Below are 56,979 nucleotides of genomic sequence, written 5' to 3' on the forward strand. Positions count from 1 at the left end.
CGTATATCGCGTTCTTGGGAATGGATTTGAGGGTGTCTGAATCAGGGCAAATGAGCGGACGCCGCTCACTGAGTAAGCAAGGAGACTCTGAGATACGACGGTTGCTGCATAACGCGGCGTCAGCAGGTATCAAATCAAAAGCCTGGAAATACCTGTATGAAGGCTACTTGGCCAGAGGCCTGAAAACGACTCAGGCCCTGGTTATCATCGCCCGCAAGCTGGCTCGCATCGCGTTTTCTCTTATGAAAAACTTGAGTGAATACCAGTCAAAAGCGGTTTTGGAGGCTTCCCCAAAACCATAGAATCTCCCACACGCCTTTTCAGCCTGGACTTTACGGCGCCTCGTCTTTGATTTCCTGGTAGCGCTTCTCCAACTCTTGGCGAATCTGCCGACGCTGCTGGGCTTGCACGAACCGGCGCTTGTCTTCGCTGTTGTGGGGCTGCAGCGGCGGTACGGCGGCGGGTTTGCGCTGATCGTCTACGGCCACCATGGTGAAAAAGCAGCTGTTGGTGTGGCGAACCGAGCGCTCGCGGATGTTTTCGGTCACCACCTTGATGCCCACTTCCATCGAGGTGTTGCCGGTGTAGTTGACCGAGGCGAGGAAGGTCACCAACTCACCGACATGGATCGGCTCGCGAAAAATCACCTGGTCTACCGACAATGTGACTACATAACGACCGGCATAACGGCTTGCGCAGGCGTAGGCGACTTCGTCGAGGTATTTGAGCAAGGTGCCGCCGTGAACATTGCCTGAGAAGTTGGCCATGTCAGGGGTCATCAATACCGTCATCGACAGCTGGGCGTTTCCGGGTTCCATAGCACACTCACGGGTTGTAGGCATCGTTTGGGGAGGGCACCTCTGCGGGTGCTGGAATCTTTACAGCGCTATCCCTAACGGGACGCCGGTGGGCGGCTTGCCGTCACGCGTGCACCGATCTGTTTCCATATATTGCACCGGCTTTCTGCCGGAAGTCGCGGTGTTAACCTTCAAAAGCCCAACTCAGGGCGTTTCTTACGATCAAGGCAGACTTTTCCTTCCGCTTCTTGCGCCCTTTCGGCGCTGCGGCGGAAGTGGGAAAAGCGCCGGTACCCTCAAGGAGTCTGTCGCCATGCACGCCATCAGCTTTATCCAGGACTTGGCCGTGATCATGCTGGTGGCAGGGGTTGTCACCATCCTGTTTCACCGCCTCAAACAGCCGGTGGTGCTGGGGTATATCGTCGCCGGGTTCATCATCGGCCCTCACACGCCGCCGTTTGGCCTGATTCACGACGAAGACACGATCAAGACCCTCGCCGAGCTGGGGGTGATCTTCCTGATGTTCTGCCTCGGCCTGGAGTTCAGCCTGCGCAAGCTGTTCAAGGTTGGTGCCACCGCGTTCATCGCGGCGTTCCTGGAAATTATCCTGATGATCTGGATCGGCTACGAAATCGGCCGCTGGTTCGACTGGAACACCATGGACTCGCTGTTCCTCGGCGCGATTTTGGCGATCTCCTCGACCACCATCATCGTAAAAGCGCTGAACGACCTGAAGATGAAAAACCAGCGTTTCGCCCAGTTGATTTTCGGCGTGCTGATTGTTGAAGACATCCTCGGTATCGGCATCATCGCCTTGTTGTCGAGCATTGCGGTCAGCGGTACGGTCAGCTCCGGCGAGGTGTTCTCCACCGTCGGCAAACTTTCACTGTTCATGATCGTCGCGCTGGTCATCGGTATTTTGCTGGTGCCGCGCCTGCTGGCGTACGTGGCCAAGTTCGAAAGCAACGAGATGCTGCTGATCACCGTATTGGGCCTGTGTTTCGGCTTTTGCCTGTTGGTGGTGAAGCTGGAATACAGCATGGTGCTGGGGGCGTTCCTGATCGGCGCGATCATGGCCGAATCTCGCCAGCTGGTGAAGATCGAGCGTCTGATCGAGCCCGTTCGCGACATGTTCAGTGCGATATTTTTTGTCGCTATCGGCCTGATGATAGACCCGCAAATCCTGCTGCAATACGCCTGGCCGATCGCGGTGATCACCGTCGCCGTGGTGCTGGGCAAGATGCTGTCCTGCGGCCTTGGCGCGTTTATCGCCGGCAATGATGGCCGTACCTCGCTGCGTGTGGGCATGGGGCTGTCACAGATTGGCGAGTTTTCCTTCATCATCGCCGCGTTGGGCGTGACCCTGCAGGTGACCAGCGACTTCTTGTACCCGGTGGCAGTGGCGGTCTCGGTGATCACCACATTGCTCACGCCCTACCTGATCCGCGCGGCTGACCCGCTGTCGTTAAAGATTGCGGCAGTGATGCCCAAGCGCATGAGTCGCGTGTTTGGCATGTACGGCGAATGGCTACGCAACATTCAGCCGCAAGGCGAGGGCGTGATGCTGGCGTCGCTGATTCGCAAGATCATCCTGCAAGTCGGGGTAAATCTGGCGTTGGTGGTGGCGATTTTCTTCACCGGCAGCTTTTTCGCGGCGCGCATCGGCGGGTATTTGCAGGGTTGGATCAGTGATCCAAGCTGGCAAAAAGCGTTGATCTGGGGCGCGGCGTTGCTGTTGTCGTTGCCGTTTCTGATTGCGGCGTACCGCAAGCTCAAGGCGCTGTCGATGTTGCTGGCGGAGATGAGCGTGAAGCCGGAGATGGCCGGGCGGCATACCCAGCGGGTGCGACGGGTCATCGCGGAACTGATCCCCATCCTTTCGCTGTTGGTGATTTTCCTGCTATTGGCAGCCTTGTCCGCGAGTATTTTGCCGACCAACAAGTTGCTGGTGCTGATCGCGGTGGTCACGGCGGCGGTGGCGGCTGTGCTCTGGCGGTGGTTCATCCGCGTGCACACGCGGATGCAGGTCGCCTTGCTGGAGACGCTGGATAACCACAAAGACACGCCGGAGCATTAAGGCCGCTGGGCTTGTTGTCAGCACAAGCCCAGTCACCCAAACAGATGTGCCTGGGCTATCAGCTTTCCAGCCAGACGTCCCGCGCCCAGTGCCATACCGATTCCCAGGTTTCTTCGGTGACAAGTTCTTCTTCGCCGGACCACAACACCACAGTGCCGTCCTCCTCGACGCAGTAGTAGTCATCGCCGTCTTGGCAGATCGGGATCATGCTGCGGTCAACACCGGCATCCCAGGCGTTGGCGGCAACGTCCGGCAGGTAGGTGTGGGACTGCGGGTCGGTGACGGTCACCGGCTCCAGGCTGCCGTACACCACGTCGCTGACGGTGAGCAGGAATTCGCGGAAGACAAAGGGGATGTCGATGAACAGTTGTTCTTCGATTTCCACCAGTTGGTCTTCGTCAGGCAGTTCCAGAGGAACCGGGACCGGTTCGTTGGCTTCACGCAATTGTTCGATAATTTCTTCCACGGCCGGGATCCTCTTGCTAAATGGCGCGGTGATAGGGGCGCTTTATACAGTAGCTTGCTATAAGTGCAACCGTGAAATAGAAAACCCCGGGCTATGCCCAGGGTTTTATTAGCAGGTGCTCAAACGCGCAGCTATCAGCCGTTTTGGCGGATACCGGCAACCAGCCACGGCTGGTTGTCGCCTTGGGCGCGTTCCATGTTCCAGCTTTCGCTGAACACTTCGCCCTGGTCGAAGCGCGAAGTCTTCGACACACCGCTGAACGTCAGGGTGGCGATGGTCTTGTCGGCGCGATCGTCCACACCTTCCAACTGCACGCGCAGGTCGTCGATGTAGGTCGACTGGAAACCGTCGCCCAGGTCGGCACGTTCGCGTTTGAGGAACTCCAGCAGTTGTGGGGTCACGAACTCGGAGATCTTGTCCATCTCGTTGGCGTCCCAGTGTTGCTGCAGGGCCTGGAAGTGGCTGCGGGCCGCTTCAATGAAACGCTCTTCGTTGAACCAGGCCGGTGCGTTGATGACCGGGCGCGCGGCAGGTGCTGCCGAACCACCGAAGATCGAACCTGTGGCTGGCTTTTGCTCGAACACTTCACGCTGCATCGGCGCGCCGGCTGGAGCCATGTGCTCCTGCTGCTTGCGTCGACGGGCGGCGATAAAGCGGAAGATCACAAAGCCGATGACGGCCAGAATCAGGATGTCGAAGATCTGCATGCCTTGGAAGCCGCCGCCCATAAACATGGAAGCGAGCAGGCCACCGGCGGCGATACCGGCCAACGGGCCTAACCAGCGTGAAGCACCGCCAGCCTTGGCTGCGGCGCCAGCAGCACCGGCTGCGCCTGCAGTCGCCGCTGCACCGCCCGCGCCACCGGCGGATGGCGCCATTTGGCTGGTCTGATGGGTCGGTGCCGAGCCCATGCTTTTACCGCCGCCGAAGCGTTTGGCGTTGGCGTCGATGCTCATCGTCAGGCCGATGCACAACGCCATGGCGATGCTAAGAAAACGTTTCATAAAGGGAATTCCCATTTGTGGATTGCACGCGCGCCATGTTGCACAGGTGCAGAGACACTGGCTAGCGGCAGAGTGTTTCGGATTTTTGCGTAGGACCTATTCCGAATGATCCGTAGGACTAATTACAGATATTGGCCCGTACTGCTGAAATACAAGGCCGCGGCCGCGGATCATTCCCACGCGCCGCGCAGGAACGATCCGTTGGAAGGGGTCAGACTGCTTCGAGTTTCGCGTAGCCCATCATCAGCCACTTGCTGCCTTCGGCGAAATTCACCTGCACCCGCGCTTGGGCACCGGCGCCTTCGAAGTTGAGGATCACGCCCTCGCCGAAGATCGAATGTTTGACCAGTTGGCCAAGGCTGAACGGTGTTTCCGGAATTTCGGAACCGGCAAACATGCTGCTGGAGTTTTGCTGCTGGCCGCCGCCGAACGGGCGGCTCACGCTATTCGACAGGCGCACTTCCTGAATCAGCCCCTTCGGCACTTCACGTACGAAGCGCGACACCTTGTTGTAGGTCTCAGTGCCGTACAGGCGTCGGGTTTCGGCGTAGGTCATCACCAGGTTCTGCATGGCCCGGGTGATGCCCACGTAGGCCAGGCGACGTTCTTCTTCAAGGCGGCCGGGTTCTTCCAGGCTCATCTTGTGCGGGAACAGGCCTTCTTCCATGCCCACCAGGAACACGTACGGAAACTCCAGGCCCTTGGCACTGTGCAAGGTCATCAGCTGGATGCTGTCTTCATGCTCATCGGCTTGCGTATCACCGGCTTCCAGCGATGCATGGCCAAGGAAGGCGGCGAGCGGGGTCAGCTCTTCATCGTCCTCGGTGTTTTCGAACGCGCGGGCGGCGCTGACCAGTTCCTCAAGGTTTTCTACCCGTGCCTGGCCTTTCTCGCCCTTTTCCGCTTCGTGATAGGCAATCAGCCCCGACTGCTCGATCACGGTTTGGGTCATCAGGTGCAGGGGCATTTCCATGCACTTGGCCGCCAAATTCTCGATCAGCTCGACAAACACACCCAGCGCACCGGCGGCGCGACCGGTCAGGCCTTTATTGGCGATCAGCAAGCGCATCGCTTCCCACATCGACACATCGGCGTGGCGGGCGTGGTCGCGAATAGCCTCAACGGTTTTTTCGCCGATGCCACGCGTCGGTATATTGATCACCCGTTCCAGCGCCGCATCGTTGCCACGGCCTTCCAGCAAGCGCAGGTAAGCCATGGCGTTTTTGATTTCGGCACGCTCGAAGAAGCGCTGGCCGCCATAGATGCGGTACGGGATGCGTTCACGCAGCAAGGCTTCTTCCAGCACCCGCGATTGGGCGTTGGAACGGTACAAAATCGCGATATCGCTACGCGCGAGGCCGGTTTTCAGCGCGCTCTCGATGGTTTCCACCACGTAGCGCGCTTCATCGTGTTCGTTGAAAGCGGCGTACAGGTTGATCGCTTCGCCTTCGCCGCCGTCGGTCCACAGCTCTTTGCCGAGGCGCCCGGTGTTGTTGGCGATCAAGGCGTTGGCGGCCTTGAGGATACCGGCGGTGGAGCGATAGTTTTGCTCCAGGCGGATGGTCACCGCGTCCGGGAAGTCTTCGGAATACTGGTAGATGTTCTCGATTTTTGCGCCACGCCAGCCGTAGATCGACTGGTCGTCATCGCCCACCACCATCAGGCTGTCGCCACCTTTGGCGAGCAAGCGCAGCCATGCGTACTGCACGGCGTTGGTGTCCTGGAACTCGTCCACCAGCACATGCCGGAAGCGCTTTTGGTAATGGGCCAACAAGCCAGGGTTGTCGCGCCACAGGTCGAGGGCGCGCAGCAGCAGCTCGGAGAAGTCGATAACGCCAGCGCGCGCGCAGGCAGCTTCGTACGCTTCATAAATACTGCGCATGGTGGCCAGGAACAAATCGCCGCTGGCCTGAATATGCTGCGGGCGCAGGCCTTCGTCTTTCTGACCGTTGATAAACCACTGCGCCTGGCGGACGGGCCAGCGCTGTTCGTCGAGGCCCAGTTCGCGCATCACGCGCTTGACCAAACGTTGCTGGTCGTCGCTGTCGAGAATCTGGAAGGTCTGGCTCAAGCCCGCTTCCTGCCAATGTGCCCGCAACAGGCGGTGCGCCAGGCCGTGGAAAGTGCCGACCCACATGCCGGCCGGGCTGATGCCCATCAACTGCTCGATGCGGTGGCGCATCTCGGCAGCAGCCTTGTTGGTGAAGGTCACCGACAGGATGGAATGTGGGGACGCGTTTTCGACCTGGATCAACCAGGCGATACGGTGCACCAACACTCGGGTTTTACCGGAGCCAGCACCGGCCAGGACCAACTGACGGCCAACGGGGGCCGCGACGGCCTGGCGTTGGGCATCGTTGAGAGAGTTCAGCAAAAGGGAGAGGTCATCGCGCATCAGCGCATTCTATGGCCCTCGGCGGAGTGGGGCAAATCCCAATGCTGGGTGGTCGATGCAAAACAGCAGCAGCGCACCGGGCCGGTGAAACATTATAGTGCGGGTGATGACCGGTCGGTCATGCCCCGCAGGCCGCGCAGGGGCTTGCTCAAGGCCTCTGGCCCGGAGGTTTGCGGTGGTTTGTCAGGCAGTTTTTATGACGTGGAGCAGTTTGGCCCAAGCGCTTGCTTGTGTATGCTCCGTCGACGTTTCGGGCTCACCATTATAAGAACACTGCCTATGACCCTCAGTCCTGACCTGTTCGGCCCCACGCTGGCACCGGCGCAGGTTATCCGTAAACACTTCGCAACCGAAATGGCGGTCGAACGCACGCGCCTGCTGTATCAGGGTTCATTGCTGCCGACCTTACTAATGTTGGTGAACGGCCTGGTATGCGCCTGGATGCTCTGGAGCCCCCGACAGATCCTGTTGGACAGCATCTGGTTGGTCTGGCTGCTCGCTTTGGTCGCCATGCGCGTGATTCAGGTGGCGGCGTTTGATTCGGCGATGCCCAGCCGACAAGCTCAACCTATCTGGCGGCGGATGTTCATGCTCGGCTCGGCGGTCAGCGGCTTGACCCTGGCCACGGCGGCCATTGCGCTTGTACCGGTGGACAGTTTTACACAACAGGCTTGGGTGTTCGGGCTGATCGGCGCGGCAACGCTCTCGGCCAGCGTGGCCTACGCCGTGAGCCTGCCCGCATTCCTGTCATTTGCCCTGCCGTGCCTGGTGCCGGCCATCGTTTACCTGTTTTGGAATGGCGCCCCGCAGCAGCAAGGCTGGGGCGTGCTCGGCTTGATTTTGCTGGGGTCCCTGAGCTTGGTGGCGTGGCAGGTCAACCGGCTGATCCAGCGCGGCTTGTTGCGACGTTTTCAGAACCAGGCATTGATCGAGCATTTACAGCAGGCGCACCAGCGCAGCGAGCAGTTGAATCAGGAGCTGGTGCGTGAGGTCGAGCAGCGTCGCCAAGTCGAACAGGAACTGCGCGAGGCGCAAATCGGCCTGCAAGACCGCGTGGCGCAACGCAGCCAAGAGCTGAACGCCGCCAGCCTCGCCTTGAGCGAAAGCGAGGCGCGCCTGGCCATGGCCTTGCAGGCCAGCGAGTTGGGGCTGTGGGACTGGAACCTGCAAACCGACGCGGTGCACCACACCCAAATTAAAGAACTGTTCGGCCTGGAACCCGAATACGTCACGGGGATGCTCAGCGACCTTAAGCCGCGCTTGCACCCCGACGACGTGCCGCTGCTCAAGCGCGCGCTGGTGGCGCATTTAAAAGGCCACAGCGAGGACTATCTGGTGGAGTACCGCGTGCGCCACGGCGACGGCCATTGGGTATGGGTCGAAGACCGTGGCCGCGCTGTGGAACGTGAACCCGGCGGCCGCGTGACGCGCATGCTCGGTACGCGCCGTGACATCAGCGCCGGCAAGGCCCTGGAGGAACAGCAGCGCCTGGCCTCGACGGTGTTCGAGGCCGCCAGCGAAGGCATCGTGATTCTCGACCCGAACTACGCGCTGATCGCCGTCAACCAAGCCTTCAGCCGCGTTACCGGTTTTAACATCGACGACATGCTTGGGCGCAATGTCGTGGAATTGCCCAGCAGCCGTGATGCTCGCCGCCATTTCCCGGTGATTCGCCAAGCGTTGCTTAGCCATGGCACCTGGCAGGGCGAGCTGGTAGAAACGCGCAAAAACGGCGAGTTGTACCCGCAATGGCTGCAGCTGAATGTAGTGCGCGATGTGCGCGGAAATGTCAGCCATATCGTGGGCTTCTTCGCCGATCTGTCGGCGCGGCGCGAATCTGAAGAACGCATGCGCTACCTCACCCACTATGACGAACTGACCGGCCTGGCCAACCGCTCGTTGTTTCGCGAACGCCTGCGCGAAGCCCATCAACGCGTGCGCCAGGGCGGGCGCAGCCTGGCGCTGCTGCATATCAACCTCGACCGCTTCAAGCTGCTTAACGACAGCTTGGGCCATGAAGTCGCCGACCAACTGTTGCAGAAAATGGCGCGCCGTTTGATCAACGCCTTGCCCGAGGCCGACACCATTGCGCGGCTGTCCGGCGACGAGTTTGCCGTGCTGTTCGACGCCTACGGCAACTTGTCGAGCCTGGCGCGCGTGGCCACACGGCTGCTGGCCAAGCTGCGGGTGCCGGTGACCGTGGAAGGGCATGAATTAGTGGTCAGCGCCTCCATGGGCGTCAGCCTGTTGCCGGATAACGCGCGGGAAATTTCTGCGCTGGTCAGCCAGTCGAACATGGCCATGCAACACGCCAAGCACCTGGGCGGGAATAACTTCCAGTTCTACACCGACAGCCTGCAAGCCAGCACGCTGGAGCGTTTGCAGCTGGAAAACCACCTGCGCAAGGCCATCGAAGAGCGCCAGCTAACAGTGTTCTACCAGCCGAAACTGTGCCTGGCCACCGGCAAGCTGAACGCCGCCGAGGCATTGGTCCGCTGGGAGCATCCACAGTGGGGCGTGGTGCCACCGGGGGACTTTATCGGCCTGGCCGAAGAAACCGGCCTGATCGTCCCGCTGGGCGAACTTGTGCTGCGCCAGGCCTGCTGGCAGGCGTGCGAGTGGCAGCGCCAGGGGCTGGCGCCGATTCGGGTGTCGGTGAACCTGTCGGTGCATCAGTTGCGCCAGGGCAAGCTGGTCAGCCTGGTGCGCCAAGTGCTCGAAGAAACCGGCCTGGCCCCGCAATACCTGGAGCTTGAGCTGACGGAAAGCCAACTGCTCGACAGCGTTGAGCACATCATCGCGACCTTCCAGCAATTGCGCGATTTGGGCGTGAAACTGGCGATTGACGATTTTGGTACCGGCTATTCGTCGCTCAGCTACCTCAAGCGCATCCCGGTGGACTACGTGAAGATCGACCAGACGTTTATTCGCGGCCTGGGCCAGGGTCGCGAGGACGCGGCCATCACCCGCGCGATCATCGCCATGGCCCATGGGCTGGCGCTCAAAGTGGTGGCTGAGGGCGTGGAAGATCAGCAGCAGTTGGATTTTCTGCGGGGCGAGCACTGCGACGAAGTGCAGGGCTACCTGATCAGTCGGCCGGTGGAGGCCGATGCGCTGGCAGAGTTGTTACGCAAAAATGCAGATTTTCCTTAGATACGCCGGGGCAGCGCAGGTGGCTACAAAGCCTTCGCCCTTTGAATCAGAGGGCAGCAGGGCGATTTAGTGATGCATCGGGCGGGCAAAAGGCTAATTCTTGTAGTATAACTACAAGCTTGCTACATCCCTGGCGCCTGCCAATAACAAGAGTCCTGCCCTTTGAACCTGTTGCAACATATCGCCCAGTCACGCCACCTGTTACGTAAATCGGAACTCAAGGTTGCCGACCACGTGCTGCTTGACCCTGCGGCCGTGATGCACAGTTCCATGGCTGACCTGGCCCACAGCGTGGGCATCAGTGAGCCGACCATCGTGCGCTTCTGCCGCGCCATCGGTTGCTCCGGGTTCCAGGATTTGAAACTCAAGCTGGCGCAAAGCCTGGCCGCGGGGGCGAGCTTCGGGCAGTTTGCGATCCATGAAGACGACTCCGTCGCTGATTACAGCCTGAAAATCTTCGACACCACTTTGCACACCCTCATGGAAGTGCGCGAGAAACTCGACCCGGTCGAGCTGCAAAAGGCCGTGACGGCCATGTCCCAAGCCCAACGCGTCGAGTTTTATGGCTTCGGTGCTTCCGGTGCCGTCGCCGCCGATGCCCAACACAAATTCTTCCGGCTGCTGCTCACGGCAGCGGCCTACAGTGACCCGCACATGCAGGCGATGTCGGCCGTTACCTTGAAGCCGACCGACGTGGCCATCTGTATTTCCCAGTCGGGCCGCTCCAAAGACCTGCTGATCACCGCCAACCTGGTGCGTGAAAGTGGCGCGACGTTGATTACCCTGTGCCCGAGCCAGACGCCGTTGGCGGAATTGTCCACGGTCAACCTGGCGATTGATGTGCACGAAGACACCGAAATCTACACGCCGCTGACCTCACGTATCGCCCATCTGGTGGTGATCGACGTGCTGGCGATGGGCGTGGCGATGGCGCGTGGGCCGAGCCTGGTCAACCACCTCAAGAGTGTGAAACGCAGCTTGCGCAGCCTGCGCTTGTCGCCCAAGTCGGTCAAAGCCCTCGACGACTGATTCAGGATCAATGGTGGGAGGGGGCTTGCTCCCGACAGCAGTGTGCCCGTCACTAAATGATTTGACTGAAGCACCGCCCTCGGGAGCAAGCCGCCTCCCACAGTTGGATTTTCTGCCTATCCAGAAGATTCATCGTCCTGTAACCCGCGCGCCGCCAAACCGTCATCCAGCGCGCCCATTCTGTACTCCCCGTACTCGCATTGGGAGACTCAAAATGGCCCGTCAATACGAAGACAGCAGCACCGTCAAAACCCGTCGTCAGCAGGAAGACCAGCGCCGCATGGCGTTCCGTCGTGCAATCGAAGACCGCTGCGACCAGCGCCAATTGCTCCAGAGCATCACCGACTACCCGGAACTCCACTGGCAGGCACCCGTGGCTGCCCAGCGAAGCGCTCAGCCAGCGCGCTGATCTGCACCCGCTCGCTGCGGATAAAGCCCAGGAAGGCATGGGCCACCGGTGACAGGCGTTTGGCCTTGGCCTGCACCAGGCACCAGCTGCGGTATAGCGGCAGTTCTTCCACCGGCAACTCCTTGAGCCCGCCGGTGGCCAGCTCCAGGTTGACGGCGTGGCGCGTCAGCAAGGCCACGCCCAACCCCGCATTCACACATTCACGCTGTGCCTCGGCCGAGGCCACTTCAACCGTCTGGGTGAAGTGCACGCGTTTCTCCTTGAAGTACTCCTCACAGGCCAGCCGCGTGCCGGACCCCGGTTCGCGTATCAGCAGCGTGTAAGGTTCCAGGTCCTGCAAACGCAGCGGCCCTTGCAGGCTCAGCGGATGGTCGAGTGGCGCCACGGCGACAATCGGGTTGTTAAGAAACGGCAGGAATTCCAGCCCCATGTCCTGAGGCACCATGGACATGATCACCAAGTCATCGCGGTTGTCCGAAAGCCTGCGAATCACTTGCGCGCGATTAACCACCGTGAGGTGCAATTGCACCTCGGGGTGCTGGCGCTTGAACGCGGCGAACAGGTGCGGCACGAAGTACTTGGCGCTGGATTCCACCGCCAGTTTCAACTGGCCCTGCAACGAGCCTTGCATGTCCGACAGCTGCATATCGAGGTTTTCCAGGCGCCCGAAAATATCGCGGCTGGCGCGTTGCAGCGCTTCGGCGGCCTCGGTCATGTAGAGCTTTTTGCCGACGTAATCGAACAGCGGCTGGCCGATCAGCTCTTCCAACTGACGAATTTGTAGGCTAACGGCGGGTTGGGTGAGGGACATTTCCTCGGCTGCGCGGCTGTACGAGCGTAAATCACACACTTCATGGAATATCTGCAATTGACGTAATGTCAGTCGCATCAATGATTTACGCATATTTTTTAGCTCTCGCCCCAGGCTGTCCGGCCAACTATAAGTCTTTACTTATGCATGACCCAATTATTATTGATTTTTGTTAATTCTCAAGTGCGCATAATGTGTGTCTTGCGACTGTCATGAAACATTTGGTCACGCGCCGACCCGGTTGCAACGGGTCGAAGAACGCAGCAATCGGCTCAAGGGAAATTCCAAGTGATAAAAAAGATCCTGATCGCCAACCGGGGTGAAATTGCCGTACGAATCGTGCGTGCCTGCGCCGAGATGGGCATTCGCTCGGTCGCGGTTTACTCGGACGCCGACCGCCACGCGTTGCACGTTAAACGTGCCGATGAAGCCCACAGCATTGGCGCCGAGCCCCTGGCCGGTTACCTGAACCCACGCAAGCTGGTGAACCTGGCGGTAGAGACGGGTTGTGATGCGCTGCACCCGGGCTACGGTTTTCTCTCGGAAAACGCCGAACTGGCGGATATTTGCGCCGAACGCGGGATCAAGTTCATCGGCCCGTCAGCCGAAGTGATTCGCCGCATGGGCGATAAAACCGAAGCGCGCCGCAGCATGATCAAGGCCGGCGTGCCGGTAACGCCGGGCACCGAAGGCAACGTCGCCGACATCGCCGAAGCCCTCACCGAAGGCGAGCGAATTGGTTACCCGGTGATGCTCAAGGCCACTTCCGGTGGTGGCGGCCGCGGTATCCGCCGTTGCAACAGCCGTGAAGAGCTTGAACAAGCCTTCCCGCGGGTTATCTCCGAAGCCACCAAAGCGTTTGGTTCGGCGGAAGTGTTCCTCGAAAAATGCATCGTTAACCCCAAGCACATTGAGGCGCAGATACTCGGTGACAGCTTTGGCAACGTGGTGCACTTGTTCGAGCGCGACTGCTCGATTCAACGGCGTAACCAAAAGCTCATTGAAATCGCCCCCAGCCCGCAGCTGACCCCGGAACAGCGTGCCTATATCGGCGACCTGTCGGTGCGTGCGGCCAAGGCCGTGGGCTACGAGAATGCTGGCACCGTGGAGTTCCTGCTCGCCGAGGGCGAGGTGTACTTCATGGAGATGAACACGCGGGTGCAGGTGGAGCACACCATCACCGAAGAAATCACCGGTATCGATATTGTCCGCGAGCAGATCCGCATCGCCTCGGGCCTGCCGCTGTCGGTGAAACAGGAAGACATCCAGCACCGTGGTTTCGCGTTGCAGTTCCGTATCAACGCGGAAGACCCGAAGAACAACTTCCTGCCGAGCTTCGGCAAAATCACCCGTTACTACGCGCCCGGCGGCCCCGGCGTGCGCACCGACACGGCGATCTACACCGGCTACACCATCCCGCCGTACTACGACTCGATGTGCCTGAAACTGGTGGTGTGGGCGTTGACCTGGGAAGAAGCCATGGACCGTGGCCTGCGTGCCTTGGACGACATGCGTTTGCAAGGCGTGAAGACCACCGCCGCCTATTACCAGGAAATCCTGCGCAACCCGGAATTCCGCAGCGGCCAGTTCAATACCAGCTTTGTGGAAAGCCACCCTGAGCTGACCAACTACTCGATCAAGCGCAAACCCGAAGAGCTGGCCCTGGCCATCGCCGCCGCCATCGCCGCACACGCGGGCATATAAATATGCAGCTGCAAGTTGCAAGCGGCAAGCAACAAGTTAAAGCGGATCAGCTTTTACTTGCAGCTTGTAGCTTGAAACTTGCCGCTATGAGGAGATCCGAATATGACTAAGAAGATCTACGTAACTGACACGATCCTGCGCGACGCTCACCAATCGTTGCTGGCCACGCGCATGCGCACCGACGACATGCTGCCGATCTGCGACAAGCTCGACAAGGTTGGCTACTGGTCGCTGGAAGTCTGGGGCGGCGCGACCTTCGACGCCTGCGTGCGCTTCCTCAAGGAAGACCCGTGGGAGCGTTTGCGCCAACTGCGCGCCGCGCTGCCTAACACGCGCCTGCAAATGCTGCTGCGCGGGCAGAACCTGCTGGGCTACCGCCACTACAGCGACGACGTGGTCAAAGCCTTCGTCGCCAAGGCCGCCGTAAACGGTATCGACGTGTTCCGCATCTTCGATGCGATGAACGATGTGCGTAACCTGCGCGTGGCCATCGAAGCGGTCAAAGCGGCGGGCAAACATGCTCAGGGCACGATCGCTTATACGACCAGCCCGGTGCACACCGTCGAGGCGTTCGTGGCCCAGGCCAAGCAGTTGGAAGCCATGGGTTGCGACTCGGTCGCCATCAAGGACATGGCCGGTCTGTTGACGCCGTACGCGACCGGCGAACTGGTCAAGGCACTCAAGGCCGAGCAGAGCCTGCCGATTTTCATTCATTCGCACGACACCGCCGGCTTGGCTGCGATGTGCCAACTCAAGGCCATCGAAAACGGCGCCGACCACATCGACACGGCCATCTCCAGCTTCGCCTGGGGCACCAGCCACCCTGGCACCGAATCGATGGTTGCGGCGCTCAAAGGCAGCGAGTTCGACACCGGCCTCGACCTGCAACTGTTGCAAGAGATCGGCCTGTACTTCTACGCCGTGCGCAAGAAGTACCACCAGTTTGAAAGCGAATTCACCGCCGTCGACACCCGTGTGCAAGTTAACCAAGTGCCGGGCGGGATGATTTCCAACCTGGCCAACCAGCTTAAAGAGCAGGGCGCACTGAACCGCATGAGCGAAGTGCTGGCGGAAATTCCGCGGGTGCGTGAAGACCTCGGCTTCCCGCCGCTGGTCACGCCGACGTCGCAAATTGTCGGCACTCAGGCGTTTTTCAACGTGCTGGCCGGCGAGCGCTACAAGACCATCACCAACGAAGTGAAGCTTTACCTGCAAGGCGGCTACGGCAAGGCACCGGGCACCGTGAACGAGAAGCTGCGACGCCAGGCCATCGGCAGCGAAGAGGTGATCGACGTACGCCCAGCCGACTTGCTCAAGCCGGAAATGACCAAGCTGCGCGGCGAAATCGGCGCGTTGGCCAAGTCCGAAGAAGACGTGCTGACCTACGCGATGTTCCCGGACATCGGCCGCAAGTTCCTGGAAGAACGCGATGCAGGCACCCTGACGCCTGAAGTGCTGTTGCCGATCCCTGAGGCGGGTGGCGTGGCGAGTGCCGGTGGCGAAGGTGTGCCCACCGAATTCGTCATCGACGTGCACGGTGAAAGCTACCGCGTCGACATCACCGGTGTGGGCGTGAAGGCTGAAGGCAAGCGTCACTTTTACCTGTCCATCGATGGCATGCCGGAAGAAGTGGTGTTCGAACCGCTTAACCAGTTTGTCAGCAGCGGTGGCAGCAAACGCAAGCACGCCACCGAGCCTGGGCATGTCAGCACGGCGATGCCGGGCAATATCGTCGATGTGCTGGTCAAGCCAGGCGACGTGGTCAAGGCCGGCCAGGCGGTGCTGATCACCGAAGCGATGAAGATGGAAACCGAAGTGCAGGCAGCCATTGCCGGCAAGATTGCCGTGGTGCATGTGGCCAAGGGCGATCGGGTGAACCCTGGCGAAATCCTGATTGAAATCGAAGGCTGATTCAGCCTTCGAAACTACCGCTTAATCCTCGGGGGGGCAGGTGCCCCCCTTTTTTTGCCTGCAATTCAGGCGACAGCGGCGGCTTTTACACCTTGGGCAGTGCGAACCTTTCCCTCAGCCGTTCAGTTAAAAGCTCATCCGCCACTGCCCCATCAGGCCCTGGCTTTGGTTCTGGCTGCCGGCTTGTGCACTGTAGGTCAGGCCGACCGTGTGTTGCGCCGACACTGCGAGGTCCAGGCCGGCTTGAACGTCCAGGCTGTTGCGGTCCAGCGAGGTGCCCTGTGTGGTGAAGCCGTCGATGAGGCCCGGCGCATAGCGAAACGATTGACGCACCTGGCTGCCAACTTCGCCGTAAAGGTGTTTCCAGCTCGTGCTCACGTGAGGTGTGAGGCTCATCTGGTCGTCGAACCGATACACCGTGGCCAGCCGCAAGCCAAGGGTGCTGTTCAGGTTTTGTTGGGTTTGTGAGCCGACATTCAGCGCGGCCAGGCCGCCGGTTTCCTTGAAACTGTCGCGGTGATAGCGCTGATAGCCGAGGCCGGCGAAGGGCTCTACGTGCACATCCTCGTTGCCCAGTTGATAGCCCAGTTCAGAAAACAGGGTTTGGCTTTGGGCGGCGTAACTGCTCTTGAGCTGCTGGTTGTGGTCGAGCAGGTTGATGCTGCGTTTGTTCTGCCCGGCATGGCGGCTATAAATCGCGCCCAGGCGCACGGCCAATGGGCCGTCTTGGCGCACGGCATAGCCGCCCAAGTGCCAGCTGTCCAACGCGGCGGCGAAGCGTTGAGCATCCAGCTGGCTGCTGGATTTTGCGCCCATCACGCCCAGACGCCAGTCGTGGTCCAGCGACCAGTCGGCACCCAGCAGCAGGCCTTGGGTGCCATATTTCAGGCCGGTGCTGCCGCGTTGTTTGTCCAGGCTGCCTTTGTTGCCCAGGCCTTGCACCCAGAAGCGGCCAGCGTCGTCGGTGGGCAATGTGCGCAGGGTCGAGAGCAGTTGAGTGCCGAGTTGCTGGGTGGTGGTCTGGGTCACGGCAGCCAGGTTGGCATGTTGGCTGCCAGCTAGTTGTTCGAGGGCGGCGCCGATACCGCCGGGTTGCCCGGCCAGCGTTTCAGCGAATGTCTCCAGGGCTTCCTCTTCTTCCGAATCCAACTCGCCGGACTCAAGCAGGCGAATCACTGCCGGTTCCAGAACCTTGGCGACTTGCAAGCCGTTATGGGTAGTGGCCCGCTGAGTGAGGTAGCCCTCAATACTCGAGGCAGGCTCCGGCGCGGTGTGATTCCAATAGTCGTCGAGCAGGTTCAGTTCAAACTGAAAGGGCGAGCCTCCTTGCGCCTGTGCCAGTTGAACGTTGGCAGCGCCAACGATGAGGGTAATGGTGAGCGCGAGTTTTTTGGCCGTAAAGGGCATGTAATCCCAACCTCTGATAATTGAGGCCGGGAATTTAGCGAAGTGGCGGGGCGTTAACTGTCAGGCTAACGACCCCTGATCTGCAGGAGTTGTCTCTAGTGCCGAGCGAATTAAAACTCACCCGCGCCGTTCATAGCCTTTGCCGTAATGGCGCTCCATGCGGGCCTGGATCAGCTCCAGACCCAGCGACATTACCCAGTAAATGATCGCCGCCGTGGTCAGCATCTCGATATAGCGATAGCTCGAACGCCCATACGATTGCGCCAGGAACATCACCTCCCACACGCCCATCACCGAGATCAGCGACGAGTCTTTGAGCATCGAGATGAACTGGTTAGTGGCGGGCGGGATGATGGTGCGCATGGCTTGGGGCAGGGTGACGTGCCAGAAAATCGCGCCGTCGCGCATGCCCAGTGCCAGCGCCGCTTCGCGTTGGCCGTGAGGCACGCCGAGGATGCCGGCGCGGAAGATCTCGCTCAGGTAAGCGCCGTAGTTCAGCGACAGCGCAATGATCCCCGCGACGATGGCGCCCGGTACCAGGCCCAGTTGCGGCAGGCCGAGGTAAATCAGCAGAATCTGGATCAGCAGCGGCGTGCCACGAAAGAATGACGCGTAAAAACTGGCAATGCCAAAGGCCACGGCGCTTTTCGACACGCGCCCCAACGCGGTGATAAACCCGAGTACCGACGACACCACAATCGAGCACAGGCACACAAACACGGTGAGTGCCGCGCCTTGCAAAAAGCCATTGGGCGCCAAGTGCACACCCACAAGGTTGGGTAGCTTGTCGAGGATGATCGAAAACTTCAGGTCAAAGCTCAGGAAGAAGCTGGCGAACAGGCAGAACAACGCGGCCCAGGTGAGATAGAGCCGCGTGCGAAAGCCGAACAGTCGCTTCACACGGGAATCGCTGACGGCAGGCTTTGGAGGAGTTGGGAACGCTGTCATTGGCTGATGTCGGCGCCGATCCATTTTTGCGAGAGCAGGCTTAGGGTGCCGTCCTGTTTGAGCTGGGCAAACACTTCACGCACTTTGGCGTCCCACTGCGGGTCGCCTTTTTCGATCGCCACCGAGTTGGGTTCCGAGTACAGCGGCTCGCCGGCAAGCTTGAAGCGCTGGTCTTGATTCAGGCGCGGTTGCGCGGTCACCAGGTTGGTCAAAATCGCGTCCAGGCGCACGCCGGCGCCGAGCCCGAGGTCCTGGAAGGCGACGTTATCGGTGTCATACGGGGCGATTTGCACGTCGTCGAACGGGTACTCCAGGTGCGTGTCTTCGGCGCCTTCGATCACCAGGTTTTTGTTCAGGTAGCTTTCATAGCTGGACGCACTGGTGAGCCCGACTTTTTTGCCGCTCAGGTCCTTGGCGCTGTGGATGCGGTCATCCTTGGCGTTGACCACGATCACCGCAGGCGAGGCGTAGTACTCCACCGGGAAATCAAACACCTCGGCGCGCGCTTTGCTCGGCGTCATCGAGCAGATGCAAATGTCGTAGCGCCCGCTCCAGCGGCCGGCGGCGATCACGTCCCACGACGGTGTTTCCAGGCGCAGTTTCACCCCCAGTTTTTGTGCGACCGCCTTGGCCACGTCGACGTCAAAGCCGTCGAGCTGGTTCTGCTCGTTAAGGAACGAGAACGGCGGGTAGCTTTCCATCAGCACACCAACCAACTCTTTCTTTTGCTCAACCCGGTCGAGTGTTGCGCCGCCGAAGGCTTGGGTGGAAGCAGCCAGTAACGTCAGGCCCAAGGCCAGCAGCGGTTTAAGTTTCACAGGTGACACCTTTATAAAAAACAGTTGATATGAGCGGAATTGAACGTATTAAATAGTTATAAGAACGACTCTCATAGTGAGTTATTTTCATAAGCTTATGAGTAAACAGCATATGGCCGCAGCAACCACAGTAATTCTCGATGGCGGCATGGGCCGTGAACTGCAACGTCGTGGCGCGCCATTCCGCCAGCCGGATTGGTCAGCATTGGCCTTGAGTGAAGCGCCACAGGCGGTAGAAGCGGTGCACGCGGCGTATATTCAGAGCGGCGCCACGGTGATCACCAGCAACAGCTACGCCGTCGTGCCGTTTCATATTGGCGAAGCGCGGTTTGCTGCCGAGGGCCAGGCGCTGGCCGCACTGGCCGGTGAATTGGCGCGGCGTGCGGTGCAGGCTTCAGGCAAAGCGGTGCGCGTAGCCGGTTCGTTGCCGCCGCTGTTTGGCTCTTACCGGCCCGACTTGTTTGTGGCTGGGCGCGTGACTGAACTGCTGACGCCATTGGTACAAGGCCTGGCCCCGCATGTGGACCTGTGGCTGGCGGAAACGCAGAGTTCAATCGTCGAGGCGCGAGCCATCCATGCGGGCTTGCCACAAGACGGCAAACCGTTCTGGCTGTCATTTACCTTGAAGGATGAAGACACCGACGAGGTGCCGCGCCTGCGCTCCGGCGAGCCGGTGGCTGATGCGGCCGAAGCGGCTGCGCAGATGGGCGTGCAAGTGTTGTTGTTCAACTGCAGCCAACCCGAAGTGATTGGCAGCGCCATTGATGCGGCCCGCCAAACCTTCGAACGCCTGGGCGTTACGATTCACATCGGCGCCTACGCGAATGCGTTCCCGCCGCAACCTGAAGAGGCCACTGCCAACGACGGCCTCGACCCTTTGCGCGACGATCTCGACCCGCCAGGCTACCTGCACTGGGCCGCTGATTGGCAGGCACGCGGTGCCAGCCATCTGGGCGGTTGCTGCGGGATCGGGCCGGAGCACATTGCAGTGCTGGCGCAAAAGCTGGGGGGTTGAGCCAATCCTGAGAGCGCCCGCCATCGTGGTTTGACGGGCGCTTCTCAGATCAAGATCACAAAGATCAAAAAGCAAGTGTTGGATACACAGCAGATTTGCTTTCTGTGGGAGCGGGCTTGCTCGCGATTACGGTGTGTCAGTTGAAGAAACTTATCTGACACACCGCAATCGCGAGCAAGCCCGCCCACCGTTGTTTTTGCCGTGTGGGCGATTCAGCCGCGGCACTCTGCCAGGCTTTTCAATTGCGTCGAACCGCTCAGGTTCGCGGCTGACAGCCATTGCTCAAACCCCGCGCCGACCTTTGGCCACTCTGAATCGATGATCGAATACCAGGCGGTATCGCGGCTCTGGCCCTTTACGACCATGTGCTGGCGGAACACGCCTTCAAAACTGAACCCCAAGCGCTCCGCCGCGTACTTGGAGCGCGCGTTAGCGTTGTTGCACTTCCACTCCAGTCGACGGTAGCCCAGCTCGAAGGCATATTTGGCCAGCAGGTACACTGCCTCGGTGCTTTTCGGCGAGCGCTGCATCGGCGCGCCGAAGGTGACGTGGCCGATTTCGATGCGGCCGTGGGCGGGGACGATGGACATCAGGCTGAGGATGCCTTGTACGTCACCGCTGGCGCGGTCGATAACACTGAAGAAATACGGCTCGTTGTGCTGTGCATGGTTGTTAAGCCATGCATCGAACGCGCTGCGCCCGGCAAATGGGCCATAGGGCAAATAATCCCACAGCTTTGGGTCTGCGCCGGGGCCTTCGAGGGCTTGCCACAGGCCATCGGCGTGGCGCGCCGGGTCAAGTTTTTCGAGGCGGATAAAACGCCCTTCGAGCAGTTCAACGCTGGGCGCCGGAGCGCCTTTCCAGTCGGCGAGAGAGGTGGGCATGCTGTGCTCCTTAAAGACCTTTGCGAAATTGGATAAAGCCGGGACGTTCGGCAATACGCTCGTACAGCTGGATCGCGGTGGCGTTGGTTTCGTGGGTCAACCAGTGGACCTTACAGCACCCATCGGCTTTGGCGGTGGTGTAGACAAACTCGATCAGCTTGCGGCCGACACCGGTACCGCGTTGGGCCGGGTCCACCAGCAGGTCCTGCAAGTAGCAGGAATTCTCGATGCTCCAGTTGGAGCGGTGGTAGATAAAATTGACCATGCCCACCGCCTTGCCGTCTTGCCAGGCCAGCGCCGAATGGGTCGGCTCGTTGGCATCGATCAGGCGTTGCCAGGTGCTTTGGCTGACGGCGTCCGGCAGTTCGGTGTTGTAGAACGTCAAATACGCTTGCCACAACGGCAGCCAGGCGGCGTGGTCGGCGGCAGTCACCTGGCGGATGTCGATCGGGCTCATTTTGAAACGCCTTGAGGCATAACGCGGGCGAGGGTTTGGTCGCGCAGATCAGTGCTTGCGGCCAAGCCTTCACGCACCCCGGCGATGTCGGCCGGGCTGCGGTTCTGGCTGAGTTTGCACTTGCCGATCAAGCGTTCGATGGGCAGTGCGAAGCCGACGATGGCCTTGAGCATGCCGTCAATGTAGTCGGCCGGGGCGTCGCTGACTGTCCACGGCTGTGCGCGGCCGCCTTCGTGGCGGTCGGTGAGAGCGCTGACCACCGCAAGCAGGCGCTCGGCGTCGGTAAACACCTGGGCCTTGCCGTAAACATGCACCGCGATGTAATTCCACGTCGGCACCACTTTGCCGTGCTCGGCCTTGGCCGGGTAGAACGCCGGGCTGATGTAGGCCTCGGCGCCGGCGAAGATCACCAATGCTTCGCGGCCATTTTGCAGGTCGTGCCACTGCGGGTTGGCTTTGGCCATGTGCCCGTACAACGTGCCGTTGGGGCCTTCATCGGGGATGAGCAGCAGCGGCAGGTGGCTGGCTTGCAAGCCGTGCTCACCCACCGTCACGCACTCCGCCAAGCGAGTGTGCTGGATCAGTTGCTGCAGTTCGGGCAAATCGTCCAGGGCAAAGGCGCGGGGTGTGTACATGGAAATTTTCCTTGGCGAATGCGTGCATCCTAGGCAGGCTAATGGTTCGTTGTAAGAGCCATCTATGGCCAATTTTATAGGTCCAATCCTGGAGTTCGCGCCATGTCAGCCGTTGCGCCACCGCTGTCATTCAACCCCGCCGGTATTGAATTGGATCGCCGCCAGGGGCTGACACGCCAGTTGTATCAAGCCCTGCGCCAGCGAGTACTCGATGGGCGTCTGGTCAGCGGTACGCGGTTGCCCGCCAGCCGCGATTTGGCGGCTTCGCTGTCGATCTCGCGCAATAGCGTGGTGCGTGCCTACGATCAGCTGTATGCAGAAGGGTTTATTGAGAGCCGGGTCGGTGATGGCACTTATGTCGCTCAATTACCCACGCCAAAAAAACTATCCACAAAAGTATCCACAGGGTTTTCAACAGGCTTATCCCCAGCCTTATCCACAAATTGGTCGGATTTACCGATAAAACCGAGCGAAAAAGTTATCCACAGCGCCGCGCTGGCGCGGGTCAAAAATAACCACTTATCCCAGCCTCCTGCGGGGCCGCCTCGAGCATTTCGTGTGGGCGTGCCGGCGTTCGATCTGTTCCCGTTTGAGACATGGGCCAAGCTGAACGGGGCGTTCTGGCGTAAGCCGGACCTTGCGCAGTTGTGTTACGGCGACCCGGCAGGCCACGCTCGGCTGCGCGGTTTGATCGCCGCTTATTTGCTCAGCTCGCGGGGCATGCAGTGCACCGCTGAGCAAATAGTGATCACCAGTGGTGCACAGCAAGCGATAAGCCTTTGTGCACAGTTGCTGGTAGAGCCTGGGGACGCGGTGGCGGTGGAGAATCCTGGCTATCGCGCGGCAGGCCATGCGTTCGCCGTGGCGGGTGGGCAATTGCACGGTGTGCCGGTGGACGCCGAAGGCATTGATTGCCAAGTGCTGAACACCCTCGCTGATTGCCGGCTGGCCTATGTCACGCCTTCCCACCAGTACCCGTTGGGTGTGGTGATGAGCCTGGCGCGGCGCCTGGAACTGCTGGCTTGGGCTGCACGTACGGGCGGCTGGATCATCGAGGACGATTACGACGGCGAGTACCGCTACAGCGGCGCGCCCCTGTCGCCGTTGGCGGCGCTCGACCACAGCGGGCGAGTGCTGTACGTCGGCACCTTCGGCAAGGTGGCGTTCCCGGCCTTGCGCCTGGGTTACCTGGTATTGCCACAGGGTTTGGTCGACGCGTTCACCCGGCGCCGCGCCGTCGACATGCGCCATTCCGAAGTCAGTACCCAAGCGGTGATGGCCGAATTTATGGCCGCGGGGCATTTCCAGCGGCATATCCGGCGTATGCGCCGTGCCGCATCAAGCCGGCGCAATGCCTTGCTTGCCGGTTGGCCCGCTGGCCTGCCTGGCGTGGGCGAACTGCCCAGCGTTGCGGCGGGGCTGCACGTGACAGTGCGCGTGAGCAGCCTGGCGCGCGAACAGCAATTGCTGGCGCAGGCCCATGCGGCAGGCGTCGAGGTCAATGGCTTGAGCAGCTACTGGCTGGCGCAGTCCGGCACGCCTGTCGATCAGCGTGCCGGGCTGGTGCTGGGTTTCGCCGCCGTGCCCGAAGCGGACATCGCCCAAGCCCTGGCGCGATTACGCCAGGCATGGGGTTCTGGCCATTCTTGAGCGTGGGTTAATCGGTCTGCGCCCGAAAAAACAATCGCCTGGCCTGCGTCAGATTGATGGTGCTGCGGTAGAACGCGACCCGTTGTTCTGCGTTGAGCCCATGAAGATCATCCGACGCCATGCCACGCGCGTGTTCTTGTGGGGTTTTCAAGCGTGCGGCTAGAAATCTATCGGCCGGTGCGCTTGCGTTTGAGTAATGAAAATGGGCATACCAGAGTGTCGTGCGGGTGGTCTCATCGGTGATGGTGTACTCATCCAGATAATCCTTGGTGGCACCTTTGAGTCGGCGCCGCTTGACGGTTTTTTTGATAGTGATGACGTTGTTGTTCTTCAGCCATTCAACACCCGAAAGGGTGGGCGCCCGTTGCATGATCATCCTCTGCACTTGCTGATTAGCCTGCTGGTAAAGCGCTTGGGCTGCGGTGTCGAGTTGTTTGCGCAGGGTGGCCGCCGATGGCTGGTGGCTTTCGGTAACATTGGCTTGGGTCAGTGCATCTTCGATGGCCTGACCGGCCTTCTCCAGCACTTGGGCATGTTGATGAAACATGTGTTCGATGCCGATGGGTGTGCGCGAGGGTTTGTTTATTTGCTCATCGGCGCGCGCCTGAAACGTAGTGAGTTGGGCCAATAACGCCTGGCCGTTAGCCAGGCTGGTTTCAATCGTGGGCGTGGCCGGTGCAGGTGTGGTGGGCCCCTTAATGTGCTCGACCCAGACACCTGAGGTTTTTTCATGAAAGGTGGCCAGGGTTTTATGGGTCAGCGGTGACTTGATGTCGACAAGATCGGTTTCGAGGCCCGTTGAGGTCAAGCGCGGTTCGCCAATCAACACGCCGTTGAAACGTGTGTGGATAAACTTTTTCACCGCCCTTGGCGGTGTAGGCGGCGGTGTAGGGCGGATGCGCCGGTGCTCTTGCTGAACGTGCAGAGGCGCAAGTTCGGCGATGGCCCGATCAGCGAAGCCGCGCAGCATTTCACGCAGGTTTCCAACCGGCGCGGTCAGGGTTTGTTCGGAATAGTCCTCGGGAAAGTCCTGCAGGCGCTCGTCAATGAATTGAAACTGCTCGACCAGGCTGCTCAACGTTTCAATGCGTTCGTCCAAACGTGCTTCGCTACGCTCTTGCAGGGCGTCACGCAGGGTCTGCACGGCAAGGTCTGCGCCATCGACAATCTCGCTGATCAGGGTCCAGGCCGCAGGTTCAGTGGTGATGGAGTGCGGTTGCAGGCATAGATTTCGCGCCAGCGTCACTTGCAAGGCTCGCAGGTCGTCGCTGGTGTAAGTGGGCAGCCGGCTTTTGCTGCTCTGAATCATGTGCAAGCCTTGACGAGCCAGTGGCCGTAACTCAGTGAAGCGCGATTGCGCGTAATCCAGGCGTTCTATGATGTCGTCACTCATGTCACTGACTAATCGCGCGTCCACCACGCGGCTTGCCTGAGTTGACGCCTCCGGGGTTTCGAGCTGGTCAAGGACCGTATTGAGTTGCGGGGTGAACGTGGTTTGCAGCTCTCTGAGGCCTTCCTCATTGAGCTCCATTTGAGCCTTCACATAACCCAGCGCTTTTTTCTGAAAGTCAGCGACCGGGGTAAAGACATGCAAGGTCATCAGCTGTTGTCGTGCCTTTTCGTAGTCTGAACGTTGGCTGTCGAGTTTACCCAGGTAGGCCTGGCGTTTGGCCTGTGCCGAAGTGCCGGGCGCATCGGTCATGGCGTCGTGGGCTTGTTGCAGTTCGCGTTGTGCAACTGTTTTGGCGTCTTCGAATGCCGCCAATTTTGTACGCAGCTCAATGGATTTGGCTTTTGCCTTCTCCAAGGCGCTTTTCTGTGTGCTTTTGCGGCCGCCACCGCGCAGGCGTAACCGGGTGTCGATGAACCACTCACCCTTCGCGCTGTGAATCAGCGGCGGCCCTCTGCGGTTGGGCTGCTTGGGGTCGACGATGACGAGGGTCTCGTCGCCGTCCAGCGTCACTTCAAACCAGCGTGTGCCCACTGCGGCGTAGTAGTGCTTTTCAAGCAGATAAAGGTGTCGGTACGCACTGCCTTCCACGGTGATGGCTGCAGGCAGCTCAGCGGGTTTGTCGGTGGTAAAACTGTCCAGCAAGGTCGCCAGGCTGCTGGCCGTGCGCGTGATCGCGCCGCTGGTGTTCAGTGCCAGTTCGTGACCGGCAGGCACCTGTTCTGTGGTGCGCGTAGGCAATTGCTCCACGGTAACCGGCTGCTTGGCAGGGAGACGCGGTGTGTGTGGCTCGACCTTGGCAGAGGTCGCGTCTGGGTGCGCGCGGGTCGCGATATGCAAGGTGATGGCCATACCCAGGTTGAGCAATACATCGGTCAGCGCCGACCACTGGGCCTGTTGCTCGTCGTGTTGATGCGCCTCGACCAGTGTTTGCACTTGATCGACGATCTGCCAGATCCACGCACCGGTACCGGCGATACGGCCCATAAAGGGCAAGGCTGAATTGAAGATCAACCAACCGGCCTGCTTGAGCGTTGCCCAGCGGTTTTCGGCATTGGAGACCGATTGGCGGTCCGCCAGCTCGACCAGTGCCTTGGCGTTCGCATCAAACAACGTGCTGAACTGATTGCCGTTGAGGGCTTGTTGGCCAAGGCTCATGGGGCCGGTGAAGGTCCAGAGCTTGTCAGGTTCCACCAGAAGGTCGGCCACGGCCCAAGGTGAGGGCAGGTCGCCAGGAAACACATAGTTGGCATAATCAGGGCGCGCTGAATCCGGCAGCCAGGCGACCACCGAATTGCGTAGATCGCGAGACTGTGCGATGGCGTACAACAGGTTTGCCTGTGAGGGGTATTGAATCAGCGCCGGCTCGAACAGCGGGCGATACAACAGGCAGGGGCCGGCTTCGGCATTTTGCGGGCCGATGACATACATGTTGTTCACCACGTCCTGCTCATTGGTCTTGCGGCGTTTGGGCACGAAGGCCAAATGCCGGATGACAATGGCTTGCCCGTCAACATAACGGTCGCTGCTGTCGGCTTGCATCACGGCTGCCACGTAGCGGTAGCCGCGCTCGTCAATCCCCGCCTCTTGGCGGATTTTGCATTGCAACGCCAGCAGCGGCAGTTGGATGCGCAAGTGTTGGATGTACAAGGTTTTGCGCCGCGCCGACTCGGCAGCGTCGTCTATCAATTTGCTGCGTATCAGCGCGGGGTAGGTGGTGCCGATATCGACTTGGGCAATGAGCTTTTTCACGTAAGCGACGGTCAGCCACGCAGGCAGGGCCTTGCGCACCTGCATTCGCAGGCTTTGGTTGCCGATGGGCAATGCGATCAGGTTTTGCAGCGCCAATTCGGCGAGGCTGAAGGTGCTGGTTTCGACCTGCCCCGGCACCGTGAATATGCCCCACACAACCTGGCTTTCGACCTTGATGGTCAGGGTGTCCAGGCGCAGGTTCGCAGCGACGGGGTGGTCTTTGATGATCTGCGCCTTGAGTGTGTCCTGAGCGTACTGTTGGATAGACGGGATGTCGTCCTGGTAGGTTTTCCCCGTGTTCAGGCTGTTCAGTGCGGCCAGGTCTTTGAGGTGCCGCGAATAAAACGCCCGGTCCGACGTGGACGCCCGGGCGAGCCAGTCCGGTAACGATTGCTGATACCAGGCAAGGTCCGGTCCTTTGGCTGTGACCTGTCCGGGCGTGCCGGCCAATACGCTCAATGGGGCAGTGCTCGGCATCGCCGACGTGCCACCGGAGGTGGTGGTCAGCGCGTCTATTTGCAGCATGACCAGCGAGCAAGCCAAGTGCTCGAAAAAATCCCCGGCGGGCTCGTACAGTTGCCACTGCAGGCGGTCATAGGGTGTTGGCTGGTAAACCAGCGTCGTCAGGTACTCGCCGAGTTGATCCTGCGTGGCGAATTTTTTATACCCGTCGAGTGAGTGGCAAAGGATGACGGTTTTACCCTCGGACTGCCCTATCAGCACGGCGATAAATACCTGTTGGGTGTGGGTGACCTTGGTGCCGCTTACAAGGTCAACGTCGATCAGGCATGCACGAGACCGCAGTGGGTCGTTGGGCTGTCGATTCGCCGGGTCGGGCGAGTGGTACAAGCTGCGCGCCAATGTGCAGTCTTCATCGCTCCACTCATCCACCTGGTGCACATTCCAGGCTTTGCGCAGCGTGTTGGAAAGTTCGTGCCAGCGAGGGCCGCTACCGTTGCTGTTGTTCCAGAAGTCCACCAGTTGTTCCTTGAACGACGGGAACAGGGCTGGCGCCAAAATGTTGATCGTGTCGGCGACTTCAACAATGCGTACCGACACGTTAACCGCAGGCTCGGTCAGCGGGAGTCGGGTCAGAAAGTGTTCGCCCTCAATGCACAGCGTCGGCACTTTCAGCACGGCCTGCCTGGCCAGTAGGGCGCTGAGGGTCTGATAGTACGGGGGGGCAGAGATGATCTTGTCGTCGACTAACTTCCAGACCGGCGTGCCCAACAGTGTGGTATCCGGGTTGATATGCAGGTCTGGATACTGTGCGTCTAACGCTTCGCGCAGCAGTTCGCCGGCTACCTCTGTTATTGAGGGGCCGACACATAGCTGGGTGATCAGCTTCTGCGTGAGATCTTCGGGTTCTGCATCCTGCGCGGTGGTGCTTGGAGTGGTCATGGTGCATCCCTGTCTTGCCGTTTGATGGGAACAACCCGAGGTTAACGCTCGGGGTTTCCATGCTAGAAAGCAGCAAGACGGGGAGGGAGGTACTTATCTAGGGTGCGATTGCGTACCCAGGTCCAGCTCTACCAAGCGGCGGATTTCGTCCGTCGCAAGACCTGCGCCGATCAACGCGTGGAGCTTGCCGAACGCCGCCTCGCGGGTCATGCCGCCACCGGACAACACGCCCACGCCGCGCAAACGGCTGCCGGCTTCGTACACATCCAGTTCCACGCCGCCTTCATGGCATTGAGTGATTGCCACCACCACAATCCCTTTATCCCGAGCGCGCTGCAGGCCGGCGAGAAACTCAGGGTTGTCGCTTGGCCCCGTGCCGCTGCCAAAACATTCGAGGACCAGCGCCTGAATGCCGCTGTCGATCAGCGCATCCAACAGCCCGGCGGCGATGCCAGGCACCAGCGGCAACACGCCGACGTTGGCCAAGGCCTTGGGCTGGCGGTAATCCAGGGCGGCGGGAGGTGAGTCGGCCTTGGCCGCGCCGCTATTGCGCTGCAGCGCCGCGAATGGATGGCGACCAAAGCTGCGGATTTTCGCGCAACGCGTCGGCGCCATCAGCGCGCCGTGGAAGTAAAGTTGCACGCCCGATGGCTGGCCTTCGCCCAATGCTTGCAGCGCGCCGCTGACGTTTTCCCAGGCATCGCTGTCGGGCACGCCGGCGGGCAACATGGAGCCGGTGAACAGCACCGGCGCCGGCAGGCCGAGCAGTTGAAAGCTCATGGCCGCCGCGCTGTAGGCCAGGGTGTCGGTGCCGTGCAGGATCAACACCGCGTCGCACCCCGCGTCCACGGCCTCGATCACGGCAACCCGCAGGCGCTGCCAGTAAGCGGGCGTCATGTTGGCGCTGTCGATCAGTGGCGCCATTTCCCGAAAGCGCCAAGCCGGTACTGGCAGCGTGGCAAGCTGTTCGCGCATGCGCGCTTCGAAACCCGACGCAGGCGCCAGGCCGTTGGCGCTGGCCTGCATGCCGATGGTGCCGCCTGTGTACAGCACCATGACGTTATTAGCTGGTTGCATACAATCTCCTGAACGAAAAACGCCGCCGGGCCCAGAGCATGCCCAAGGCCGGGCGGCGTGTCATCTATCTAGGCTTACTGCGCTCAGCGTTGCGCTGGAGCGACCGATTCAGCCGACGCTTGGGTGCCGGTTTGCGGCTTTGCCGGGTTAGCTGGCCACGCGGTACGGTCCAGGTCCAGGTCTGGGAACTGGCTGGAATCGAACACCGGCGTCTTGATGCCCGCAGCGCGCTGGTTGTCGTAGTCGTCCAGTACGCGCATGGCGATCTTGAACAGGAACGCCAGGGCGAACAGGTTAACGAACGCGAGCAAGGTCATGGTGATGTCGGCGAAGGCAAACACGGTGCCCAGGTTCTCGATCGAACCCCAGAAAATCAATACCAGTACCAGCGCGCGATAGCCCATCAGCACCTTGCGGTTGTTGCCGACCAGAAAGCGCAGGTTGCTCTCGCCGAGGTAGTAGTTGTACATGATCGAGGTAAACACGAACAACGCCAGGGCCACCGAGATGAACATCCGGCCCCAGTCACCTACCACCGCCGCCAGGGAGTTCTGGGTCAGGGCAATGCCGTCGCCTTCAAAGCCCGGGGTATAGAAGCCGGAGAGCAGGATCAGCAACGCAGTGCAGGTGCAGATTACGAAGGTGTCGAGGAACACGCTGAACGCTTGCACCACGCCTTGGGCGATCGGGTGCTCTACCGAAGCCACCGCTGCCACGTTAGGTGCGCTGCCCAAACCGGCTTCGTTGGCGAACACGCCGCGCTTAACGCCCATGATGATGGCGCTGCCCACCAGGCCACCGAAGGCTTGGTCGAGGCCAAAAGCACTCCTGACGATGGTCGCGAGCATGGCCGGTACGTGGTCAAATTGCAGCACGATCACGTACAGGGTCACGGCGATGTAAACCAGGGTCTTGACCGGCACCAGCAAGTCGGCGATCGAGGCAATGCGCTTGATCCCGCCGATGAACACCAGGCCCAGCAACACCGCCAAGGCCAGGCCGGTGTAGGTGGTGTCCAGACCGAAAGCGTTGTTCAGCGAGTGGGTCACGGCGTGGGCTTGCAGGCCGTTGAAGGCAAACCCGAAGGTCACCAGCAACAGGAACGCCATGACCATGCCCAGCCAGCGTTTTTGCAGGCCGTGCTGAATGTAGTAAGCCGGGCCGCCACGGTAGGCGCCGTCTGCGTCGGTACGTTTGTACAGCTGGCCGAGTGAGCATTCGATAAAGCTCGAAGACATGCCCACCAGCGCGGTGACCCACATCCAGAACACGGCGCCGGGGCCACCCAGGGTCACGGCAATGCCGACACCTGCGATATTACCGGCACCTACGCGGCCGGCCAGGCTGAGCATCAGCGCCTGGAACGAGCTGAGTTGACCGGAGCTGCTCTTCAGGCTGTCGCGAAATACCGAGAACATGTGGAAAAAGTGACGCAACTGCACGAAACGCGAACGGATCGTGAAATAACCGCCGAGCCCTACAATGAGCACGATCAGTACTTTCCCTGAGAGGAAGTCGTTGATGACTTCGAGCATGGAGTGTTCCTCGCTGATTTTTCTAATGGCAAACGCAGGACGGTTCAACCCTTCGCATAGCACCAGGCAGTGCGCGACGGTTCGACCCCAATCCTTTTGCGGGTGTTGTTATTCATGCGCTTTCGCGGTTACCCGGGCCTCGTTACCGACGGCCACAGACGCGAAGAGGGTCGGCACTATACCTACGCAAGCGGGATCCGTCTGCACGGGGCGATTAAAGGTTTCAGCCAAGCTATTGGGGGCAAGGAGGGTTTACGCTGCGATATTGGATTTTTTATAGGCTTCATTTCACAACCCTGAGGCAAAAAAAAGGGCCTGAAGAGTGAGCCTTCAGGCCCTCAAAAGGTGAGAGGTGTCTAGTCCCTCAACCTGGTGAGCGGTGCAACAAACGCTTAGGCCTTCAACGGGACCAAGCGTGGCGCAATCATGTTTTCGGGGCGCAGGATGTCATCGAGCATAGCGTCGTCGAGCAAGCCTTCTTCGCGCACCAGTTCCAGCACGCCGCGGCCGCTTTCGAGGGCGATACGCGCAATGCGGGTGGCGTTTTCATAGCCGATGTAGGGGTTCAGTGCGGTCACCAGGCCGATGGAGTGCTCCACCAGTTCACGGCAACGCGCTTCGTTGGCGGTGATGCCGACAATGCAATGCTCGCGCAGCATGTCCATGGCGCGTTGCAGCAGGCGGATCGAGTCGAAGATCTTGTAGGCGATCAGCGGCTCCATCACGTTCAGTTGCAGTTGGCCGCCTTCGGCCGCGATGGTCAGTGCCAAATCGTTACCGATGATCTGGAAAGCCACCTGGTTGACGGCTTCCGGGATAACCGGGTTGACCTTGCCGGGCATGATCGAGCTGCCCGGTTGGCGCGCCGGCAGGTTGATTTCATTGATGCCGGTGCGTGGGCCGCTGGACAGCAGGCGCAGGTCGTTGCAGATTTTCGAGAGTTTTACCGCGGTACGCTTGAGCATGCCGGAGAACAGTACAAAGGCGCCCATGTCAGAGGTCGCTTCGATCAAGTCAGCCGCCGGCACCAGCGGCTGGCCGCTGATCAGGGCCAGGCGCTGTACGGCCAGGGCCTGGTAACGCGGGTCGGCGTTGATGCCTGTACCGATGGCGGTGCCGCCCAGGTTTACTTCGGTGAGCAGCTCTGGCGCGAGGGTTTTCAGGCGAGCCAGGTCTTCACCGAGGGTGGTGGCGAAGGCGCGGAACTCCTGGCCGAGGGTCATCGGCACGGCGTCTTGCAGTTGGGTGCGGCCCATTTTCAGTACGTGGCTGAATTCGACGCCTTTGGCGGCGAATGCCTGGATCAGGCTGTCGAGGCTGGCCAACAGCGCATCATGACCGAGCAGCAGACCCAAACGGATCGCGGTCGGGTAAGCGTCATTGGTCGACTGCGCCATGTTTACGTCGTTATTAGGGTGCAGGTACTGGTATTCGCCCTTGTTGTGGCCCATGGCCTCCAACGCGATGTTGGCGATGACTTCGTTGGCATTCATGTTGGTTGAAGTGCCGGCGCCGCCTTGAATCATGTCCACCACGAACTCTTCGTGGAAATCGCCGCGGATCAGGCGTGCACAGGCTTCGCTGATGGCAGCGTGCTTGGCTTCGCTGAGCTGGCCCAACTCGCGGTTGGCATCAGCGGCCGCTTGCTTGACCATTGCCAGGCCGACCACCAATTTAGGGTAATGCGAAATCGGAACGCCCGAGAGGCGGAAGTTATTCACCGCTCGCAGGGTCTGGATGCCGTAATACGCTTGAGCAGGTACTTCGAGTACGCCAAGCAGGTCTTTTTCTGTGCGGAATGATGCAGCGGAGGACATGACGGAAATCATCTCGATAAGGACCCGGAACTGGCCGGAACGCTGCGAATGCTAGGCTTGTGGGAAGTTTTGGGCCAATGCTGTTCAGCACTGGCCTATGCACAAACGGCATAATGTAGGTGTGACCCGGTTATCATGGCGGGCGTGTGTACCAAATTGGTGCGTGCCCACGGGAGGCAGTAATGAACCTTGAGAGCAAATGGCTGGAAGACTTCAGCGCCCTGGCGGCGACGCGCAGTTTTTCCCAGGCCGCGGAGCGACGCTTTGTCACTCAGCCGGCCTTCAGCCGACGTATCCGCAGCCTTGAAGCCGCGCTGGGCCTGACGCTGGTGAACCGCTCGCGCACACCGGTTGAGCTGACGGCCGCCGGGCAGTTGTTTCTGGTGACCGCGCGAACAGTGGTTGAACAGCTCGGTGAAGTGCTGCGCCATTTGCACCATCTGGAAAGCGGGCAGGGCGAAGTCATGCAAGTGGCGGCCGCGCATTCCCTGGCGTTGGGCTTTTTCCCGCGCTGGATCGCGCAATTGCGCAACGAAGGCTTGAACATCGCCACGCGGCTGGTCGCCACCAACGTCGGCGACGCGGTGCACGCCCTGCGCGAAGGCGGCTGTGACTTGATGCTGGCGTTCTACGACCCGGACGCCGCACTGCAAATGGACCCGGAGATATTCCCGTCACTGCACCTGGGCAATACCGAAATGCTGCCGGTGTGCGCTGCTGATGCCGATGGCAAGCCGTTGTTCGACCTGGAAGGCGAGGGCAGTGTGCCGTTGTTGGCCTACAGCGCCGGCGCGTTCCTCGGGCGGTCGGTGAACTTGCTGCTGCGCCAGCGCGCCCTGCGTTTTACCACGGTGTACGAAACCGCGATGGCCGACAGCCTGAAAAGCATGGCGTTGGAAGGATTGGGCATCGCCTGGGTGCCGCAACTGAGTGTGCGCGCCGAATTGGCACGCGGCGAGTTGGTGGTGTGCGGCGGCCCGCAATGGCATGTGCCACTGGAGATTCGCCTGTACCGCTGTGCGTTGGTGCGCAAGGCAAACGTGCGCTTGTTGTGGCGCAAGCTGGAAGGTGGCGCAGCGCAAAACCCGGTGGCTGAGCGCGGTGGTACCGGGCAGTTATAAAATTGAATAGTTTTCTGATCAATAAACCATCTATAGTCATATTTTGATCATGTTTCTGTCCAAAAAATCTGGCTTTATCGCAATTGGTTTGTCGCCGGATTATTGGCTGGGATACTGATCAATACTGAATGCAAGTTCACCTATCGATCAGGAAGCTGGACAACATGCGAATGACTACGATGAGTGAGCAGGCCATCGCGCAAGCGATTGGCTCGCGCCTTGAAACCTTGAGGGTGAAAAAGAACATCAATCAGGAAACCGTCGCCGAAGAGGCGGGTATTTCCCGCACGACGCTACGTCAACTGATGGCGGGCAAGGGCACCTTGCTTAACCTGATTTCGGTGTTACGCGTGATCGGCGAATTGGACCGGTTGAGCTCTCTTGTCGAGGAGGTACGTTCCAGCCCGATTCAGATGGCGAAAATGGCCGGGAAAAAACGCCAGCGCGCTTACACCACCCGCAAGAATCCATCCGCAGAAGCTTCGGTAACGGGCAAGAAAAAGCTTATCGCTCCCGATGCAATCAAGAAGGACACCGGTTGGTGATAGCACAAATTTACCTATGGGGCCTGTACGTCGGGGCACTCAATTGGGACGAGGCAACGCTGGTTGGCGAGTTCGAATTTTCTCCCGAGTTCGTGGCTACCGGGTTGGAAATCTCGCCCATCCACATGCCTGCCCGTGCCGATTACACCTATGCGTTCTCAAACCTGAATCGGCAAACCTATAACGCACTGCCTGCGATTTTTGCCGACTCACTTCCCGATGACTTTGGTAATGCGCTGATTGACGCCTGGTTAGCCCAGCAAGGTCGCGACAAGCTTGCCTTCACGCCAGTGGATCGGTTGCTGTATCAGGGCAATCGCGGGATGGGCGCGCTGGAGTACCGCCCAGCGATGAAAACAGAGGCCAACGAAGCCGAAAGTATCGAGATCGAGGCGCTGGTTCAGTTGGCCGGTGAGGTCCTTGCGGGGCGCGAGAGTCTGGAGGACCGGCTGACGTCGAATGATCCCACTGTCGACGATGCCGCGTTGCAGCGCTTGATTCAGGTCGGCACCAGCGCAGGCGGTGCGCGGGCGAAGGCAATCATCGCAATCAACGACCAAGGGCACGTCCGGTCAGGGCAAGTGACAGCGCCGCAGGGCTACAGCTACTGGCTGCTCAAATTTGACGTCGCCAAAAACACTGACGTGCTTGCCGACAGCCAAGGCTTTGGCCGGATCGAATATGCCTACCACCTCATGGCCAGGCAAGCCTTGGTGGTAATGACCGAATGCCGCCTGCTTGAAGAGGGTGGGCGCGCCCATTTTATGACCCGGCGATTTGACCGCACCGATGAAGGCGAAAAAATCCATACCGCGACGTTGTGTGCGCTGGATCATGCTGACTATAAAAAACCCGGGGAATACTCATACGCCGAGGCATTGAGCGTGTTCCGGGTGTTGAAGTTGGGGCGCCGAGAGGCAGAGCAGTTTTTTCGGCGGATGGTGTTCAATGTGATTGCTCGAAATCAGGACGATCACACCAAGAACATCAGCTTTTTGCTGGATACCGATGGCACCTGGTACTTGTCGCCTGCCTATGACGTGACATGGTCCTATATGCCTGGAAACTTCTGGGTCGATAGCCATCAGATGAGCATTAACGGCAAGCGCGACAACTTTGTGCTGGATGACCTGCTCAGTGTTGGGCGTCAGATCAAGGGGCTCAAGGCCCGGCAGATCATCCGGGAGGTGCATGAGGCGGTGGCGCAATGGCCTGTCATCGCGGCAGCAGCGGGTGTTTCATCCGCCATGATTGATGCCATTGCCAAGACCCATCGCCTCGACCTCATCGCTGACTTCTGAGTCAATAAAACCGCCACTTTGCGCCGTAAGACAGATGGTCATCCGAGGGGCTGTTTATCTGCTGCATTACGGTATACTGCGCGGCCTTCGGCCGGTCCAACCGGCCTTAATTCGTACAACAAGCCACGCCGGATTTCCCGCGTGGCTTGTTGTTTTTTGACGCGCCTGCGGGCGCCCAGAGAGAAGAGGCACGACGATGAGTGCATTGGTTGGCGTGATCATGGGCTCCAAGTCCGATTGGTCCACCCTTAGCCACACCGCCGATATGCTGGAAAAGCTCGGCATTCCGTATGAAGTGAAAGTGGTCTCTGCCCACCGCACCCCGGATTTGCTGTTCCAGTATGCCGATGAAGCAGAATCGCGTGGCATCGAGGTGATCATCGCCGGTGCTGGCGGTGCAGCGCACTTGCCAGGCATGTGTGCAGCCAAGACTCACTTGCCGGTGCTGGGCGTGCCGGTGCAGTCGTCGATGCTCTCGGGCGTGGATTCGCTGTTGTCCATCGTGCAGATGCCGGCCGGTATTCCGGTGGCCACGCTGGCGATCGGCAAGGCGGGCGCGATCAACGCAGCGCTGCTGTCCGCCAGCATCCTGGGCGCCAAGCACCCGCAGTTTCACGCGGTGCTGAAGAAATTCCGTGCCGAGCAGACAGACAGCGTGCTGGAAAACCCAGACCCACGTATCGCCTGAGGGTGTTGACGATGAAAATCGGTGTAATCGGTGGCGGCCAATTGGGCCGTATGCTGGCCCTGGCGGGTACCCCGCTGGGGATGAACTTCGCGTTCCTGGACCCCGCGCCGGACGCTTGCGCCTCAGCCCTGGGTGAACACTTGCGCGCTGACTACAGCGACCCGGACCACTTGCGCCAATTGGCCGATGAAGTCGACCTGGTGACCTTCGAGTTCGAAAGCGTCCCGGCCGAAACCGTGGCTTTCCTGTCGCAGTTCGTACCGGTGTACCCGAGCGCCGAAGCCTTGCGCATTGCTCGCGACCGTTGGTTCGAGAAAAGCATGTTCAAGGACCTCGGCATTCCGACGCCGGCGTTTGCCGACATTCAGTCCCAGGCAGACCTGGACGCCGCCGTCGCCAGTATCGGCCTGCCCGCCGTGCTGAAAACCCGCACCCTGGGTTACGACGGCAAGGGCCAGAAAGTCCTGCGCACCGCCGCCGATGTGGTCGGCACTTTTGCCGAGCTGGGCAGCGTGGCCTGCTTGCTGGAAGGCTTCGTGCCATTCACCGGTGAAGTCTCGTTGATCGCGGTGCGCGCGCGCGATGGCGAAACCCGCTTCTACCCGTTGGTGCACAACACGCATGACAGCGGCATCCTCAAGCTGTCTGTGGCGAGCACCGACCATCCGTTGCAGGCCTTGGCCGAAGACTACTCCAGCCGTGTGCTCAAGCAGCTGGATTACGTCGGCGTGATGGCGTTCGAGTTCTTTGAAGTCGACGGCGGCCTCAAGGCCAACGAAATCGCCCCGCGTGTGCACAACTCCGGGCACTGGACCACCGAAGGCGCCGAGTGCAGCCAGTTCGAAAACCACCTGCGGGCGGTGGCGGGCTTGCCATTGGGTTCCACGGCCAAGGTCGGCGAGAGCGCCATGCTCAACTTCATCGGGGTTGTGCCGCCGGTGGAAAAAGTCATCGCGATTGATGACTGCCATCTGCATCACTACGGCAAAGCCTTCAAGGCCGGGCGCAAAGTCGGCCACGCCAACCTGCGTTGCAAGGACCGCGCGACCCTTGAGGCGCAGATCCTCAAGGTTGAGGCGCTGATCGCCGAGCAATAACCGGTGCGACGGCGGGAACCATTGGTCACCGTCGTCTCTCTGATTGCAGGATGGTAAAGCCTGACTAGGCTTTGTCATGACTCACATTCAATCAGAGGGAAATGCCATGGGTATCATCGGAACCATCTTTATCGGCTTGATCGTCGGTCTGCTCGCACGTTTCCTCAAGCCTGGCGACGACAGCATGGGCTGGATCATGACCATCCTGCTGGGTATCGCAGGTTCCCTGGTCGCCACCTACGGTGGTCAGGCCCTGGGCATCTACCAGGCAGGCCAAGGCGCAGGCTTTATCGGTGCGCTGATCGGCGCCATCGTGCTGCTGGTGATTTACGGTCTGCTGCGAAAAAAATGATTTAGCGTCGAGCCCTCTGCGCTGCGCAGGCGCAGAGGGTTAGAATGCTCGCCACTTGTAATTGCCGAGCCTCTCCATGCGCCGTCTTCTGCTGACTCTCCTTTTGCTAGGCTCTGGCCTTGCCCACGCTGGCGAATTGCCGGAAACCGACTGGCTCGACCTGATGCCGCTGTCGGATCAGAAAGCCCTTGAAGCAATGCCTGAAATCGACCACAACTCCCCCGAAGCCCAAGGCACGTTCACCGACAAAGGTGGCTTGAAACAGAGCAAGGGTTTGCCGGCGGTGATGTATTCCACCAAAACCGTGGCCGCCATGAACGGCAAGAACATCCGCATCGGCGGCTACCCCGTGCCATTGGAAACCGACGCCAAGGGCCGCAGCACGCTGTTCTTCCTGGTGCCGTACCCTGGCGCTTGCATCCACGTGCCACCACCGCCGCCTAACCAGTTGGTGCTGGTGCGCTACCCAAAGGGGTTGAAGCTGGATGATATTTACACGCCGCTGTGGGTGACTGGCACATTGAAGGTCGAGAAGGTCAACAACGACTTGGCCGATGCGGCGTACGCGCTGGATGCGGGAAAGGTGAGGGCGGTAAAAGAGTCCGACCTCTAAAGCCCAACACCTGCGCCCACATGTTTACAAGGTGAGGCCGCGGATGCTCACACCCAGCGTGTGACTTTCGCCCGGCGCCAGACTCACCACATCGTCCAGCACATTGGCCGTTTCGATGCACAGCATGCCCTGCCAGCCATCATCGGCCATGTCGTCAAACGCTTTGGCGCGTTCAGTCCAGGGGTTCCAGATAACGGTCGACGTCGAGCCCTCGGCCGTCAGCTGGATGCGGCGCTGCCAGTCTTTATCGACAATGCTCAGTTGGGACGGCGTATCAAGATAGATGCGATCGGTCTCGGCGGTGAAATGCAGCAGGCCGGTTTGCGTTTTCTCGGTCCAGCCGTCAGCGGTGTCGATATACGCCAGCCCGTCGAGGCCTTCGACCTGCACGTTACGCACGTCGCTTACGGCGAAGTAGCTGTGCAGCGCCTGGCTGAGGGTCACGGTGTCGGTGCCGCGGTTATGGCTGGTCAGGCGAATGTGCAGCTGATCGTCCAACAGCAGGCTCAGCTTCAGGTCAACCTGATGCGGCCAACCGGGGAAGCCATCCTCGGGCACCGGCAGTAGCAGATCCACCTGAAGCGCGTCGCCAACCGGCGTCACCGTGTCGAGCGTCCAGGTCGCGGTGCGCACAAAACCATGCGCGCCGGCCGGCTCGTCACTCTGGCGCATGGCCTTCACGCTTTGCGGGTTACGGTCAAACACGCCAAACCACGGCCAGCACACCGGCACACCGGTACGAATGCCTTTGCCCTTTTTGAACACGGCCTGTTGGTTAGGCCAAATCAGCGGCTGTTCGCCCTGGCGCTGGTAACTGAAAATGTGTGCGCCCTGTTGGGCCACCATCAGTTCGGCGCCGTTGTGGCGGATGCGCCAGCAGTCCAGTTGGTCGATTTGCACGTTCTCTACGTGGGGCGTAGGCATAACAGGCACTCTTAATGGCAGGCAATGGGGCAATTGACCGTCAAAACCCTGCGAGGTTTAACGCGCGCGCGATGGAACCGAGCGCGTGCGGCCGCTGCCATCGATGGCGACAAACACGAACACCGCCTCGGTAACCTTGCGCCATTCGCTGGACAGCGGGTCGTCGCTCCACACTTCGACCATCATCTGGATCGAGCTGCGGCCGATTTCCAGCGCCTGGGTATAGAAGGACAATTGCGCGCCAACCGCCACCGGCACCAAAAAGGCCATGCGATCAATCGCCACGGTGGCCACGCGGCCGCCCGCGACCTTGCTGGCCATTGCAGTGCCGGCCAAATCCATCTGCGCAACCAACCAGCCGCCGAATATATCGCCGAAGCCATTGGTTTCACGCGGGAGCGCGGTGATTTGCAGGGCGAGATCGCCTTGCGGGATAGGATCTTCTTGTTCGAGTTCGATCATGCCGGGGGTGCCTCTGACCCGTGACGCTTTTTATAGGTGTAGCAAAGTGGATAGCCGACTGGTGGAAAAACGTTTCAGCACCAACATACTCCGTTCGACACGTTTCTCGTAAGGCGTACTAAAGGGAAACTCTGCCAAACCGGCTGGGTGGCGCCCAACGGCGGTTTGGCACAGCAGCCCCTCAAGCCTGCGGCTCTGACGCTGGCAAGGGCCGAGTATATCGACACCCTGACGCCACGACGACCACCCGGCGCTCATTTGGTCGGCAATTAGTGGCTGTATCGGGGCTTTTTACAGCAACTGTGCTTCTGGTGTGCTTTTGCAAGCGATTTGCTATCTTGCCGAACCCCTTCTGGCTCTGCCCAAGCTATGTGCTTGCCGTTCTGACTAATAAGAGAAGCCTTGCCATGTCCTCCGTGCCCGAAAGCAGCGCGCAACCGTCGCGCCCGCTGACCCGCAACGACTACAAAACCCTGTCGCTGTCTGCCTTGGGCGGGGCGCTTGAGTTCTACGATTTCATCATTTTCGTGTTTTTCGCCACCGTGGTCGGAAAACTGTTCTTCCCGCTCGACATGCCGGAGTGGATGCGCCAGATGCAGACCTTCGGCATCTTCGCCGCCGGCTACCTGGCGCGCCCGCTGGGCGGCATCATCATGGCGCACTTCGGCGACCTGCTGGGCCGCAAGAAGATGTTTACGCTGAGCATTTTCATGATGGCCGTGCCGACCCTGATCATGGGCCTGCTGCCGACCTACGCGCAGATCGGCCTGTGGGCGCCGATCCTGTTGCTGCTGATGCGCGTTATTCAGGGCGCGGCAATTGGCGGCGAAGTCCCCGGCGCGTGGGTGTTCGTCTCCGAACACGTACCGTCGCGCCATATCGGCTATGCCTGCGGCACGCTGACCTGCGGCCTCACCGCCGGTATCCTGCTGGGTTCGCTGGTGGCCACTGCCATCAACACTCTTTATAGCCCGGAGCAGGTGTCGGATTTCGCCTGGCGCATCCCGTTCTTGCTCGGCGGTGTGTTTGGCCTGCTGTCGGTGTACCTGCGTCGCTGGTTGCATGAAACACCGATTTTCGCCGAGATGCAGCAACGCAAGACCTTGGCCGCCGAACTGCCACTGGGCACGGTGCTGCGTGACCACCGTGGCGCCATCGTGCTGTCGATGCTGCTGACCTGGTTGCTGTCCGCCGGCATCATCGTGGTCATCTTGATGACCCCGAGCGTGCTGCAAACCGTCTACCACTTCAGCCCGACCGTTTCCCTGCAAGCCAACAGCCTGGCCATCATCACCCTGAGCCTCGGCTGTGTTCTTTCCGGCGCACTGGCCGACCGCTTCGGCGCCGGCCGCGTGCTGGTCGTGGGTTGCCTGCTGTTGCTGAGCAGCTCCTGGACGCTTTATCACAGCCTCGTCGCCTACCCCGAATGGCTGTTCCCGCTGTACGCCTTGACCGGCTTGTGTGTAGGCACCATCGGTGTGGTGCCCTACGTGATGGTCAAAGCCTTCCCGCCGGTGGTGCGTTTCAGCGGCTTGTCGTTCTCCTATAACGTGGCTTATGCGGTATTTGGCGGGCTGACGCCGTTGGCGGTGTCGCTGTTGATGAAAGAGAGCCCGATGGGCCCGGCTTACTACGTTGCGGTCATTTGTGTGATGGGGATGGTGGTGGGCGGGTATCTGTGGGCGCGCGGTCGTTGACCTCTGATGATATTTCACATGCTTTGCGGTAGTGGCCTTTCATCCAATTGTCATATTTCGGACATAGAGTGTTCACACGGCCTCTCGATACTTGGCCCCGTTCCAATTATCCCTATCTGCTAGGAGCAAGGCATGAAACTGAAGCGTTTGATGGCGGCAATGACTTTTGTCGCTGCTAGCGTTGCGACCGCCCACGCGGTGGCCGCTGGTGTTGACCCGGCAATTGCGGCTTACGCCAAGACCACTGGCGTATCGGGCAACTTGTCCAGCGTTGGTTCCGACACTCTGGCTAACCTGATGACCTTGTGGGCTGAGTCCTATAAAAAGGAATACCCGAACGTCAACATCCAGATTCAGGCTGCCGGCTCCGCCACTGCACCACCTGCGCTGACTGAAGGCACCTCTAACCTGGGCCCGATGAGCCGCAAGATGAAGGACACCGAACTGGCTGCCTTCGAGCAGAAGTACGGCTACAAGCCAACCGCTATCCCGGTGGCTGTGGATGCCCTGGCGGTGTTCGTGCACAAAGACAACCCGATCCAGCACCTGACCATGGAACAGGTCGATGCGATCTTCTCCTCGACGCGTCTGTGCGGTGCCAAAGCCGACGTGAAAACCTGGGGCGACCTGGGTGTGACCGGCGACCTGGCCAACAAGCCAGTGCAACTGTTTGGTCGCAACTCGGTATCCGGCACTTACGGCTACTTCAAGGAAGAGGCCCTGTGCAAAGGCGACTACAAGCCTAACGTGAACGAACAACCTGGTTCGGCTTCGGTTGTGCAGTCGATCAGCTCTTCGCTGAACGGCATCGGTTACTCGGGCATCGGCTACAAGACTGCCAGCGTGAAGACCGTGGCCCTGGCCAAAAAAGGCAGCACTGACTTCATCGAAGACAGCGAAGAAAACGCCCTGAACGGCAAATACCCGCTGTCGCGCTTCCTCTACGTTTACGTCAACAAAGCCCCGAACAAGCCTCTGGCCCCGCTGGAAGCTGAGTTCGTGAAACTGGTTCTGTCCAAACAGGGCCAGGAAGTCGTGGTAAAAGACGGCTACATCCCACTGCCGGCCAAAGTTGTCACCAAGGCCCTGGCTGACCTGGGTTTGAAAGAAGGCAACTAAGCCTGCAATACCTGGTGTAGATGCATGCTTTTGTGTGGGAGCGGGCTTGCCCGCGATGCTGGCGACGCGGTGTAGAGTTGAAACCGCATTGATGCCATGGCGGGCAAGCCCGCTCCCACACTAAACCGTCTACACCCCTAATTCTTTAGTCCGCTGGCAGCCCTGCTACGCGGCGGATTTCTTGCGTCACTGCACTGTCATCTTTCTGTCATACAGGACCGCTAGGGTGTGCGCATGAATGATCTGGCCAATTCCACCATGACGACGATTTCCCCTCCCAAGCGCATTGATTTCAATACGCCTGAGCTGCAACGCAAGCGCCGTATTCGTGCGCTCAAAGATCGCCTGACCCGTTGGTATGTGTTGATTGGCGGCCTCGCCGTCCTCGGTGCGATTACCCTGATTTTCTTCTTCCTTGCCTACGTCGTCGCGCCCTTGTTCCAGGGGGCTTCGCTGACCAAGGAAGACGCGCTGACGCCCGCCTGGATTCAGGACGCCGGCAAGCCGTTGCTGATCTCCCTTGAAGAACAGAACCAGGTCGCCATGCGCGTATCCGACAAGGGCCAGGCGCTGTTCTTTAATGTGCAAACCGGTGACGAGCTCAAGCGTGTCGACTTGCCGCTGCCGGCCGGCGCCAGTGTCGTGTCTATCGGTAAAGACCAGCCGGGCAGCCCGCTGGTGATTCTTGGTTTGTCGAATGGCCAGTCCCTGGTGTTCCGCCACACGTACAAGGTGTCCTACCCGGATGGCAACAAGACCATCACGCCGGCGATTGAATACCCTTACGGTGACACGCCGATCGTGCTTGATGAGCAGGGCCGTCCGCTGGAGCACGTCGCGCTCAATGCCACCGATTCGTCGTTGGTGGTTGCAGGTTCTGCCGGTTCGTACTTGAACGTGCTGACGCTGAGCCGCGAAGAAAACATGATGACCGGTGAAGTCACCAGCGAGCAGAAGCGTGTCGAGCTGCCGCAAATGACCGAGCCGGTGAAGGCGATCTTTATCGACCCACGCCAGCAGTGGCTGTATGTGATCAACGGCCGTGCCCTTGCCGATGTGTTCAGCCTGCGCGACAAGAGCCTCAACGGTCGCTATAAATTGCTCGAAGACGGCGCCGCTGAAATCACCGCCAGCACCCAACTGGTCGGCGGTATTTCGTTGATCGTCGGTAACTCCAAGGGTGGCCTGGCGCAATGGTTCATGGCCCGCGACCCGGATGGCGAGCAGCACCTGAAGCAAATTCGCACCTTCCAGATGGGCACCTCGCCGATTGTTGAAATCACCGCTGAAGAGCGTCGCAAAGGCTTCACTGCCCTCGACGCCTCCGGCAAGTTCGGCGTGTTCCACAGCACCGCGCACCGCACCCTGTTGGTTGACCCGGTGGTCGACGGCCCAGGCCTGTTCGGCCTGTCGCCACGCGCCAACCGTGTGATCGTCGAAGCCGGCGGCAAGCTGCAACCCTTGACGCTCGACAACCCGCACCCGGAAGTGTCGTGGAGCGCGTTGTGGAGCAAGGTCTGGTACGAAAACTACGACGAGCCTAAATACGTCTGGCAATCGACCGCCGCCAACACCGATTTCGAACCTAAAATGAGCCTGGCGCCGCTGACCTTCGGTACGCTGAAAGCCGCGTTCTATGCGATGTTGTTGGCCGCACCGCTGGCCGTCGCCGCCGCCATTTATACCGCCTACTTCATGGCCCCAAGCCTGCGCCGCAAGGTCAAGCCGGTGATCGAGCTGATGGAAGCGATGCCGACGGTGATCCTCGGCTTCTTCGCGGGCCTGTTCCTGGCGCCGTATGTGGAAGGGCATCTGCCGGGTATTTTCAGCCTGCTGATGCTGTTGCCGATCGGTATTCTGGTCGCCGGTTTTGTCTTCAGTCGCCTGCCGGACTCGATCCGCCTGCGGGTGCCGGATGGCTGGGAAAGCGCGATCCTGATCCCGGTGATCCTGTTTGTGGGCTGGCTCTCGCTGTACATGAGCCCGTACCTGGAAACCTGGTTCTTCGGCGGCGACATGCGCATGTGGATCTCCCACGACCTTGGCATCACCTACGACCAGCGCAACGCCCTGGTCGTCGGCCTGGCCATGGGCTTTGCGGTGATCCCGAACATCTACTCCATCGCCGAAGACGCCGTGTTCAGCGTGCCGCGCGGCCTGACGCTGGGCTCGCTGGCCCTGGGTGCCACGCCGTGGCAGACCATGACGCGCGTGGTGATCCTGACCGCCAGCCCGGGGATTTTCTCGGCGCTGATGATCGGCATGGGCCGCGCTGTGGGCGAGACCATGATCGTGCTGATGGCGACCGGTAACACGCCGGTGATGGAGATGAACCTGTTCGAAGGCCTGCGCACATTGGCGGCCAACGTCGCGGTGGAGATGCCTGAGTCGGAAGTCGGCGGCAGCCACTACCGCGTGCTGTTCCTCTCGGCGCTGGTGCTGCTGTTGTTCACCTTCATCATGAACACCCTCGCCGAGCTGATTCGTCAGCGTCTGCGCAAGAAATACTCGTCGCTTTAAGAAAGGTAGAAGTCTGTGAAACAGAACTCCCTGAATGGATGGTTCAAGAGCGGCGCCCCCGGCGTCTGGATCAGCGGTGGCGCAGTGTCCATCGCGGTCATCATGACCATCGGTTTGCTGGCTGTGATTGCGGTGCGTGGTTTGGGCCACTTCTGGCCGGCCGACCTGATCCAGGCCAACTACAACGTGCCGGGCCAGGAAAACCATATTGTCATCGGCGAAGTGGTGCAGAAGGAAGAAGTACCCCGCGAGCGCCTGAAAAGCGCTGGCCTGCCGGTGCCCGACCAAGGCCCGGAGTTCATGACCCGCGAGCTGATCAAGGTCGGCAACCGCGACTTGAACGGCAACGATTTCACCTGGATTGTCGGCGAGTGGCTGAAGGACCAGACCAAGCCGGCAGAGCTGATGGCCATCGAGCGTCGTGAGTGGGGCAACTTCTACGGCACCCTGGTCAACGTCAAGCAGGATGGCAAGGTCATCGCTCAAGGCGAAGCGGCGTGGCCGGAGCTGCAAGCGCGTGTCGAACGCGTGAACAAGCTGGCGGCGCAGCTCAAGAGCCTGGAAAAAACCGACATCGGCGCGATCAACGCCGGGCTGGAACGCATCCGCCTGCACGGTCGCAAGCTGGAGCTGGAAGGCAAGCTGGACGCTACCGCTCAGGCTGATATGGACAGCGGCCGCGCCGAACTGAACAACCGCTACAAGGACATCGAAGCGCGCCTGGCTGACCTGCACACCCAGTTCAATCGCGACAGCCTGACCGCCCGCGATGCCAACGGCAAAGAACTCGAAATCGGCATCGGCAAAGTCGTGCATGCCTACCAGCCGAACGCCATGGGCTACATCACCAAGGTCGGCTTCTACTTCAGCAAGGTCTGGGAATTCCTCAGCGACGACCCACGGGAAGCCAACACCGAAGGCGGGATTTTCCCGGCGATCTTCGGCACCGTAATGATGACCCTGATCATGGCGATGATCGTGACCCCGTTCGGCGTGCTGGCGGCGGTCTACCTGCGTGAGTACGCCAAACAAAACACGCTGACGCGGATTATCCGCATTGCCGTGAACAACCTGGCGGGCGTACCGGCGATTGTTTACGGCGTGTTCGGCTTGGGCTTCTTTGTGTACGTACTGGGCGGCTCGGTCGACCGTCTGTTCTTCGCCGAAGCCCTGCCGGCCCCGACCTTCGGCACGCCGGGCCTGCTCTGGGCCTCGCTGACGCTGGCGCTGCTGGCAGTGCCGGTGGTGATCGTGGCCACCGAAGAAGGCCTGGCGCGGATTCCGCGCACGGTGCGCGAAGGCTCGCTGGCACTCGGCGCGACCAAAGCCGAAACGCTGTGGAAGATCGTGCTGCCGATGGCCAGCCCGGCGATGATGACCGGCATGATCCTCGCCGTGGCCCGCGCCGCCGGTGAAGTGGCGCCGCTGATGCTGGTGGGTGTGGTGAAGTTGGCACCGTCGCTGCCGCTGGATGGTAACTACCCTTACCTGCACCTGGATCAGAAGATCATGCACTTGGGCTTCCATATTTATGACGTCGGCTTCCAAAGCCCTAACGTCGAAGCCGCACGGCCGTTGGTCTACGCCACCGCCTTGCTGCTGGTGCTGGTGATTGCCACGCTTAACCTGTCGGCGGTGTGGATTCGTAACCACCTGCGCGAGAAGTACAAAGCGCTGGACAGCTAAAGCTATTAGCCACAAGCGGCAAGCTACAAGCCGCTTTTGCTCAAATCTTGCAGCTTGCAGCTAGAAGCTGGCAGCTACGAACGGAGTGAGACCATGCAACACGAAACCCCTACCCACGGCATCAACATGCAGGCCTTGGGTCGCGACAAACAGAGCCTGAGTCTGGCCCAGGAAACCGTGGCCATCGAAGTGCCGGGCCTGAGCCTGTATTACGGTGAGAAGCAGGCGCTGTTCGATGTCAGCATGAATATCCCCAAGCAGCGCGTGACCGCCTTTATCGGCCCGTCCGGCTGCGGCAAGTCCACGCTGCTGCGCACCTTCAACCGCATGAACGACCTGGTGGACGGCTGCCGTGTAGAAGGCGCGATCAACCTCTACGGCACCAACATCTACCGCAAGGGCGAAGACGTGGCAGAGTTGCGTCGCCGCGTGGGCATGGTGTTCCAGAAGCCCAACCCGTTCCCCAAGACCATCTACGAAAACGTGGTGTACGGCCTGCGCATCCAGGGCATCAACAAAAAACGCATTCTTGATGAAGCCGTTGAGTGGGCGCTTAAAGGCGCCGCGCTGTGGGACGAGGTTAAAGACCGCCTGCACGAATCGGCACTCGGCCTGTCCGGTGGCCAGCAGCAACGTTTGGTCATCGCCCGCACCATCGCGGTGGAGCCGGAAGTCTTGCTGCTCGACGAACCCTGCTCTGCGCTCGACCCGATTTCGACACTGAAAGTTGAAGAGCTGATCTACGAGCTCAAATCCAAATTCACCATCGTCATCGTCACCCACAACATGCAACAGGCCGCGCGGGTTTCCGACTACACGGCCTTTATGTACATGGGCAAGCTGGTCGAGTTCGGCGACACCGATACGCTGTTCACCAACCCAGCTAAAAAACAGACCGAAGACTACATCACCGGTCGTTATGGCTAGTTGGAGCAGCTGCAAGCCGCACGCTTCAAGCGGCCAGTAAAGGCAGTTCAGCGTAACGATACAAATCAGCTTGTGGCTTGCAGCTTGTAGCTTGCGGCTAAATTAGATTTGCGGAGCAAAACCATGATTTCGAAGGAAGGACTCACCCATCACATCTCCGCGCAGTTCAACGCCGAGCTTGAGGAAGTGCGCAGCCACCTCCTGGCAATGGGCGGGCTGGTAGAGAAGCAAGTCAACGATGCGGTTACCGCGCTGATCGAGGCCGACTCGGGCCTGGCCCAGCAAGTGCGCGACATTGATGACCAGATCAATCAGATGGAACGCAACATCGATGAAGAATGCCTGCGCATTCTCGCGCGTCGCCAACCCGCGGCGTCCGACCTGCGTTTGATCATCAGTATCTCCAAGTCAGTGATCGACCTGGAGCGCATCGGCGACGAGTCGACCAAAATCGCGCGTCGCGCTATTCAGCTCTGCGAAGAGGGCGAAGCGCCGCGTGGTTATGTAGAGGTGCGGCATATCGGCGACCAAGTGCGCAACATGGTGCGCGATGCGCTTGACGCCTTTGCCCGCTTCGACGCCGACCTGGCGTTGTCGGTGGCCCAGTACGACAAGATCATCGACCGCGAGTACAAGACCGCCCTGCGTGAGCTGGCCACTTACATGATGGAAGACCCGCGGTCTATTTCGCGGGTATTGAGCATCATCTGGGTGCTACGCTCTCTGGAGCGAATCGGCGACCATGCGCGTAATATCTCTGAGCTGGTGATTTATCTGGTGCGCGGCACCGACGTGCGGCACATGGGCCTTAAGCGCATGAAGGCCGAAGTTGAAGGCTCAGCCGATCAAATCCCTAATGTTTCGGGCGAATCTGACGATAAGTAAGGTTGCCCGAGAAATTAACGCCCGGCCTTTGGTCGGGCGTTTTTGTTTGTGGCAGCTGAATTATTCGCGCAGCGGGAGTAATAAAAACCGGCTGTGATTAGCAAGTTTTGGCAAAATGCCATCAGTCAGGCGTTCTGCGTGCCGAAGTTTTTATAGGATGAAGGGTCGATGAGTAAAGTCAGTGTACTGGTGGTGGATGACGCCTCGTTTATCCGCGACCTGGTAAAGAAGTGCCTGCGCAACTACTTCCCGGGGATCAAGCTTGAAGACGCGGTGAACGGTAAAAAGGCCCAAGCCATCCTGATGCGCGAGACCTTCGACCTGGTGCTGTGCGACTGGGAAATGCCCGAGATGTCTGGCCTTGAACTGCTGACCTGGTGCCGCGAGCAAGCGCACCTCAAGGCCATGCCGTTTGTGATGGTGACCAGCCGTGGCGACAAGGAAAACGTGGTTCAGGCGATTCAGGCCGGTGTATCCGGCTACGTCAGCAAGCCGTTCACCAACGAACAGTTGCTGAGCAAGGTCAGGCAGGCGCTGCACAAAGTCGGCCGCCTTGACGCGTTGATTGCCAGTGCGCCGACCAAGATGAACTCGGCCTTCGGCAACGATTCCTTGAGCGCCCTGACCGGCGGCAAGCCTGAGGCGGTCAAATCGGCGCCGGTAGCGGCCGCGCCGAGCAAAGGCCTGCTTAATAACCCGCCCGCACCAGCCCCTGTCTCGGCGTCGCCGGCCGGCGGTCGTGGTCAAGGCCAATTGCGCCTGTCCAGCGGCACCCAGCAGTGCGTAATCAAGGCGCTTAGCATCAAGGAAGCGCTGCTGGTGGTGCGTCGCGGCGAAGTCCTGCCCCAAGTACTGGAAAGCGCGGTACTTGACCTTGAGCAAGGCGACAACGCCGAAGTAGCCCGCCTCAACGGCTACCTGCACGCCATTGTTGCTTTCGAGCCGAAGCCCGACAGCGACTGGCTGCAACTGACCTTCCGGTTCATCGACCAGGATGCCCAAAAGCTCGACTACATCTCCCGGCTGATCGCGCGCGGTACGGCGCAGAAGCATTTTGTGCCGGGTGCGTGATCGCCTGAGTAGCGGGAATCGACCGGCTGTCTGATTCCCGTTGAGTGGCTTGATCTATATCGGTTTAGATAAATTCTCTTGATGTCGCAGCGACTTTATCAAGCCTTTGCGATGCCTTGAAACACACCTCCAGCGCTTATAGTCGAATCGTCGATTACGCTTTTTCTTTCCAGCAAAGGAGAAGCTAATACCGAGGCACAAGGATGTGGTGTTTTTAGGAAGTTCGCTAAAGGATCTGAAGGCATTCCCTCTGGATGCCCGAAGGGCAGCAGGTTTTCAGTTGGACTTATTGCAACAGGGTGAACAGCCTTTTGACTGCAAGCCCATGAAAACCATCGGTAGGGGTGTCAGTGAGATTCGCATCGCTGAGGAATCGGGAGCGTTTCGAGTGTTCTATGTGGTCAGTCGGCCTCAAGCTGTCTATGTGCTGCACGCACTGCGCAAGACCACACAGAAAACTGAAGCGCGTGACATCGAACTGGCTCGCGCCAGATTGCAGGAGTTAGGTTAAGCCCATGACAGACCCAAAAATTCACACCGAACATTTCAGCAGTGTTTGGGATGCCCTGGAAGAGACGCCCCAGCAAGCCGCCAACATGCGCCTGCGCTCAAAGCTGCTTTTGGAACTGTGCAAGACCATTCGTGGTTGGGAGCTTTCTCAGAAGGATGCAGCGCAACGGCTCGGTATCAGCCAGCCTCGCCTTAATGACGTGCTTAATGGCAAGATCGATAAGTTTTCTCTCGATGCATTAGTCAACTTATCGGCGGCCGCACAGCTGGACGTGGACATCTGTTTTAGCGTGCTGACGCATGACCTTACACAGCCTTGTCACTGACTTTTGCTTATGCGCGCACTGCTGTTTTGTGGGCTGTTCACCGCCGCGACCTCGGCCATGTGCATGACCCTCTACAAAGCCACCGATGCTAATGGCGTGGTGTTTTTCAGCGACCAGCCAAGCCCTGGCGCTCAGGCGTTTGTGATTCAGGAGCGCACACCGGCGCGAGCGCAGCGGCCGGTGCCGGGCGTGCCTCAAACGCGTTATCCACAGCGCGCCTATCGTTATCCGGTGCCGTGGCGTGGCGGGCCGTTTCGCCTGAGCCAAGGGCCGAACGGCAGCTTTAGCCACACCGACGCCAAGAGCCGCTACGCCCTGGATATTGCCATGCCCGAAGGGACTCAGGTCATCGCGGCGCGCAGCGGCAGGGTGGTGAAGACCGAGAATGATCAAGCCGGGCATGGCGGTGATGCGTCAGGCAATTTTGTGCGGGTGCAGCACGATGACGGCACTGAGGGCGTGTACCTGCACCTCAAGCAAGGTTCGGTCAGCGTGCGGGTCGGGCAGCGTGTGGCGGCAGGCAGCCCGCTGGCGTTGTCGGGCAATACCGGTAACAGCAGCGGGCCACACCTGCACTTTGTGGTGCAGCGCGCCACTGAGACGGGGCTGGTGTCGATCCCGTATGAGTTCAACCAGCCCGTAGGCACATTGCCCAACTTTGCGTTGGGCAACTGAGGCGTTAGTCCAGCAACAGCACCTTGGCCAATACGATCTTCGGCCCTTTCATCTTCTTGATGATGATGCGCAAGCCTTCAACTTCGAGCACTTCCTCTTCTTCCGGCACGCGTTTCAAGGTGTCGTAGATCAGGCCGGCCAGGGTTTCGGCTTCGATGTGGTCGAGGTCAACGCCCAGCAGGCGTTCCACCTTGAACAGCGGCGTGTCGCCACGCACCAGCAGTTTGCCCGGCTGGTAGGCGAGGATGCCGCGCTCGGCCTTGCGGTGCTCGTCCTGAATATCGCCGACGAGCACTTCAAGCACGTCTTCCATGGTCAGGTAGCCGATGATGTTGCCGTCGGCCTCTTCCACCAGGGCAAAGTGCGCGCCGCCTTTGCGGAACTGCTCCAGCAACTGCGACAGCGGCATGTGCCGCGACACGCGCTCCAGCGGGCGCGTCAGTTCGGCCAAATTGAACGACTCGGGAATGTGATCCAGCGCAGCCAGCTCCAGCAGCAAATCCTTGATGTGCAGCAGGCCGACAAACTCGTTGCGCACCGCGTCATACACCGGGTAGCGGCTGAATTTGTGGCGACGGAACAGCGCGAGGATTTCCTTGAGCGGGGCGTTGAAGTCCAGCGTCACCAAGTCTTCCCGTGAGTTGGCCCAGTCGACCACTTCCAGCTCGCCCATCTCCACGGCCGAAGCCAGCACGCGCATGCCTTGGTCGCTCGGGTCCTGGCCACGGCTGGAGTGCAGGATCAGCTTGAGCTCTTCGCGGCTGTAATGGTGTTCATGGTGCGGGCCAGGCTCGCCTTGGCCGGCGATACGCAGAATGGCGTTGGCGCTGGCGTTGAGCAGGTAGATCGCCGGGTACATCGCCCAGTAGAACAGGTAGAGCGGCACGGCCGTCCACAGCGAGAGCAACTCGGGTTTGCGAATCGCCCAGGACTTGGGCGCCAGTTCACCGATCACGATGTGCAGGTAGGAAATCACGAAGAAGGCGGCAAAGAACGACACGCCTTTGATCACTTCCGGCGACTCGACGCCCACAGCGCCCAGCAACGGCTCGAGGATATGCGCAAAGGCTGGCTCACCGACCCAACCGAGGCCCAGAGAGGCGAGGGTAATACCCAACTGGCAGGCCGACAGGTAGGCGTCGAGCTGGTTGTGCACGGTGCGCAGGATCTGCCCGCGCCAGCCGTTTTTGTGGGCGATGGCCTCGACCCGCGTGGCGCGCAGTTTGACCATGGCAAATTCCGCCGCAACGAAAAAACCGTTGAGCAGTACCAGGACCAGTGCAAAAAGAATCATGCCGAAGTCGGCGAAGAGTGTAGCGAGGGTGATACCAGGGGAAGGGTCCATGATGGGGTTTTGCAGGTTCCATGTGTTCAATAAGGGGTGGCAGTAGGCCTGCAAGGCAGGCGCAAGTCGGTCAATGTAGCGGCTGACGGGGCGCTTGCCTAGTGCCCGCTGCCGGGCGGGACCGGGAAAGTGTTGTCGAAAAGCGTGAAATTCTAATGTGGGACGGGGCTTGCTCCCGATGAGGAAGTATCAGTCAGCAAATCTGTCGGCTCATACACCGCCATCGGGAGCAAGCCCCCTCCCACATTGGGTTGGTGGTGTGTTTGGGTTACTCATCCTTCTCGATCACTCGCGAACGGGTCACTTGCGTCGGTGGAAAGTGGCAGGTGAAGGTACTGCCATGGCCCAGCACGCTGGTGATTTCCAGCCGCGCACGGTGGCGCAACAACACGTGTTTGACGATCGCCAAACCAAGCCCGGTGCCGCCGGTGTTTGAGTTGCGGCTGGAGTCGACGCGGTAGAACCGCTCGGTCAGGCGCGGTAAGTGCTTGGCGTCGATGCCGATGCCGGAGTCCTGCACGCTCAAGTGCGCGCCGTGCTCATCGGCCCACCAGCGGATGCGAATAGTGCCTTTGTCCTGGGTGTACTTGACGGCGTTGAACACCAGGTTGGAAAACGCGCTGCGCAGTTCGCCCTCGCTGCCTTTGAGCAGCACCAGGGCGTCGGCTTCCAGGGTGATGTGTTGCCCGCGCTGGCCGGAGAGGGCCTGGGCGTCGTTTTTGATGGTCTGCAACAGGCTTTGCACGCTGACCGGTTGGTTGTCCGACGGGTAATCGGTGGCTTCAAGCTTGGCCAGTAACAGCAGGTCGTTGAGCAGGGTTTGCATGCGTGAACCTTGCTGCTGCATCTGCTGCAGGGCACGGCTCCAGCGCGGGTTGATCTCGTCGACGTTGTCGAGCAGCGTCTCCAGGTAGCCGCAGATCACCGTCAGCGGCGTGCGCAGCTCATGCGAGACGTTGGCGACGAAGTCTTTGCGCATCTGTTCCAACTGGTGAATGCGGGTTACGTCACGCACCAGCATCAAGTGTTCGTTGTTGCCGTAGCGCGTCAGGTAAAGCTGGATGCGCACGCGGTCATTGGTGGGCGAGGGTATTTCCAGTGCTTCGTCGTAGTTCTCCTGTTCGAAGTACTCCTTGAAGCGCGGGTGGCGCACCAGGTTGGTCACCGGCTGGCCGCTGTCTTGCGGCGTCTTGAGGCCCAGCAGGGTTTCAGCGGCGCGGTTCCACCATTCCAGGTTGCCATCGCTGTCGAGCATGATCACCGCATCTTTCAGCGCGGCGGTTGACTCTTGCACCCGGTCGATCACCGCTTGCAGGCGCCCGCGAACCCGCTGGTCGCGGCGTTGCAGGTGGTAAATGCTGTCGAACACCTCGCCCCACAGGCCGTAGCCGTCGGGGGGCGCTTCCTCGGGTTTGTGTTGGCGCAGCCATTCATGCAGGCGCAGCAATTGTTTGAGGGTCCAGCCCAGGTACAGGCCGATACCCACGGCCAGGCTCCAGCCGTATTGGCCGCTGGCCAAGCCCACCACCAGGCAGCCGGTGATTAACAGCAACATGTGGCGGATCAGGGTGCCATGCCAGTTTTGGTTCACGATCGGTCCTTCGGACAGTTACACGTTTCAAGCGGCAAGCCACAAGTAAAAACACATTGGCTTTAACTTGCCGCTTGTCGCTGACTGCTTGTGGCTCAACTTTTGGTCGAAAACCGGTAGCCGGTGCCGCGCACGGTTTGTACCAGATTCTCGTAAGCATCGCCCAAGGCTTTGCGCAGGCGGCGGATATGCACATCGACGGTGCGCTCCTCCACGTACACGTTGCCGCCCCACACTTGATCGAGCAATTGGCCGCGTGTGTAGGCGCGCTCCTGGTGAGTCATGAAAAATTGCAGCAGGCGGTATTCGGTCGGGCCCATCTCGGCCGGTGTGCCGTCGATGGTCACGCGGTGGCTGATCGGGTCGAGTATCAGGCCACCGACCTCGATAGGCGCTTCGCCATCGGTCGGACCGGCACGGCGCAGTACGGCTTTGAGGCGGGCAACCAGTTCGCGTGGCGAAAATGGCTTGGTGATGTAGTCATCAGCACCCACTTCCAGGCCCTGGATCTTGTTGTCTTCTTCGCCTTTGGCGGTGAGCATGATGATCGGAATATCCCCGGTCAGCTCATCACGTTTGAGGCGGCGGGCCAGTTCGATGCCGGAGGTGCCGGGCAGCATCCAGTCCAGCAAGATCAAGTCCGGCTTGCGGTCGACGATAATCGCATGGGCCTGCTGGGAGTTCTCAGCCTCCAGGCAGTCATAGCCGGCCATTTCCAACGCAACGGCGATCATTTCGCGAATGGGCGCTTCGTCGTCGACGATCAGAATGCTCCTGCCAACCATGCTAAGTCCTCTTGTCATTTAACTGTCTTGCGCCGCATTAGATAACGGAATTATTGCATTCGTGTGACAGTAATTTAGTCGCTCGGGCAATTCGTGCGTCTCTGGGCTACGCTTTGGGTCCGAATCCTGACAACCACAAAAGGAAGGTTCCGATGACTTACCGTACGATTTCCTGGAAAGCCCTGCTGGTAACGGCCGCATTGACGCTGCCGGCCCTGGCATTTGCGGCGGAGCCTGCGATGACTAAAGATGGAATGTTGGTGGACCACAAGGGTTTGACCCTTTACACCTTCGACAAGGATGCCGACGGCAAGTCGGTGTGCAAGGACCAATGCGCGACCAACTGGCCGCCGCTGAAGGCCGAGTCTACCGACAAGTCGATGGGCAAGTGGACGGTCATCACGCGTGATGATCAAACCAGCCAGTGGGCCTATGAAGGCAAACCGGTATACACCTATAAAGATGACAAGAAAGCCGGTGACAAGACCGGTGATGGCAAGGGCGGCGCGTGGCACATCATCAAGCCCTGACTCTCGGCCTCGGTGCCACTAAGGCCTTCGCGAGCAAGCCCGCTGCCCCACTTGGAATGCATTTCAACTGTGGGAGCGGGCTTGCTCGCGAAGGCGTCCGAACAGCCACCGCAAACAGTCTCAGCGAAATGCGTAATCCGCCACGATCCCGGCAAAAATCGCCAACCCGGCCCAGTGGTTGTGCAAAAACGCCTTGAAGCATTTCAGGCGGTCCCTGTCGCGGGTGTACCAGAATTCCCAGACAAAACAGCCCGCTGCCGCCAACAACCCCAAGTGGAACCAGCCGCCCAGCTCGAACCGCATGCCCGCCAACAGCAGGCACACCAGCGCCAGGCTTTGCAGGGTGAGAATGATCACTCGGTCGGCATCGCCGAACAAAATAGCGGTGGATTTCACGCCGATCTTCAAGTCATCGTCGCGGTCAGTCATCGCGTAATACGTGTCGTAGCCCACCGTCCACAGCAAGTTGGCGATGTACAGCAGCCACGCCGTGGCAGGCAGGTGCCCGGTCTCGGCGGTAAACGCCATCGGCATACCCCAGGAAAACGCCGCGCCCAGCACCACCTGCGGGTAATAGGTGTAACGCTTCATGAACGGGTAGCTCGCCGCCAGGGCCAAGCCGCCGAGTGACAGCAGGATGGTGGTGGCGTTGGTCAGCAGCACCAGCAAGAAACTGATGCCCATCAGCACCGCAAAAAATACCAGCGCCTCTTTCGAGCTGATTTTGCCGCTCACCAACGGGCGCTGCTCAGTGCGTTTCACATGGCCATCGACCTTGCGGTCGGCCCAATCATTGATCACGCAGCCGCCGGCGCGGGTCAGCGCCACGCCCAGCACAAAAATCACGATATTGATCAACGAAGGCGAGCCTTTGCCGGCGATCCATAGCGCCCACAGCGTCGGCCACAGCAACAGGTAGATGCCGATCGGCTTGTCCATGCGGGTCAACTGAATGAAGTCCCAGGCCCTTGGGTTCAAACGGTTCAAGGATTTGAGCAGGCGTTGATACATCAATGGTTCTCCGGATGTTCATGCAGCGCGTGCCAAAACCCCGGCAGGAAGACTTCCGCGACCAGCACGCTCAGCGGCCCGCGATCAAAGCGCGAGCGGCGCGCCCACAGGCCGTCGACCTGGTCTGCAGTCGGCAGCCATTGCCGTGGGTAATGGCACACTTCAATCGCCTGGCGCGCGAATGCCTGGTCGCAGAACAGCAATTCACCCAACGAGCGGCTGCCCAACGCATCCATGTGCAAGCCGTCGCCCTGCAGGGCACTGCGAGCCGCCACGCTGCGGGCGAACACCCAAGGCTGGCCATGCCCACGCAGGTACACCTCGCGCACCCAACCGACCGTGGCCGGCGCCAGCCCCAGCGCGGCACATTCATCCGCGCGCAGGGGCTGCCAGCCTTCGAACAGCGGCGTCACGCTGAAACCGTCGTTGGACAACTGCGTCAGCCGCCGTGTCAGCGAGCCTTCGTCGAACAACCAATTGAGGGTCAGGGGCGCAGGCGCAGGGCTCAGAAGGCGTTGGGTCAGCCATTGGCAAGCATCGGGAAGGTCGATTGAGTGCGACACGGTGATTCAGTATTGGCAGCAAAAGAGGCGGCG

Annotated in this window: 49 protein-coding genes; 27 read left to right on the forward strand and 22 right to left on the reverse strand. The window is 60.0% G+C overall.

The genetic code is table 11. From position 1 onward, the window contains the following. Nucleotides 1-302: transposase (locus ACOZK9_RS11455; protein WP_421555624.1), on the forward strand; the 302-nt coding region annotated here is incomplete at its 5' end. 30 nt (nucleotides 303-332) lie between these two features. Here the strand turns inward: ACOZK9_RS11455 and ACOZK9_RS11460 are convergent. Further along, nucleotides 333-818 carry an acyl-CoA thioesterase gene (locus ACOZK9_RS11460; protein ID WP_122249665.1) on the reverse strand — a complete coding sequence of 162 codons (486 nt, stop codon included), beginning with the start codon at nucleotides 816-818 and terminating at the stop codon, nucleotides 333-335. 292 nt (nucleotides 819-1,110) lie between these two features. On the opposite strand from ACOZK9_RS11460, the gene ACOZK9_RS11465 reads away from it, so the two are divergent. Next, a complete protein-coding gene (locus tag ACOZK9_RS11465) occupies nucleotides 1,111-2,874 on the forward strand; it encodes a cation:proton antiporter (RefSeq protein WP_058415772.1) in 1,764 nt (587 codons plus the stop codon). 58 nt (nucleotides 2,875-2,932) lie between these two features. Here the strand turns inward: ACOZK9_RS11465 and ACOZK9_RS11470 are convergent, their stop codons facing one another. The 3 genes from ACOZK9_RS11470 to uvrD form a co-directional block, all read right to left on the reverse strand. Continuing rightward, complete coding sequence (locus ACOZK9_RS11470; protein ID WP_017739032.1) at nucleotides 2,933-3,340, reverse strand: SMI1/KNR4 family protein; 408 nt, start codon at nucleotides 3,338-3,340, stop codon at nucleotides 2,933-2,935. Between the two features lie 134 nt (nucleotides 3,341-3,474). Then, nucleotides 3,475-4,344: a Tim44 domain-containing protein gene (locus tag ACOZK9_RS11475; RefSeq protein ID WP_058415771.1), complete on the reverse strand. Its 870-nt coding sequence runs from the start codon at nucleotides 4,342-4,344 to the stop codon at nucleotides 3,475-3,477. A 211-nt stretch (nucleotides 4,345-4,555) separates the two neighbouring features. Beyond that, nucleotides 4,556-6,739, reverse strand: coding sequence for a DNA helicase II (gene uvrD, locus ACOZK9_RS11480; RefSeq protein WP_058415770.1), 2,184 nt, complete (start codon nucleotides 6,737-6,739; stop codon nucleotides 4,556-4,558). Between the two features lie 279 nt (nucleotides 6,740-7,018). On the opposite strand from uvrD, the gene ACOZK9_RS11485 reads away from it, so the two are divergent. The 3 genes from ACOZK9_RS11485 (at nucleotide 7,019) to ACOZK9_RS11495 (ending at nucleotide 11,330) form a co-directional block, all read left to right on the forward strand. Then, nucleotides 7,019-9,892 (forward strand): GGDEF and EAL domain-containing protein, encoded by a 2,874-nt coding sequence (locus tag ACOZK9_RS11485; RefSeq protein ID WP_152748659.1) that lies wholly within the window; start codon nucleotides 7,019-7,021, stop codon nucleotides 9,890-9,892. A 162-nt stretch (nucleotides 9,893-10,054) separates the two neighbouring features. Then, nucleotides 10,055-10,921: a transcriptional regulator HexR gene (gene hexR, locus ACOZK9_RS11490; RefSeq protein WP_010168370.1), complete on the forward strand. Its 867-nt coding sequence runs from the start codon at nucleotides 10,055-10,057 to the stop codon at nucleotides 10,919-10,921. A 214-nt stretch (nucleotides 10,922-11,135) separates the two neighbouring features. Continuing rightward, nucleotides 11,136-11,330: a PA3496 family putative envelope integrity protein gene (locus tag ACOZK9_RS11495; RefSeq protein ID WP_082649111.1), complete on the forward strand. Its 195-nt coding sequence runs from the start codon at nucleotides 11,136-11,138 to the stop codon at nucleotides 11,328-11,330. Here ACOZK9_RS11495 and ACOZK9_RS11500 read toward each other — a convergent pair. Next, nucleotides 11,260-12,234: a LysR family transcriptional regulator gene (locus ACOZK9_RS11500; protein ID WP_058415768.1), complete on the reverse strand. Its 975-nt coding sequence runs from the start codon at nucleotides 12,232-12,234 to the stop codon at nucleotides 11,260-11,262. The genes ACOZK9_RS11495 and ACOZK9_RS11500 overlap by 71 nt on opposite strands. A gap of 195 nt (nucleotides 12,235-12,429) precedes the next feature. Here ACOZK9_RS11500 and ACOZK9_RS11505 point away from each other — a divergent pair, with 195 nt between their 5' ends. Both ACOZK9_RS11505 and oadA read left to right on the forward strand, forming a co-directional pair. Then, the gene (locus ACOZK9_RS11505; RefSeq protein ID WP_421555871.1) at nucleotides 12,430-13,845 is read left to right on the forward strand and encodes an acetyl-CoA carboxylase biotin carboxylase subunit; all 1,416 of its coding nucleotides are present in this window, start codon (nucleotides 12,430-12,432) and stop codon (nucleotides 13,843-13,845) included. 102 nt (nucleotides 13,846-13,947) lie between these two features. Further along, nucleotides 13,948-15,756, forward strand: a complete 1,809-nt coding sequence (oadA, locus tag ACOZK9_RS11510) for a sodium-extruding oxaloacetate decarboxylase subunit alpha (RefSeq protein WP_152748658.1) — start codon at nucleotides 13,948-13,950, stop codon at nucleotides 15,754-15,756. 126 nt (nucleotides 15,757-15,882) lie between these two features. Here oadA and ACOZK9_RS11515 read toward each other — a convergent pair whose 3' ends face one another. The 3 genes from ACOZK9_RS11515 to ACOZK9_RS11525 all read right to left on the reverse strand — a co-directional run bounded on the left by ACOZK9_RS11515 (nucleotide 15,883) and on the right by ACOZK9_RS11525 (nucleotide 18,929). Next, nucleotides 15,883-17,163 (reverse strand): autotransporter outer membrane beta-barrel domain-containing protein, encoded by a 1,281-nt coding sequence (locus ACOZK9_RS11515; protein WP_058415765.1) that lies wholly within the window; start codon nucleotides 17,161-17,163, stop codon nucleotides 15,883-15,885. A 117-nt stretch (nucleotides 17,164-17,280) separates the two neighbouring features. After that, nucleotides 17,281-18,111 (reverse strand): amino acid ABC transporter permease, encoded by an 831-nt coding sequence (locus ACOZK9_RS11520; RefSeq protein ID WP_152748657.1) that lies wholly within the window; start codon nucleotides 18,109-18,111, stop codon nucleotides 17,281-17,283. Next, nucleotides 18,108-18,929 (reverse strand): transporter substrate-binding domain-containing protein, encoded by an 822-nt coding sequence (locus ACOZK9_RS11525; protein WP_172979595.1) that lies wholly within the window; start codon nucleotides 18,927-18,929, stop codon nucleotides 18,108-18,110. The genes ACOZK9_RS11520 and ACOZK9_RS11525 overlap by 4 nt, the downstream gene beginning before the upstream one ends. A gap of 112 nt (nucleotides 18,930-19,041) precedes the next feature. Between ACOZK9_RS11525 and ACOZK9_RS11530 the strand changes: the two genes are divergently transcribed. Beyond that, entirely contained in the window at nucleotides 19,042-19,944 is a 903-nt protein-coding gene (locus ACOZK9_RS11530) for a homocysteine S-methyltransferase family protein (protein ID WP_421555872.1), read from the forward strand. 212 nt (nucleotides 19,945-20,156) lie between these two features. On the opposite strand, the gene ACOZK9_RS11535 is transcribed toward ACOZK9_RS11530, so the two are convergent. The 3 genes from ACOZK9_RS11535 to ACOZK9_RS11545 are packed head-to-tail and all read right to left on the reverse strand — an operon-like array spanning nucleotide 20,157 to nucleotide 21,920. Next, complete coding sequence (locus ACOZK9_RS11535; protein WP_122249671.1) at nucleotides 20,157-20,828, reverse strand: GNAT family N-acetyltransferase; 672 nt, start codon at nucleotides 20,826-20,828, stop codon at nucleotides 20,157-20,159. A gap of 10 nt (nucleotides 20,829-20,838) precedes the next feature. Next, on the reverse strand, nucleotides 20,839-21,285 hold the full coding sequence (locus ACOZK9_RS11540) for a GNAT family N-acetyltransferase (RefSeq protein WP_122249672.1): 447 nt from the start codon (nucleotides 21,283-21,285) through the stop codon (nucleotides 20,839-20,841). Then, nucleotides 21,282-21,920, reverse strand: coding sequence for an FMN-binding negative transcriptional regulator (locus ACOZK9_RS11545; protein ID WP_421555873.1), 639 nt, complete (start codon nucleotides 21,918-21,920; stop codon nucleotides 21,282-21,284). Before ACOZK9_RS11545 ends, ACOZK9_RS11540 begins: the two co-directional genes overlap by 4 nt. Before the next feature lie 102 nt (nucleotides 21,921-22,022). On the opposite strand from ACOZK9_RS11545, the gene pdxR reads away from it, so the two are divergent. Then, nucleotides 22,023-23,570: a MocR-like pyridoxine biosynthesis transcription factor PdxR gene (gene pdxR / locus ACOZK9_RS11550; RefSeq protein ID WP_421555874.1), complete on the forward strand. Its 1,548-nt coding sequence runs from the start codon at nucleotides 22,023-22,025 to the stop codon at nucleotides 23,568-23,570. 7 nt (nucleotides 23,571-23,577) lie between these two features. Here the strand turns inward: pdxR and ACOZK9_RS11555 are convergent, their stop codons facing one another. From ACOZK9_RS11555 to aspA, 4 genes are all read right to left on the reverse strand, one after another. Continuing rightward, nucleotides 23,578-28,173 (reverse strand): hypothetical protein, encoded by a 4,596-nt coding sequence (locus tag ACOZK9_RS11555; RefSeq protein ID WP_421555875.1) that lies wholly within the window; start codon nucleotides 28,171-28,173, stop codon nucleotides 23,578-23,580. Nucleotides 28,174-28,266: 93 nt separating this feature from the next. Then, the gene (locus tag ACOZK9_RS11560) at nucleotides 28,267-29,250 is read right to left on the reverse strand and encodes an asparaginase (RefSeq protein ID WP_122249676.1); all 984 of its coding nucleotides are present in this window, start codon (nucleotides 29,248-29,250) and stop codon (nucleotides 28,267-28,269) included. 83 nt (nucleotides 29,251-29,333) lie between these two features. Beyond that, nucleotides 29,334-30,785, reverse strand: a complete 1,452-nt coding sequence (locus ACOZK9_RS11565) for an alanine/glycine:cation symporter family protein (protein ID WP_058415755.1) — start codon at nucleotides 30,783-30,785, stop codon at nucleotides 29,334-29,336. A gap of 392 nt (nucleotides 30,786-31,177) precedes the next feature. Beyond that, nucleotides 31,178-32,602 carry an aspartate ammonia-lyase gene (aspA, locus tag ACOZK9_RS11570; protein ID WP_058415754.1) on the reverse strand — a complete coding sequence of 475 codons (1,425 nt, stop codon included), beginning with the start codon at nucleotides 32,600-32,602 and terminating at the stop codon, nucleotides 31,178-31,180. A gap of 182 nt (nucleotides 32,603-32,784) precedes the next feature. Here aspA and ACOZK9_RS11575 point away from each other — a divergent pair, with 182 nt between their 5' ends. The 7 genes from ACOZK9_RS11575 to ACOZK9_RS11605 all read left to right on the forward strand — a co-directional run bounded on the left by ACOZK9_RS11575 (nucleotide 32,785) and on the right by ACOZK9_RS11605 (nucleotide 38,319). After that, nucleotides 32,785-33,723 carry a LysR substrate-binding domain-containing protein gene (locus ACOZK9_RS11575; protein WP_058415753.1) on the forward strand — a complete coding sequence of 313 codons (939 nt, stop codon included), beginning with the start codon at nucleotides 32,785-32,787 and terminating at the stop codon, nucleotides 33,721-33,723. 170 nt (nucleotides 33,724-33,893) lie between these two features. Then, nucleotides 33,894-34,268 carry a helix-turn-helix domain-containing protein gene (locus ACOZK9_RS11580; protein WP_241679066.1) on the forward strand — a complete coding sequence of 125 codons (375 nt, stop codon included), beginning with the start codon at nucleotides 33,894-33,896 and terminating at the stop codon, nucleotides 34,266-34,268. Further along, a complete protein-coding gene (locus tag ACOZK9_RS11585; RefSeq protein WP_421555876.1) occupies nucleotides 34,265-35,569 on the forward strand; it encodes a type II toxin-antitoxin system HipA family toxin in 1,305 nt (434 codons plus the stop codon). The genes ACOZK9_RS11580 and ACOZK9_RS11585 overlap by 4 nt, the downstream gene beginning before the upstream one ends. A gap of 196 nt (nucleotides 35,570-35,765) precedes the next feature. Then, nucleotides 35,766-36,257, forward strand: coding sequence for a 5-(carboxyamino)imidazole ribonucleotide mutase (purE, locus tag ACOZK9_RS11590; RefSeq protein ID WP_122249677.1), 492 nt, complete (start codon nucleotides 35,766-35,768; stop codon nucleotides 36,255-36,257). 11 nt (nucleotides 36,258-36,268) lie between these two features. Continuing rightward, entirely contained in the window at nucleotides 36,269-37,354 is a 1,086-nt protein-coding gene (locus ACOZK9_RS11595; protein ID WP_049710884.1) for a 5-(carboxyamino)imidazole ribonucleotide synthase, read from the forward strand. Nucleotides 37,355-37,460: 106 nt separating this feature from the next. After that, nucleotides 37,461-37,706, forward strand: a complete 246-nt coding sequence (locus ACOZK9_RS11600; protein ID WP_010168336.1) for a GlsB/YeaQ/YmgE family stress response membrane protein — start codon at nucleotides 37,461-37,463, stop codon at nucleotides 37,704-37,706. Nucleotides 37,707-37,782: 76 nt separating this feature from the next. Beyond that, on the forward strand, nucleotides 37,783-38,319 hold the full coding sequence (locus tag ACOZK9_RS11605) for a DUF3299 domain-containing protein (protein ID WP_106575906.1): 537 nt from the start codon (nucleotides 37,783-37,785) through the stop codon (nucleotides 38,317-38,319). Between the two features lie 24 nt (nucleotides 38,320-38,343). Here ACOZK9_RS11605 and ACOZK9_RS11610 read toward each other — a convergent pair whose 3' ends face one another. Beyond that, complete coding sequence (locus ACOZK9_RS11610) at nucleotides 38,344-39,243, reverse strand: D-hexose-6-phosphate mutarotase (RefSeq protein ID WP_421555877.1); 900 nt, start codon at nucleotides 39,241-39,243, stop codon at nucleotides 38,344-38,346. Between the two features lie 57 nt (nucleotides 39,244-39,300). Then, nucleotides 39,301-39,705, reverse strand: coding sequence for an acyl-CoA thioesterase (locus ACOZK9_RS11615; RefSeq protein WP_003176975.1), 405 nt, complete (start codon nucleotides 39,703-39,705; stop codon nucleotides 39,301-39,303). A 407-nt stretch (nucleotides 39,706-40,112) separates the two neighbouring features. Here ACOZK9_RS11615 and ACOZK9_RS11620 point away from each other — a divergent pair, with 407 nt between their 5' ends. From ACOZK9_RS11620 to ACOZK9_RS11665, 10 genes are all read left to right on the forward strand, one after another. Beyond that, a complete protein-coding gene (locus ACOZK9_RS11620) occupies nucleotides 40,113-41,402 on the forward strand; it encodes an MFS transporter (RefSeq protein WP_058415747.1) in 1,290 nt (429 codons plus the stop codon). 132 nt (nucleotides 41,403-41,534) lie between these two features. Further along, nucleotides 41,535-42,521 (forward strand): phosphate ABC transporter substrate-binding protein PstS, encoded by a 987-nt coding sequence (locus ACOZK9_RS11625; protein WP_058415746.1) that lies wholly within the window; start codon nucleotides 41,535-41,537, stop codon nucleotides 42,519-42,521. A 486-nt stretch (nucleotides 42,522-43,007) separates the two neighbouring features. Further along, nucleotides 43,008-45,041 carry an ABC transporter permease subunit gene (locus ACOZK9_RS11630; protein WP_421555929.1) on the forward strand — a complete coding sequence of 678 codons (2,034 nt, stop codon included), beginning with the start codon at nucleotides 43,008-43,010 and terminating at the stop codon, nucleotides 45,039-45,041. Between the two features lie 15 nt (nucleotides 45,042-45,056). Continuing rightward, complete coding sequence (gene pstA, locus ACOZK9_RS11635) at nucleotides 45,057-46,727, forward strand: phosphate ABC transporter permease PstA (RefSeq protein WP_058415744.1); 1,671 nt, start codon at nucleotides 45,057-45,059, stop codon at nucleotides 46,725-46,727. Nucleotides 46,728-46,820: 93 nt separating this feature from the next. Further along, nucleotides 46,821-47,654, forward strand: a complete 834-nt coding sequence (gene pstB / locus ACOZK9_RS11640) for a phosphate ABC transporter ATP-binding protein PstB (RefSeq protein WP_058415743.1) — start codon at nucleotides 46,821-46,823, stop codon at nucleotides 47,652-47,654. A 123-nt stretch (nucleotides 47,655-47,777) separates the two neighbouring features. Continuing rightward, nucleotides 47,778-48,539, forward strand: coding sequence for a phosphate signaling complex protein PhoU (phoU, locus tag ACOZK9_RS11645; protein WP_058415742.1), 762 nt, complete (start codon nucleotides 47,778-47,780; stop codon nucleotides 48,537-48,539). A gap of 168 nt (nucleotides 48,540-48,707) precedes the next feature. Continuing rightward, nucleotides 48,708-49,610: a response regulator gene (locus tag ACOZK9_RS11650; protein ID WP_058415741.1), complete on the forward strand. Its 903-nt coding sequence runs from the start codon at nucleotides 48,708-48,710 to the stop codon at nucleotides 49,608-49,610. A 187-nt stretch (nucleotides 49,611-49,797) separates the two neighbouring features. Further along, nucleotides 49,798-50,121, forward strand: a complete 324-nt coding sequence (locus ACOZK9_RS11655) for a type II toxin-antitoxin system RelE/ParE family toxin (protein ID WP_058415740.1) — start codon at nucleotides 49,798-49,800, stop codon at nucleotides 50,119-50,121. A gap of 4 nt (nucleotides 50,122-50,125) precedes the next feature. After that, nucleotides 50,126-50,446: a helix-turn-helix domain-containing protein gene (locus tag ACOZK9_RS11660; RefSeq protein WP_058415739.1), complete on the forward strand. Its 321-nt coding sequence runs from the start codon at nucleotides 50,126-50,128 to the stop codon at nucleotides 50,444-50,446. 3 nt (nucleotides 50,447-50,449) lie between these two features. Further along, nucleotides 50,450-51,121 carry a peptidoglycan DD-metalloendopeptidase family protein gene (locus tag ACOZK9_RS11665; protein ID WP_421555878.1) on the forward strand — a complete coding sequence of 224 codons (672 nt, stop codon included), beginning with the start codon at nucleotides 50,450-50,452 and terminating at the stop codon, nucleotides 51,119-51,121. 4 nt (nucleotides 51,122-51,125) lie between these two features. Here the strand turns inward: ACOZK9_RS11665 and ACOZK9_RS11670 are convergent, their stop codons facing one another. The 3 genes from ACOZK9_RS11670 to phoB form a co-directional block, all read right to left on the reverse strand. Continuing rightward, complete coding sequence (locus ACOZK9_RS11670; protein ID WP_058415737.1) at nucleotides 51,126-52,466, reverse strand: hemolysin family protein; 1,341 nt, start codon at nucleotides 52,464-52,466, stop codon at nucleotides 51,126-51,128. A 268-nt stretch (nucleotides 52,467-52,734) separates the two neighbouring features. Then, nucleotides 52,735-54,021 carry a phosphate regulon sensor histidine kinase PhoR gene (gene phoR, locus ACOZK9_RS11675; protein WP_421555930.1) on the reverse strand — a complete coding sequence of 429 codons (1,287 nt, stop codon included), beginning with the start codon at nucleotides 54,019-54,021 and terminating at the stop codon, nucleotides 52,735-52,737. Nucleotides 54,022-54,152: 131 nt separating this feature from the next. Further along, nucleotides 54,153-54,842 carry a phosphate regulon transcriptional regulator PhoB gene (phoB, locus tag ACOZK9_RS11680; protein ID WP_032884451.1) on the reverse strand — a complete coding sequence of 230 codons (690 nt, stop codon included), beginning with the start codon at nucleotides 54,840-54,842 and terminating at the stop codon, nucleotides 54,153-54,155. 152 nt (nucleotides 54,843-54,994) lie between these two features. Between phoB and ACOZK9_RS11685 the strand changes: the two genes are divergently transcribed. Then, nucleotides 54,995-55,372, forward strand: a complete 378-nt coding sequence (locus tag ACOZK9_RS11685; protein WP_058415735.1) for a COG4315 family predicted lipoprotein — start codon at nucleotides 54,995-54,997, stop codon at nucleotides 55,370-55,372. 120 nt (nucleotides 55,373-55,492) lie between these two features. On the opposite strand, the gene ubiA is transcribed toward ACOZK9_RS11685, so the two are convergent. Further along, nucleotides 55,493-56,383 carry a 4-hydroxybenzoate octaprenyltransferase gene (gene ubiA, locus ACOZK9_RS11690; RefSeq protein WP_058415734.1) on the reverse strand — a complete coding sequence of 297 codons (891 nt, stop codon included), beginning with the start codon at nucleotides 56,381-56,383 and terminating at the stop codon, nucleotides 55,493-55,495. Further along, nucleotides 56,383-56,946: a chorismate lyase gene (locus ACOZK9_RS11695; protein ID WP_172979594.1), complete on the reverse strand. Its 564-nt coding sequence runs from the start codon at nucleotides 56,944-56,946 to the stop codon at nucleotides 56,383-56,385. Before ACOZK9_RS11695 ends, ubiA begins: the two co-directional genes overlap by 1 nt. Nucleotides 56,947-56,979 lie beyond the last annotated feature (33 nt).

The sequence above is a fragment of the Pseudomonas kitaguniensis genome (genome assembly GCF_049199985.1).
GTDB lineage: Bacteria > Pseudomonadota > Gammaproteobacteria > Pseudomonadales > Pseudomonadaceae > Aquipseudomonas > Aquipseudomonas kitaguniensis.

Coding starts and splice junctions, on each gene's coding strand:
- ACOZK9_RS11460 (WP_122249665.1), bottom strand. CDS start 818: ATGGAACCCGGAAACGCCCAGCTGTCGATGACGGTATTGATGACCCCT.
- ACOZK9_RS11465 (WP_058415772.1), top strand. CDS start 1,111: ATGCACGCCATCAGCTTTATCCAGGACTTGGCCGTGATCATGCTGGTG.
- ACOZK9_RS11475 (WP_058415771.1), bottom strand. CDS start 4,344: ATGAAACGTTTTCTTAGCATCGCCATGGCGTTGTGCATCGGCCTGACG.
- uvrD (WP_058415770.1), bottom strand. CDS start 6,739: ATGCGCGATGACCTCTCCCTTTTGCTGAACTCTCTCAACGATGCCCAA.
- ACOZK9_RS11485 (WP_152748659.1), top strand. CDS start 7,019: ATGACCCTCAGTCCTGACCTGTTCGGCCCCACGCTGGCACCGGCGCAG.
- ACOZK9_RS11495 (WP_082649111.1), top strand. CDS start 11,136: ATGGCCCGTCAATACGAAGACAGCAGCACCGTCAAAACCCGTCGTCAG.
- ACOZK9_RS11500 (WP_058415768.1), bottom strand. CDS start 12,234: ATGCGTAAATCATTGATGCGACTGACATTACGTCAATTGCAGATATTC.
- oadA (WP_152748658.1), top strand. CDS start 13,948: ATGACTAAGAAGATCTACGTAACTGACACGATCCTGCGCGACGCTCAC.
- ACOZK9_RS11515 (WP_058415765.1), bottom strand. CDS start 17,163: ATGCCCTTTACGGCCAAAAAACTCGCGCTCACCATTACCCTCATCGTT.
- ACOZK9_RS11520 (WP_152748657.1), bottom strand. CDS start 18,111: ATGACAGCGTTCCCAACTCCTCCAAAGCCTGCCGTCAGCGATTCCCGT.
- ACOZK9_RS11530 (WP_421555872.1), top strand. CDS start 19,042: ATGGCCGCAGCAACCACAGTAATTCTCGATGGCGGCATGGGCCGTGAA.
- ACOZK9_RS11535 (WP_122249671.1), bottom strand. CDS start 20,828: ATGCCCACCTCTCTCGCCGACTGGAAAGGCGCTCCGGCGCCCAGCGTT.
- ACOZK9_RS11540 (WP_122249672.1), bottom strand. CDS start 21,285: ATGAGCCCGATCGACATCCGCCAGGTGACTGCCGCCGACCACGCCGCC.
- ACOZK9_RS11545 (WP_421555873.1), bottom strand. CDS start 21,920: ATGTACACACCCCGCGCCTTTGCCCTGGACGATTTGCCCGAACTGCAG.
- pdxR (WP_421555874.1), top strand. CDS start 22,023: ATGTCAGCCGTTGCGCCACCGCTGTCATTCAACCCCGCCGGTATTGAA.
- ACOZK9_RS11555 (WP_421555875.1), bottom strand. CDS start 28,173: ATGACCACTCCAAGCACCACCGCGCAGGATGCAGAACCCGAAGATCTC.
- ACOZK9_RS11560 (WP_122249676.1), bottom strand. CDS start 29,250: ATGCAACCAGCTAATAACGTCATGGTGCTGTACACAGGCGGCACCATC.
- ACOZK9_RS11565 (WP_058415755.1), bottom strand. CDS start 30,785: ATGCTCGAAGTCATCAACGACTTCCTCTCAGGGAAAGTACTGATCGTG.
- aspA (WP_058415754.1), bottom strand. CDS start 32,602: ATGTCCTCCGCTGCATCATTCCGCACAGAAAAAGACCTGCTTGGCGTA.
- ACOZK9_RS11575 (WP_058415753.1), top strand. CDS start 32,785: ATGAACCTTGAGAGCAAATGGCTGGAAGACTTCAGCGCCCTGGCGGCG.
- ACOZK9_RS11580 (WP_241679066.1), top strand. CDS start 33,894: ATGACTACGATGAGTGAGCAGGCCATCGCGCAAGCGATTGGCTCGCGC.
- purE (WP_122249677.1), top strand. CDS start 35,766: ATGAGTGCATTGGTTGGCGTGATCATGGGCTCCAAGTCCGATTGGTCC.
- ACOZK9_RS11595 (WP_049710884.1), top strand. CDS start 36,269: ATGAAAATCGGTGTAATCGGTGGCGGCCAATTGGGCCGTATGCTGGCC.
- ACOZK9_RS11600 (WP_010168336.1), top strand. CDS start 37,461: ATGGGTATCATCGGAACCATCTTTATCGGCTTGATCGTCGGTCTGCTC.
- ACOZK9_RS11605 (WP_106575906.1), top strand. CDS start 37,783: ATGCGCCGTCTTCTGCTGACTCTCCTTTTGCTAGGCTCTGGCCTTGCC.
- ACOZK9_RS11610 (WP_421555877.1), bottom strand. CDS start 39,243: ATGCCTACGCCCCACGTAGAGAACGTGCAAATCGACCAACTGGACTGC.
- ACOZK9_RS11615 (WP_003176975.1), bottom strand. CDS start 39,705: ATGATCGAACTCGAACAAGAAGATCCTATCCCGCAAGGCGATCTCGCC.
- ACOZK9_RS11620 (WP_058415747.1), top strand. CDS start 40,113: ATGTCCTCCGTGCCCGAAAGCAGCGCGCAACCGTCGCGCCCGCTGACC.
- ACOZK9_RS11625 (WP_058415746.1), top strand. CDS start 41,535: ATGAAACTGAAGCGTTTGATGGCGGCAATGACTTTTGTCGCTGCTAGC.
- pstB (WP_058415743.1), top strand. CDS start 46,821: ATGCAACACGAAACCCCTACCCACGGCATCAACATGCAGGCCTTGGGT.
- phoU (WP_058415742.1), top strand. CDS start 47,778: ATGATTTCGAAGGAAGGACTCACCCATCACATCTCCGCGCAGTTCAAC.
- ACOZK9_RS11650 (WP_058415741.1), top strand. CDS start 48,708: ATGAGTAAAGTCAGTGTACTGGTGGTGGATGACGCCTCGTTTATCCGC.
- ACOZK9_RS11660 (WP_058415739.1), top strand. CDS start 50,126: ATGACAGACCCAAAAATTCACACCGAACATTTCAGCAGTGTTTGGGAT.
- ACOZK9_RS11670 (WP_058415737.1), bottom strand. CDS start 52,466: ATGGACCCTTCCCCTGGTATCACCCTCGCTACACTCTTCGCCGACTTC.
- phoR (WP_421555930.1), bottom strand. CDS start 54,021: ATGTTGCTGTTAATCACCGGCTGCCTGGTGGTGGGCTTGGCCAGCGGC.
- phoB (WP_032884451.1), bottom strand. CDS start 54,842: ATGGTTGGCAGGAGCATTCTGATCGTCGACGACGAAGCGCCCATTCGC.
- ACOZK9_RS11685 (WP_058415735.1), top strand. CDS start 54,995: ATGACTTACCGTACGATTTCCTGGAAAGCCCTGCTGGTAACGGCCGCA.
- ubiA (WP_058415734.1), bottom strand. CDS start 56,383: ATGTATCAACGCCTGCTCAAATCCTTGAACCGTTTGAACCCAAGGGCC.